This is a genomic window from Pseudoalteromonas sp. NFXS53, assembly GCF_056629255.1.
Genome location: NZ_JBWVBR010000013.1, coordinates 1 through 57,671, shown reverse-complemented (window position 1 = coordinate 57,671; position 57,671 = coordinate 1). Strand labels below are relative to the sequence as shown.

At 41.1% G+C, this 57,671-nt stretch carries 53 protein-coding genes (1 of these 53 running past the window's edge); 32 read left to right on the top strand and 21 right to left on the bottom strand.

Annotated features, from left to right (window positions below):
- On the bottom strand, window positions 1-735 hold the 5' portion of the coding sequence (locus AC1HJP_RS14205) for a LysR family transcriptional regulator (protein WP_480362399.1). It extends 147 nt beyond the left edge of the window; only the first 735 of its 882 coding nucleotides appear in the window; its start codon is at window positions 733-735; its stop codon lies off the left edge, out of view.
- A 114-nt stretch (window positions 736-849) separates the two neighbouring features.
- Between AC1HJP_RS14205 and AC1HJP_RS14200 the strand changes: the two genes are divergently transcribed.
- The 3 genes from AC1HJP_RS14200 to AC1HJP_RS14190 all read left to right on the top strand — a co-directional run bounded on the left by AC1HJP_RS14200 (window position 850) and on the right by AC1HJP_RS14190 (window position 2,750).
- Complete coding sequence (locus AC1HJP_RS14200) at window positions 850-1,458, top strand: glutathione S-transferase family protein (RefSeq protein ID WP_480362398.1); 609 nt, start codon at window positions 850-852, stop codon at window positions 1,456-1,458.
- A gap of 151 nt (window positions 1,459-1,609) precedes the next feature.
- Complete coding sequence (locus AC1HJP_RS14195; protein WP_480362397.1) at window positions 1,610-2,098, top strand: RNA polymerase sigma factor; 489 nt, start codon at window positions 1,610-1,612, stop codon at window positions 2,096-2,098.
- Between the two features lie 4 nt (window positions 2,099-2,102).
- Window positions 2,103-2,750 carry a hypothetical protein gene (locus tag AC1HJP_RS14190; RefSeq protein WP_480362396.1) on the top strand — a complete coding sequence of 216 codons (648 nt, stop codon included), beginning with the start codon at window positions 2,103-2,105 and terminating at the stop codon, window positions 2,748-2,750.
- Between the two features lie 60 nt (window positions 2,751-2,810).
- Here the strand turns inward: AC1HJP_RS14190 and AC1HJP_RS14185 are convergent, their stop codons facing one another.
- From AC1HJP_RS14185 to AC1HJP_RS14175, 3 genes are all read right to left on the bottom strand, one after another.
- On the bottom strand, window positions 2,811-3,932 hold the full coding sequence (locus tag AC1HJP_RS14185; protein ID WP_480362395.1) for a DUF4405 domain-containing protein: 1,122 nt from the start codon (window positions 3,930-3,932) through the stop codon (window positions 2,811-2,813).
- A 94-nt stretch (window positions 3,933-4,026) separates the two neighbouring features.
- Window positions 4,027-5,487, bottom strand: a complete 1,461-nt coding sequence (locus tag AC1HJP_RS14180; protein ID WP_480362394.1) for a winged helix-turn-helix domain-containing protein — start codon at window positions 5,485-5,487, stop codon at window positions 4,027-4,029.
- 55 nt (window positions 5,488-5,542) lie between these two features.
- On the bottom strand, window positions 5,543-5,932 hold the full coding sequence (locus AC1HJP_RS14175; RefSeq protein WP_480362393.1) for an MmcQ/YjbR family DNA-binding protein: 390 nt from the start codon (window positions 5,930-5,932) through the stop codon (window positions 5,543-5,545).
- Window positions 5,933-6,064: 132 nt separating this feature from the next.
- Between AC1HJP_RS14175 and AC1HJP_RS14170 the strand changes: the two genes are divergently transcribed.
- From AC1HJP_RS14170 to AC1HJP_RS14155, 4 genes are all read left to right on the top strand, one after another.
- On the top strand, window positions 6,065-7,186 hold the full coding sequence (locus AC1HJP_RS14170; RefSeq protein WP_480362392.1) for an efflux RND transporter periplasmic adaptor subunit: 1,122 nt from the start codon (window positions 6,065-6,067) through the stop codon (window positions 7,184-7,186).
- Window positions 7,183-10,329 (top strand): efflux RND transporter permease subunit, encoded by a 3,147-nt coding sequence (locus AC1HJP_RS14165; protein ID WP_480362391.1) that lies wholly within the window; start codon window positions 7,183-7,185, stop codon window positions 10,327-10,329. Before AC1HJP_RS14170 ends, AC1HJP_RS14165 begins: the two co-directional genes overlap by 4 nt.
- A gap of 154 nt (window positions 10,330-10,483) precedes the next feature.
- A complete protein-coding gene (locus tag AC1HJP_RS14160) occupies window positions 10,484-11,644 on the top strand; it encodes a DUF418 domain-containing protein (RefSeq protein ID WP_480362390.1) in 1,161 nt (386 codons plus the stop codon).
- Between the two features lie 251 nt (window positions 11,645-11,895).
- Entirely contained in the window at window positions 11,896-13,848 is a 1,953-nt protein-coding gene (locus AC1HJP_RS14155) for a methyl-accepting chemotaxis protein (protein ID WP_480362389.1), read from the top strand.
- Window positions 13,849-13,878: 30 nt separating this feature from the next.
- Here AC1HJP_RS14155 and AC1HJP_RS14150 read toward each other — a convergent pair whose 3' ends face one another.
- Both AC1HJP_RS14150 and AC1HJP_RS14145 read right to left on the bottom strand, forming a co-directional pair.
- Window positions 13,879-14,304 (bottom strand): GNAT family N-acetyltransferase, encoded by a 426-nt coding sequence (locus AC1HJP_RS14150; RefSeq protein ID WP_480362388.1) that lies wholly within the window; start codon window positions 14,302-14,304, stop codon window positions 13,879-13,881.
- Window positions 14,305-14,310: 6 nt separating this feature from the next.
- Window positions 14,311-14,922, bottom strand: a complete 612-nt coding sequence (locus AC1HJP_RS14145; protein WP_480362387.1) for a LysE family translocator — start codon at window positions 14,920-14,922, stop codon at window positions 14,311-14,313.
- A 99-nt stretch (window positions 14,923-15,021) separates the two neighbouring features.
- Here AC1HJP_RS14145 and AC1HJP_RS14140 point away from each other — a divergent pair, with 99 nt between their 5' ends.
- The gene (locus AC1HJP_RS14140; protein ID WP_480362386.1) at window positions 15,022-16,413 is read left to right on the top strand and encodes an aminotransferase-like domain-containing protein; all 1,392 of its coding nucleotides are present in this window, start codon (window positions 15,022-15,024) and stop codon (window positions 16,411-16,413) included.
- A gap of 63 nt (window positions 16,414-16,476) precedes the next feature.
- Here the strand turns inward: AC1HJP_RS14140 and AC1HJP_RS14135 are convergent, their stop codons facing one another.
- On the bottom strand, window positions 16,477-16,833 hold the full coding sequence (locus AC1HJP_RS14135; RefSeq protein WP_058029098.1) for a RidA family protein: 357 nt from the start codon (window positions 16,831-16,833) through the stop codon (window positions 16,477-16,479).
- 98 nt (window positions 16,834-16,931) lie between these two features.
- A complete protein-coding gene (locus AC1HJP_RS14130; RefSeq protein WP_480362385.1) occupies window positions 16,932-18,005 on the bottom strand; it encodes a type 1 glutamine amidotransferase domain-containing protein in 1,074 nt (357 codons plus the stop codon).
- A gap of 146 nt (window positions 18,006-18,151) precedes the next feature.
- Here AC1HJP_RS14130 and AC1HJP_RS14125 point away from each other — a divergent pair, with 146 nt between their 5' ends.
- Window positions 18,152-18,838 (top strand): response regulator transcription factor, encoded by a 687-nt coding sequence (locus tag AC1HJP_RS14125; protein ID WP_480362384.1) that lies wholly within the window; start codon window positions 18,152-18,154, stop codon window positions 18,836-18,838.
- Complete coding sequence (locus AC1HJP_RS14120; protein WP_480362383.1) at window positions 18,838-20,079, top strand: sensor histidine kinase; 1,242 nt, start codon at window positions 18,838-18,840, stop codon at window positions 20,077-20,079. Before AC1HJP_RS14125 ends, AC1HJP_RS14120 begins: the two co-directional genes overlap by 1 nt.
- 55 nt (window positions 20,080-20,134) lie before the next feature.
- Here AC1HJP_RS14120 and AC1HJP_RS14115 read toward each other — a convergent pair whose 3' ends face one another.
- Window positions 20,135-22,138 (bottom strand): hypothetical protein, encoded by a 2,004-nt coding sequence (locus AC1HJP_RS14115; protein ID WP_480362382.1) that lies wholly within the window; start codon window positions 22,136-22,138, stop codon window positions 20,135-20,137.
- A gap of 345 nt (window positions 22,139-22,483) precedes the next feature.
- Between AC1HJP_RS14115 and AC1HJP_RS14110 the strand changes: the two genes are divergently transcribed.
- Both AC1HJP_RS14110 and AC1HJP_RS14105 read left to right on the top strand, forming a co-directional pair.
- Complete coding sequence (locus tag AC1HJP_RS14110; protein WP_480362381.1) at window positions 22,484-23,395, top strand: tetratricopeptide repeat protein; 912 nt, start codon at window positions 22,484-22,486, stop codon at window positions 23,393-23,395.
- A gap of 95 nt (window positions 23,396-23,490) precedes the next feature.
- The gene (locus tag AC1HJP_RS14105) at window positions 23,491-24,522 is read left to right on the top strand and encodes an NAD(P)-binding domain-containing protein (protein ID WP_480362380.1); all 1,032 of its coding nucleotides are present in this window, start codon (window positions 23,491-23,493) and stop codon (window positions 24,520-24,522) included.
- A 100-nt stretch (window positions 24,523-24,622) separates the two neighbouring features.
- Here the strand turns inward: AC1HJP_RS14105 and AC1HJP_RS14100 are convergent, their stop codons facing one another.
- From AC1HJP_RS14100 to olsF, 5 genes are all read right to left on the bottom strand, one after another.
- On the bottom strand, window positions 24,623-26,479 hold the full coding sequence (locus AC1HJP_RS14100; protein ID WP_480362379.1) for a DEAD/DEAH box helicase: 1,857 nt from the start codon (window positions 26,477-26,479) through the stop codon (window positions 24,623-24,625).
- 193 nt (window positions 26,480-26,672) lie between these two features.
- Complete coding sequence (locus AC1HJP_RS14095; RefSeq protein WP_058029105.1) at window positions 26,673-26,939, bottom strand: GrxA family glutaredoxin; 267 nt, start codon at window positions 26,937-26,939, stop codon at window positions 26,673-26,675.
- Between the two features lie 175 nt (window positions 26,940-27,114).
- On the bottom strand, window positions 27,115-29,205 hold the full coding sequence (locus AC1HJP_RS14090; RefSeq protein ID WP_480362378.1) for a TonB-dependent receptor plug domain-containing protein: 2,091 nt from the start codon (window positions 29,203-29,205) through the stop codon (window positions 27,115-27,117).
- A 153-nt stretch (window positions 29,206-29,358) separates the two neighbouring features.
- The gene (locus AC1HJP_RS14085; protein ID WP_480362377.1) at window positions 29,359-29,844 is read right to left on the bottom strand and encodes a TlpA family protein disulfide reductase; all 486 of its coding nucleotides are present in this window, start codon (window positions 29,842-29,844) and stop codon (window positions 29,359-29,361) included.
- A gap of 132 nt (window positions 29,845-29,976) precedes the next feature.
- The gene (olsF, locus tag AC1HJP_RS14080; protein ID WP_480362376.1) at window positions 29,977-31,686 is read right to left on the bottom strand and encodes a bifunctional ornithine lipid synthase OlsF; all 1,710 of its coding nucleotides are present in this window, start codon (window positions 31,684-31,686) and stop codon (window positions 29,977-29,979) included.
- A gap of 180 nt (window positions 31,687-31,866) precedes the next feature.
- On the opposite strand from olsF, the gene AC1HJP_RS14075 reads away from it, so the two are divergent.
- Together AC1HJP_RS14075 and AC1HJP_RS14070 are read left to right on the top strand one after the other, a co-directional pair.
- A complete protein-coding gene (locus AC1HJP_RS14075) occupies window positions 31,867-32,787 on the top strand; it encodes a 2-hydroxyacid dehydrogenase (protein WP_480362375.1) in 921 nt (306 codons plus the stop codon).
- A 140-nt stretch (window positions 32,788-32,927) separates the two neighbouring features.
- Entirely contained in the window at window positions 32,928-33,074 is a 147-nt protein-coding gene (locus AC1HJP_RS14070) for a hypothetical protein (RefSeq protein ID WP_480362374.1), read from the top strand.
- Here AC1HJP_RS14070 and smrA read toward each other — a convergent pair.
- From smrA to AC1HJP_RS14055, 3 genes are all read right to left on the bottom strand, one after another.
- The gene (gene smrA / locus AC1HJP_RS14065; protein ID WP_480362373.1) at window positions 33,064-33,645 is read right to left on the bottom strand and encodes a DNA endonuclease SmrA; all 582 of its coding nucleotides are present in this window, start codon (window positions 33,643-33,645) and stop codon (window positions 33,064-33,066) included. The genes AC1HJP_RS14070 and smrA overlap by 11 nt on opposite strands.
- 99 nt (window positions 33,646-33,744) lie before the next feature.
- A complete protein-coding gene (locus tag AC1HJP_RS14060) occupies window positions 33,745-33,993 on the bottom strand; it encodes a hypothetical protein (RefSeq protein ID WP_480362372.1) in 249 nt (82 codons plus the stop codon).
- Window positions 33,994-34,093: 100 nt separating this feature from the next.
- Complete coding sequence (locus tag AC1HJP_RS14055) at window positions 34,094-34,555, bottom strand: hypothetical protein (RefSeq protein ID WP_480362371.1); 462 nt, start codon at window positions 34,553-34,555, stop codon at window positions 34,094-34,096.
- Window positions 34,556-34,649: 94 nt separating this feature from the next.
- Between AC1HJP_RS14055 and AC1HJP_RS14050 the strand changes: the two genes are divergently transcribed.
- Window positions 34,650-35,033 carry a response regulator gene (locus tag AC1HJP_RS14050; protein ID WP_058029113.1) on the top strand — a complete coding sequence of 128 codons (384 nt, stop codon included), beginning with the start codon at window positions 34,650-34,652 and terminating at the stop codon, window positions 35,031-35,033.
- A gap of 76 nt (window positions 35,034-35,109) precedes the next feature.
- On the opposite strand, the gene rpsT is transcribed toward AC1HJP_RS14050, so the two are convergent.
- A complete protein-coding gene (gene rpsT / locus AC1HJP_RS14045) occupies window positions 35,110-35,370 on the bottom strand; it encodes a 30S ribosomal protein S20 (RefSeq protein ID WP_058029114.1) in 261 nt (86 codons plus the stop codon).
- 354 nt (window positions 35,371-35,724) lie between these two features.
- On the opposite strand from rpsT, the gene murJ reads away from it, so the two are divergent.
- From murJ to AC1HJP_RS13980, 13 genes are all read left to right on the top strand, one after another.
- Window positions 35,725-37,293, top strand: coding sequence for a murein biosynthesis integral membrane protein MurJ (gene murJ / locus AC1HJP_RS14040; protein WP_480362370.1), 1,569 nt, complete (start codon window positions 35,725-35,727; stop codon window positions 37,291-37,293).
- A 118-nt stretch (window positions 37,294-37,411) separates the two neighbouring features.
- Window positions 37,412-38,338 (top strand): bifunctional riboflavin kinase/FAD synthetase, encoded by a 927-nt coding sequence (ribF, locus tag AC1HJP_RS14035; protein WP_480362369.1) that lies wholly within the window; start codon window positions 37,412-37,414, stop codon window positions 38,336-38,338.
- A gap of 21 nt (window positions 38,339-38,359) precedes the next feature.
- Window positions 38,360-41,185: an isoleucine--tRNA ligase gene (gene ileS, locus AC1HJP_RS14030; RefSeq protein ID WP_480362368.1), complete on the top strand. Its 2,826-nt coding sequence runs from the start codon at window positions 38,360-38,362 to the stop codon at window positions 41,183-41,185.
- 9 nt (window positions 41,186-41,194) lie between these two features.
- A complete protein-coding gene (lspA, locus tag AC1HJP_RS14025; protein ID WP_390447020.1) occupies window positions 41,195-41,704 on the top strand; it encodes a signal peptidase II in 510 nt (169 codons plus the stop codon).
- Window positions 41,701-42,141, top strand: a complete 441-nt coding sequence (fkpB, locus tag AC1HJP_RS14020) for an FKBP-type peptidyl-prolyl cis-trans isomerase (RefSeq protein WP_138483742.1) — start codon at window positions 41,701-41,703, stop codon at window positions 42,139-42,141. The genes lspA and fkpB overlap by 4 nt, the downstream gene beginning before the upstream one ends.
- On the top strand, window positions 42,141-43,070 hold the full coding sequence (ispH, locus tag AC1HJP_RS14015; RefSeq protein WP_349287522.1) for a 4-hydroxy-3-methylbut-2-enyl diphosphate reductase: 930 nt from the start codon (window positions 42,141-42,143) through the stop codon (window positions 43,068-43,070). The genes fkpB and ispH overlap by 1 nt, the downstream gene beginning before the upstream one ends.
- 4 nt (window positions 43,071-43,074) lie before the next feature.
- A complete protein-coding gene (locus AC1HJP_RS14010; RefSeq protein WP_480362367.1) occupies window positions 43,075-44,100 on the top strand; it encodes a sensor histidine kinase in 1,026 nt (341 codons plus the stop codon).
- A complete protein-coding gene (locus AC1HJP_RS14005) occupies window positions 44,097-44,762 on the top strand; it encodes a LytR/AlgR family response regulator transcription factor (RefSeq protein ID WP_480362366.1) in 666 nt (221 codons plus the stop codon). Before AC1HJP_RS14010 ends, AC1HJP_RS14005 begins: the two co-directional genes overlap by 4 nt.
- Window positions 44,763-44,861: 99 nt before the next feature.
- A complete protein-coding gene (gene pilV / locus AC1HJP_RS14000) occupies window positions 44,862-45,419 on the top strand; it encodes a type IV pilus modification protein PilV (RefSeq protein WP_480362365.1) in 558 nt (185 codons plus the stop codon).
- 1 nt (window position 45,420) lies between these two features.
- The gene (locus AC1HJP_RS13995; RefSeq protein WP_480362364.1) at window positions 45,421-46,410 is read left to right on the top strand and encodes a PilW family protein; all 990 of its coding nucleotides are present in this window, start codon (window positions 45,421-45,423) and stop codon (window positions 46,408-46,410) included.
- The gene (locus tag AC1HJP_RS13990) at window positions 46,398-46,877 is read left to right on the top strand and encodes a pilus assembly protein PilX (RefSeq protein WP_480362363.1); all 480 of its coding nucleotides are present in this window, start codon (window positions 46,398-46,400) and stop codon (window positions 46,875-46,877) included. Before AC1HJP_RS13995 ends, AC1HJP_RS13990 begins: the two co-directional genes overlap by 13 nt.
- A gap of 1 nt (window position 46,878) precedes the next feature.
- Window positions 46,879-49,971, top strand: coding sequence for a PilC/PilY family type IV pilus protein (locus tag AC1HJP_RS13985; RefSeq protein ID WP_480362362.1), 3,093 nt, complete (start codon window positions 46,879-46,881; stop codon window positions 49,969-49,971).
- Window positions 49,958-50,377: a type IV pilin protein gene (locus AC1HJP_RS13980; protein ID WP_480362361.1), complete on the top strand. Its 420-nt coding sequence runs from the start codon at window positions 49,958-49,960 to the stop codon at window positions 50,375-50,377. Before AC1HJP_RS13985 ends, AC1HJP_RS13980 begins: the two co-directional genes overlap by 14 nt.
- Here the strand turns inward: AC1HJP_RS13980 and AC1HJP_RS13975 are convergent.
- Window positions 50,374-50,913, bottom strand: coding sequence for a GspH/FimT family pseudopilin (locus AC1HJP_RS13975; RefSeq protein WP_480362360.1), 540 nt, complete (start codon window positions 50,911-50,913; stop codon window positions 50,374-50,376). The two genes, AC1HJP_RS13980 and AC1HJP_RS13975, sit on opposite strands and share 4 nt — an antisense overlap.
- Before the next feature lie 70 nt (window positions 50,914-50,983).
- Complete coding sequence (locus tag AC1HJP_RS13970; RefSeq protein ID WP_480362359.1) at window positions 50,984-51,520, bottom strand: GspH/FimT family pseudopilin; 537 nt, start codon at window positions 51,518-51,520, stop codon at window positions 50,984-50,986.
- Between the two features lie 141 nt (window positions 51,521-51,661).
- Here AC1HJP_RS13970 and glnB point away from each other — a divergent pair, with 141 nt between their 5' ends.
- Complete coding sequence (gene glnB / locus AC1HJP_RS13965; protein WP_130256575.1) at window positions 51,662-52,000, top strand: nitrogen regulatory protein P-II; 339 nt, start codon at window positions 51,662-51,664, stop codon at window positions 51,998-52,000.
- A 54-nt stretch (window positions 52,001-52,054) separates the two neighbouring features.
- Here glnB and AC1HJP_RS13960 read toward each other — a convergent pair whose 3' ends face one another.
- Window positions 52,055-52,828, bottom strand: coding sequence for an outer membrane protein assembly factor BamD (locus AC1HJP_RS13960; RefSeq protein WP_480362358.1), 774 nt, complete (start codon window positions 52,826-52,828; stop codon window positions 52,055-52,057).
- 123 nt (window positions 52,829-52,951) lie between these two features.
- Here AC1HJP_RS13960 and rluD point away from each other — a divergent pair, with 123 nt between their 5' ends.
- The 3 genes from rluD to clpB all read left to right on the top strand — a co-directional run bounded on the left by rluD (window position 52,952) and on the right by clpB (window position 57,329).
- Window positions 52,952-53,929, top strand: coding sequence for a 23S rRNA pseudouridine(1911/1915/1917) synthase RluD (rluD, locus tag AC1HJP_RS13955; protein WP_138483764.1), 978 nt, complete (start codon window positions 52,952-52,954; stop codon window positions 53,927-53,929).
- A 3-nt stretch (window positions 53,930-53,932) separates the two neighbouring features.
- Window positions 53,933-54,667, top strand: coding sequence for a peptidoglycan editing factor PgeF (pgeF, locus tag AC1HJP_RS13950; protein WP_480362357.1), 735 nt, complete (start codon window positions 53,933-53,935; stop codon window positions 54,665-54,667).
- Window positions 54,668-54,755: 88 nt separating this feature from the next.
- Entirely contained in the window at window positions 54,756-57,329 is a 2,574-nt protein-coding gene (clpB, locus tag AC1HJP_RS13945; RefSeq protein WP_480362356.1) for an ATP-dependent chaperone ClpB, read from the top strand.
- Window positions 57,330-57,671 lie beyond the last annotated feature (342 nt).

Here is a 57,671-nt window from a genome sequence, read left to right as displayed (position 1 = left end):
GGAGATATTGAGTCTTCTCAAATTCTTGTATTTAGATTGGTCGGCCAAACCACAGGGTAATTTGGCAATACCTAATCCTTGATCTGTTGCACTAATCAATGCTGCTAAGTTATCAAATCGAGCGATGATTTGAGTTTTGTCAAAGTGGCCTTGATACCAATCTTTATCAAATTCTAGCTGCCATAGTAATAGGTTATCGACTTCTTTTGACTGCTTTAAGTAGCTCTCGCTGGCATAGACGCCCCAATTAGATACAAACAGTTTTTTGCCAACTAAGTCCGATTGTGTCGGTTCAGGCGTAAACCTGAGCGCGATATCAGCTTCTCTGGCATTGAGGTCTTTTTGACTTGTGCCCATCATTAAATTGAGCTGAATATGTGGAAAGCTCTGATAAAACTTATCAAGTAGCGGAAGCAAGTAATCATGCGCCAGTTCAGGGGTTAAGGCGATGCTTACCTCTCCTTGTAAGCTTTGGTTTTGCCCTTCGAGTCGTCGCTCAATATGACCTTGCAAGCTTTTCAAACTTTCAATGTCAGGCAGCACTTCTCGGCCAATTTTAGTTAATTGGTAACCTTTAGGAACCCGTTCAAACAGGGTCGCATTGAACCGGGTTTCAAATGCTTGAATTCTTCTGGCAACCGTTGTGTGCGTCACATTGAGCTGTTTAGCCGCGGCCGACAAGCTGCCATGAGTAGCCAGTGCAAGAATATATTGATAATCGTCATCTAGGTTCATCTGTGCATTTTTGCACAAAAGGTATGCAAGAAGTAGTAATTTTTTTCCTCAAGAAAAGTCGTAAATTAATCCTAAATTAACCTAAAGCTAAACGACTTATTAAAAGGAAGAATTATGTATACCCTTTATCATTGCCCTATTACCTGTTCTACAGCCGTGTTAATTACTCTAGAGATTATTGGTGTAGAGCATAATGTTGAGATCATCGACCTGTTTCAGAATGAACAATTTAGTGAACAGTTTTTAGCAGTAAACCCACTTGGTAAAGTGCCAGTGTTAAAAACCGATGAGCACATTTTAACCCAAGGTGAAGCGATCTTAATCCATTTATCGCAAAAGCACCCTGAGGCTGCTTTGATCCCCGGCTTAGCAACGGCTGAGGGCGCTGATGCACTTAAGTGGTTAAACTTTGTTGCATCAACGGTACATGGGCATTTTTCTCGTGTATTCCAGCCAGAGCGGTTTGCCAATGAACATGAGGTGGTAAAAGCTAATGCTGAAGAGGAGTTAGTGAAATTATTCGGATTGATTGAGCAGCAGCTTCAGCAACAGCCATTTTTAGCGGGCTGCTTACCAACATTGGCTGATTATTACCTCGCAGTAATACTAGGGTGGGATAGAATGTTGAGCTTCGATTTAGCTGAGCGTTTTCCTGAGTTAAAAGATTACAAACAACGCTTACAGCAAACGCAGACCAATTCACCGACATTATTATCACTCTAGCCCTGTTATAGCCAAGCCATCTTTTAGATTTAGTGGCTTGGCGATTTATTAGTTCTACAAAACCTTTCCTTCGAAAAAAAATTTCCCATAAGCTGTAATAAATACCAACTGCTAGCAACTAACTAGAAAAATACAAAATGGAACGAGGTGAATGGGAAGCGATTTTTATCAGCAATCAATACTGCCTTTTGCGGGGATCATCATCAAAATTTGTCGGGCATACACCCATAACCAAGAAGATTTTGAAGATTACTACCAAGAGGTGTGCCTGCAAATTTGGCGCAGTAGAGACTATTTTAATGCTGAGTCTAAATGGTCAACATGGATTTATAAGGTGGCTTTAAATGTTTGTTTGACCCATTTAAAACAGCGTAAAAAAGGCGAGCAGCAGTTTGTGTCAGATGCTTTACCTGATGAAGTACATGACGACGCCAAGGCATTTGGCTCTGATGATATTAACCTGCTTTATAACGCCATTAAGCATTTGTCAGAGATAGATAGAGCGGTGATCCTGCTTTATTTAGAAGAGAAATCTTACGCTGAAATTGGCGAAATTATTGGTGCTAACACAAACAGTATTGGCGTACGCATTACGCGTATTAAAGAAAGATTAAACAAGTTTATACAGGCGCAGGAGTGAACACATGAGTAAGTCTATTGAAGCAATGTGGAAACAAGGTTTTGTAAGTGAGGGGGAGCTATCAGCACCAAAAGTGAACGACTTGTATAATAGGAAGTCGCAAAATATCGTAGATAAACTGCAAAATATGTTTGCCGTTAATATTAAAGCCATTGTGATTGGGGCTTTAGTCATGCTGGTGGTGATGAGTTTAATCGGTGCACCTTGGTTAGGTGTGTATATCTGTGTATTGCTAGCACCGCTTGTGCTGATAGCGAGAAAAGAACTCACCAAATCGCATAACTTATCGAAAGGGCAGAGCAGTCTAGAGTATTTAGAAAGTTTTGATACTTGGCTTAAAGACTCAATAAATGCTTACTCGAAATACTACCGATTTTTTTATCCGCTGTTTTACATCGGTATGGTGACACAAGGGCTAGCGAGTAATGCAGGTGATAAAGTGATGGCTTTGCTTTTGAAGCATTATCCGACAGAGTATGTATTTTTAGATATTCCAGGTTATGTTTGGGCGGTTATCACAGTACTGTTTTTGTTGGTCGTGCGATACTCAGAAGCATTGTATCGTTTAGACTTAGACATCATTTACGGTAGACAATTTAAAAAGCTGGAAGAATTAATCACAGATATGCGCGCTTTAAAAGCACAGCAGTAAAGTGCTCGGCACCTTAAATATTATAAACGGATTGCGCAGCCAGTTGGCTGCGCTTTTCAGTTATAGGGAGTGAGAGACTAAGATCCTGTCAACTAACTCTAATGCGGTGGTGAAGTTACTGAGATCAGCTCGAACATCGCCATCTTTACCAGAATGGTGACCGTGGCCGATAAGCTGCATTTGCTGTAGTTTACTCGGTTGGTCAAAATCGACGATGGCTTGATAAATAAGCGAGGGTTGCGCTGTATAGCCGTCGCCTGAATACACAGGGTCGTCAGGGAATCGGTCACTACTGTAGTAAGTGTTGTAATCGAATGAATGGTTTATCTCAAAACGGATACTGTATTGGCCAGTAAGAGTGGTCGGCAGTTGAATTGAGTAAATGAAATTATCTGTCATGGTTGCACCACTAAAGCCGTCTACAACCAGTTTATTATCGGTTGGCAGGTAGAAGCCATTACTGGCTTGCACACCTAGTTGATGTAAAAACACTGGCAGTGATTCTGGGCGCATGCGGGTATCTTTTGATTTTGCATCTTCACCACCGGTTAATGCCTCTCTACCAATTGCATTTTCGCCGATCAGTAAATGTTCATTGAATACTTGTTCAGGGTTTACTTTAGAGACTTTATTGGTGAAATTATTAGTGGCGATTTTCTCTGTGACATAGAGCGGCTGAACAAATTCACCGTCTAAGGTTTCTAACCAAAACGCATACTGTGGCCACATAAAGTAAGGGCCCTTTTTAAGCTCTAAGGTAATCGTTTGTCCGCTTGCCTCTGCTGGTGTAATAACACGTTCGACATATTTTAGCTCTTTATCTTGGTCGGCTTTATCTGCGGCTTTTAGGGTTTGCCCCCAAGTGTAAGCTTGCATTGCAGGTGGTAGGGCGAAAAAGGGTGACGCCAACAAATAACCTACCAATAAAACGGCCAGTGGCATGGCAAAACTGACTTTGCCCATATGTTTCTTTAATGGGTTTAAATAAGCAAAGAGGGGCTTTGAATTTTTAAATAAGTGCCATACGACGACCAAAATCATGGCTGCACCTATTAGAGTATGAATAAGCGCAACTATTGCACTGTGCTGTTGGCTGTAAAGTAATACAGAGGTAACCAACATCACAATGAAGGCTAAAAACAGTAGGGTGCCGATAAATACTCGGGCATTAAAAAATGACATAGTGACTCCTTTTGAATTACCTCTTTGTCGCTTACATGAGGTAATAAAAGCCACTAAAGCTTTCTAAAATTATCTAAGGTTATTGATTTTATTGTTAATAATTTAGAGTGTTTAAGTATTTTAGTTGATTTGTAAGCGCTCGACTCTTAGCTATCTGCTTGGCTTTGTTTAATGCAGTGTTGAACTCATCGAGTTTGTTTTGCTTTTTGGCAAGTAGAGCAAGGCTTGCCCAAACACTGCTTTCACCAACAGGGCAGCGTAAAACTTGGTGATGTTTTTTTGCTTCGAGGTAATACGTTTTAGCTAATTCGTATTCACCTTGGTGCTGAGCAATTCGTGCCAACAAATCTTTCGAGTAGGCCATAAATAGCCAATCATTATTGCTTTGGGCTACTTGCAAAGCTTGCTCAACTCTTGGTTTAGCTAGTTCGTCATCTCCCTCAATAATGGCGTGAATGGCATTAAGATAATGTAAGCGACTTAACTCATTTTTATCATTGAGCTTTTGCGCGAGTGGAATAGCCAACATCAGGTGTTTTTTTACTGCAGAGTAGTCTTTTAGGGCAAATAGCGTACTGACTAAAATTCTTTGTGCAGTCAGGTTTTCAGGATCATTTGCTATGATACTCTCAAGCAGAGGTTTTGCAGCTAGGTGGTTTTCTTCAAGCTTTAGATCGATGGCCACCCCTAACATCTCATGATTAAAGTCGGCATGATAGTTGTTGGCTTGTAGGGAGCTTTCTTCGCCTAATTGCTCTGCCACTTTATCGCTAAATTCATCGATCACGTCTTGAATGTTACGACCAAATAGCACGCCTTTTTGTTGAGTGTTCTTATAATGCAGAGCATAACTCAATTGATAATCATGCGGTGAGCCGGAGAGTTTTGACGAGACAACCAGAACAGCGCCAGAGACGGTAAATATCTGTTTAATATGCTCAGGTTGAGCATTATTCAAAGGCGCCCCTGCTCGCTCTAGCACTTCCAGCACATAATCGGTCTGTAATACACCATGCTCTTGATTATTGGGTAAACGCTGTATGACCTGGTCCATTAACCCTAAACGAATCCAGCTGTGATCGTTCCCTTCAATTTGATTTTGTGTTGGCAAAATAACAATAGAGCCTTGAACCTTGCTCTGTTCATTGGGTGCTTGATTTAATGATGTGAGCGCAAAAAACAAAGTGGAAAGAAAAGCACATAAGGCAACAGTTAAAAATGCAGCTTTTCTATTGAGTGACGATTGCTTAGGGGTCTTTTCTGTCACCGTTGGGAGCCAAACATAGCCTTGTTTTGGAATAGTCTTAATTACATCTTCATTTTGAAAGAGCTGTCGAAGTTCATTGATTGACTGGAAAACGACTTGCTCAGCAACAACTGAGTCGCCCCATACATCATCTAAAATCGTTTGCTTATTTACCGGTTGACCAGCATTACGAATTAATAAAAGTAAAAGCTGACAAGTTTTAGGACGAATTGTCAACGTTTCACCATTACAGGTTTTAACGGTTAAGGCATTGCTGTCAATAATGTAATTTGATGTTTGATACTGCACAATAAGCACTTTTAAGCATATGGAGCCTGTTACCTTAATGGAACAGGCGTTTTAATCAAAGTGACAGTTGCAATAAAATCGAAGTTTGTGCTTTCTTCGGCATTTTCTCGACCACTAACAAAAACGAGTTATCTATCATGCGCTCTATTTCGCCTTGTGGAATAGAGCCGTCGAGTATGATGGTGTTCCAAAGTCTTTTATTCATGTGATAGCCGGGGATAACGGCATCGAAAATGTCCCTTAATATATGAGCTTCATCGGGGTCACACTTAAGATTCATCCACCAATGTGGGTTTTCTTCAGCGCCTTTGCCCATCTTTCCCAGTGATAAAGTCGCGAACATTTTTCCTTTCACTTTATAGACATCGACTCCCTCACCGAAAGGTTGGCTAACGGTAGTCTCGGGCTTGGAGATTAAATATTCATGTGCTTGAAGGTGATCCATCGTCTAGTGTTAACCCTTTAATAGTATTAAATCAAAACTCAGTTCGTTTAGACATTAATTTGACATAACTAGTTGTAGGTTAATAGATAATAATTAGAGTCTTATCGCAAAATTGCTGAGTATTGGATAAGAATGAATTACATTACTGCTAATAATTATCATTTGAGGTTTGCTATGCGTTGTGTGCAGTTGTCGGTGCTTTGGTTTGTAACCATGGTGGCAGTCGGTTTTTATAGTGATTCGGTAAAAGCTGAGTCGATTGAAGTAGATGTGGTTTATCCCGAGCGAGCAGTCGATGCTGGGTTAACATTAACGGGGTCGGTCAGTGCAGTACATAATGCGCAATTGGCGAGTCAACAATCAGGTGTTGTGGCTAACATTCATGTTGAAGCGGGCGATGTGGTCACACGAGATCAACTGCTACTTTCTTTAGATGATACCTTGGCGCAGTTGCAATTTGAGCAAGCCAGCGCCGAGCTCAATATTGCTGAGGTGGCATTACAAGAAGCGCAGCGTTTACATCAAGAGTTAAAAGCTCTGTCAAAGCGCCAATTAGTTGCACAAACGTTACTGGCTGAGCGACAAGCCAATATCAGTAAAGCAGACGCCGAGCTAAAAAATGCTAAGGCCAAGCTTGCACTACAACAAGAGTTATTAACTCGTCATCACATTAAAGCGCCATTTGCGGGCGTGGTTATAGACCGTATGGTGGATGTGGGCGAGTGGATTGGTACGCAAGACAAAGTATTTAACCTCATCTCAAATGATAAATTACGTATTGAGCTTGCCGCGCCTCAGCAATATTTTGCTCAGTTATCGCAAGCAAATACAATCCAAGCAAATATCCACAATCAGTATAATAAAAAGGCAGTGATAAATAGCCAAGTTGAGCGTGTTATTGCCTCAGTAAATAAGACAAATCGTACCTTTAAGGTATTCGTGACAGTACCTGAAAATAGTGGTCTTGTGATGGGCAGCTCGGCACAAGTGACCGTTCAATTACCAACCACTGACAATGCGCAGGTGTGGTTACCTAAGTCTGCTTTAAAGCGCCACCCAGATGGTGGCTATAGTATTTTTGCCGTCAATAACAATACTGCTGAGCGCGTATTTGTTGAAGTGATACAGCAGCAAGCTGAACGAGTGGCAGTAAAAGGGGCATCAGCCTCGCATCAATACATCAAAGCGGGTGTTGAGTTATTGCAAAGCGGTGCAAAAGTGTCGGTGAAAAGCGTTGCAGGTAACGCCCTATGATTGAAGGTGCAGTCAAACGCGGTGTGCTTGTCACCGTAGTTGTATTAATCAGTTGTATTCTGGGGTTGGTTGGCGCGTTAAACATTCCCGTGCAGATGATCCCTGATTTAGAAGTGCGTACTATTACTGTGCAAACAGGCTGGGCGGGCGCAACCCCCCAAGATGTTGAAAAAGAAATCTTAATTGAACAAGAGCGCTATTTAAGAAGCTTACCAAATTTAAAGCGTATGGTGTCTTATGCGCGAATGGGCAGTGCTGAAATTGAGTTGGAATTTCCGTTTGGGGTCGATGCCAATGATGCGCTTATTCGGGTAAATAATGCCTTAAGTCAGGTGCCGAGTTACCCCGAAAACGTTGACCAACCGAGGTTGTTTTCGAGTTCTTTCTCGGGCAATGCATTTATGTATTTTGTGCTTAAACCGCTGCCGGGTAACCCGCTTAATCTGGATGTTGATTTATTAAGAGATTTTGCCGAAGACTTTATTCGACCGCGAATGGAAAGCGTTTCTGGTGTGTCTGAAGTGAGAGTGGGCGGTGGTGCGCAAAGACAAATTCAAATAAAGGTCGATGCTGAGCAACTTGCTCAACGTGGCATCAGCTTAAGTGAACTTCGAAATGCCATTCGTAATCGTAACCGAGATGCCTCTGCAGGTGATATTGAAAGCGGCACTAGCCGATATTTATTGCGCGTAGTTGGGCGCTTTGAGCAGCTTACAGAACTTGAAAACCTGATTATTCGCAGTGAAAACAACGCCAATATTTACCTCAAAGATGTGGCAACGGTGACTTTAGATCACTTTGAGACACGCAGTCTGTCTTATAATGTAGGTGAGCGTACATTGAGCCTGTCGGTACGTCGCGAAAGTGGCTCCAATGTTTTGGCGATTAAAGACGACATGTTGCCAATTGTTGAAGAATTAAATCAGCAGTTGCTTAAACAAAACGGCTTGAGCCTGACGCTTATGAGTGATGACGTGCAGTATGTAAGAAGCTCTCTCGAAAATGTGTGGTTTAACTTGATCCTCGGTGGCTTGCTGGCAACTTTGGTCATGTATTTTTTCTTACGTTCAGGGCGCGCTACCTTAATTGGTGTGTTGGGTATTCCGATTTGTACCATTGCTGCGTTTTTAGCTTTAATGAGTTTTGGTCGCACCATCAATGTGATTTCTTTAGCGGGGGTGGCTTTTGCGATTGGTATGACGGTTGATAACACCATCGTAGTGCTTGAATCGATTTTTCAAGCCAAAAAACAAGGTAAAGGAAAGCGCCAAGCCGCCATTAGCGGTGTAAAAGAAGTTTGGCCAGCTGTACTGGCTTCTACTGCGACAACCGTACTGGTATTTGCGCCCATCTTGTTTGTGCAACAAGAAGCCGGGCAGCTGTATTCAGACATTGCGATTGCCATCTGTGGTGCAATTATTGCCTCAATGCTGGTGGCCATTTTTGTGGTTCCAGTTGCTTTAGCGCGTTTAGATAAGCAAGAAGTTGCTAGCGAAAGCGCTAAGCACAGCAAGGCCTACGGTCAAGTTTGGCTGAAATGCGCAAGATTCTTTACTCAATCAAAACAACGAGCACGTATTGCCTCTGCGTCATTTATTGTAGTGATTTTAGGTGCTGCTTATACCCTGATGCCAGCAGCCGAATATCTACCAGAAGGGGAAGAGCCAAAAGCCTTCTCTATGATGATTGCCCCACCTAATTACAACCTATCTGAAATGGAGCGCATTGGCAGTGAACTAAGAACCTATTTTGCTGATCACGTAAAAGCGGATGGTGCCGCTTTTGCCAATGGTGAAACAGATATGCCACCACTTGCTTACTATTCAATGTCAGTATCAATTGGTCGTATTTGGTTTTTAAGTGCGCCAGTCGATCCTGCTCATATCAATGAGATGATGGATGCCATCACTACCAAGTTTAGAAGTTATGAAGGTATGCGGGCGTTCTCGGCGCGCGGTTCGATTATTTCTAGTAATGATGGTGGTACGCGTGCCGTTGCGGTAGACATTGCTGGTAATGACATTGAAGACTTATATCGCGCAGCAGGAGCTGTTTATGAGCAAGCAAATCAAGTGTTTGATAACCCACAGATCAATTCTAACCCGGGCTCGTTAACCCTTGATCAACCTTTGATAGAAATACAGCCTCGTTGGCATCGTTTGGCGGAGCTTGGGATCAGCAGTCGAGACTTCGGTTATGCCGTAGCAGCAATGAGTGATGGGGCGTTTGTTGATGAGTTTATCTTAAACGACGACAAAGTGGATATTTTCTTATTCAGTGGCGCAGGTGCTAAACAAACGCTAGAGCAGCTTGAAAGTATGCCAATTGTGACGCCACAAGATGAAGTCTTACCGCTGAATGCACTGGCTGACTTGGTTGAAAGCAAAAACAGTAACTCAGTAAGGCGTGTTGACGGTAACCGAACTGTGACGGTTTACATTATTCCGCCTAGAGATGTGGCATTAGAAGTTGCAGAAGAGAGGGTACGCACCGAGCTACTGCCAACACTTTGGCAGCAGGGCAAAATTGCCCAAGGCATTAAAGTGAGTATTAGCGGTGCTGCCGATCAGCTCGAAGCAACCAAAGCATCTTTATCTGGTAACTTTATGATTGCATTGGTGCTGAGCTATTTACTGTTAGTGGCGATATTCACCCATTGGCGTTATCCGTTATTCATTTTAGCGACTGTGCCGCTAGGAATGGCGGGTGGCTTACTGGGTCTTGTGATGGTGAATGGCTTAAACTCTGGGCTTGCGAGTTTAGGTATGCAAACCTTCCATCAACCGTTTGATATGATCACCATGTTAGGATTCTTAATCTTGCTTGGAACTGTGGTGAACAACCCGATTTTGATTGTTGACCAAACCCGTCGTTTTATTATCGATAATGGTTTACCTGTGGTTGAAGCAGTTAGAAAAGCCGTTGAAAAGCGCATTAAGCCCATCTTAATGTCTACGGCGACCACTCTCTTTGGTTTAGCACCTTTGGTGTTGATCCCAGGTGAAGGTACTGAGCTATATCGTGGTGTGGGTATCATAGTATTAAGCGGTATTTTGGTTTCGACCCTGCTTAGTATTAGCTTTTTACCAGCATTTTTAGTCGCTATTCTTGATGATAAGAGTAAATACAAAAAAGAAAGTTAAAAGGCATATATAGAAAATTAGAAAACGCCCGTGTTATTGATATTCGGGCGTTTTTTGTTTCTATATCTTTGACAAATCTTTACAACTTAGCTGTGCCATTTTAGGCGCTAAGCGATATGATGGTACTAGGTATATCTAATTTGTAAGGGAAAACATGCGAATTCAATCTATTGATGTTTTACGTGGCATTGCCATATTAGGCATATTGCTTATGAATATTTACTTTCATGGCATTATGAGTATGGGCTATGTGCCTTTTGACATCACACCTCAAAGCGATATTTGGGTCGATACCTTCAATGCTATTTTTGCTGATGGACGCTTTAGAACGCTGTTCTGTATCTTATTTGGTGCTGGTTTAGCCATTCAAATGAAAAGCTGCGAAAAGAAAGGGCTTAATTATCAAGACTTCTTAAAATCTCGCCTTAATTGGTTGATGATTTTCGGTATCATTCACGGCGTATTTATTTTTGGCGGTGACATTTTACTTCTGTATGCAGTGTGTGCATTGTTTATCATTAAAAAGCTCACATTACCTACCCGTGATCTGTTTCGTAAAGCTAAGAAGTGGTTGATTATCGGGACCGTTATAAATGTACTATTTAGTATATTGGCCTCTTTAGCCGCAGGTTTAGGTTTAGAGCCTGAGATGGTGCGTGGTTCTGAGGCGTTCTTGGAAGAATATAACAGCTGGATGGGTAATTATGGTTATCAAGTGACAATACAAGCCATAGTTGCAGCATTCTTAGTGATTAGCTCTCCATTATGGGTGTTTTGGCAAGTCGCTGGTTTAATGCTTTTGGGTATTTATTTCTATCGCAGCGGCTTTTTCAAACGAGGTTTAACAGCAAGCCAATTTAAAACCATTGCATTGGTTGCAGCCGCTTTAACTGGTTTAGATATTTTTATGCGTTTGAGCTACTTTAGTGTAGGCAGTGAAGTGAGCTCTTTGCTGGCGAGCATCTCAGCTATTTTTATGTCAATTCTTTATATTCATGGTGTGATCTACTTACTTAAAAACAACCACCGTTGGATAGAAGTCTTCAAAGCGCCAGGGCGTATGGCGTTTACGCTTTACATTATGCAATCGGTCGTTTTAGCAATTCTACTTCGTTGGGTTTTCCCTGAGGTTCACTTAACTGCGTCGATGACCGATTATTTAGCAATGGCTGTGGGAATGATCCTTTTCCAGCTTGCTTTTGCTAATTGGTATCTTCGTCAATTCAAGCAAGGCCCGCTTGAAGCCTTGTGGCGAAAAGCGTATTTGGCAAGCTTCGCAAAGAAGCAGGCTAAACGAGCTGAGGCATTAGCATAGTAAGGTAGAGCGTATTAGAGCAGGCTATCAGTTTCGTTAAAAATAAAACTGGCCTGCTCAATTTCTATTCTTTGTATACACTTCCAATCATCTCTATTGCAATTTTTTCAAAAAAGATCTTATTTAAAAATAGATAGATATCATATGTTCCTTTTTTAGCCTGTTTTATTTATTTTAAATGTATATATTATACAATTTTTAACAGGTTATTATCTTTTGTCATTATGCTGTCATTTAATTCTGCTAAATCGATGAGTCGAAAGCTCGTTATTGCTATTTTTATCACTATATTTGCGATCTTTTTGCTCGTTACGATTGCGCTTGCTAATTATTTAGCTGAACAAAGAAGTGCACAGGTGCAGTCTCAAATTAATACGCAAATGCAGGCCAGTGCTGAGCAAATAGAGCAATTCTTTGAAAACAAAATCACTGCACTGCATACTTTATTTCGCGCGCCCAGTAATCTTGCTGCAATCAAAGCAAGGCAAATGCAAGGAGAGCTAGACAGCAATGTAGTGCATTTAAACGCGGCATTGACAGCGCAGTCTTCGGCAGACAAAGAGGTGTTATCGATTTTCTTTGGCTCTGCATTCACTGGCGAATATATGTTTGAAAAAGGCATATACACTAAAGACGGTTATTCGGTATATGGTCGCCCTTGGTGGGAAGATATAAAGCGTACGCAAAACACCGTGATCTCAGAGGTTTTGCTACATCCTGAGTTTAAACAGAATTATGCGGCAATAAACTTTCCAGTAGTGCATCAGGGGGAGTTTTTCGGCGTCGGTGGGGCGGATATTTTACTACCAAGCATTAGTCAATTTGTAGATAAGCTTAACTTTCAAGGTGAGGGCGTTGCGCTATTAGCCGATGCTAAAGGGCGCTTGATCCACTTTTCGGGGGAGCATAACTTTAAACTTAGTCAATCAATTGTGGAATTTGATAACAGCGCACATCATTCCGGCTTCAGAAATCTTTTCAATACCCGCTCCGATACTTTGCAGGCGCTTATTTATAACGATACGGCTTATTATGCAGCGACTTTAAAAGTGCAAAGTGATGAGTTCGACTTGGGCTGGCACTTGGCATTATTGGTACCAAAGCAAGTGGTGAACGAACCTGTTAATCAGGCGGTTTATCAGTTAATTGCTCTGTCAGTTTTATTGATGGTGATATTAAGTGTGCTAGTTGGCGTGATCACCAAAAAACTGTGTCAGCCTTTGACTTTAGTGCAACTTGCTCTAGAGCAAATAGCGGCAGGCAACGGTGACTTAACCAAGCGTATTGAAGTGAAAGGGCAAGATGAAACCGCTCGAGTAGGTTTGGCAGTGAATCAAATCATTGCACATTTACAAGAGATGGTGCAGCAAATTGTGGTATCGACTCAAGAGTTAGATGCGGCTATTAACTATGTTGATGGCTTAACGCAAGAGTCAGACAAAATGAATCGTACTATGTTGCAGAGCATGCAAACTACAGCGAGCGCAGTGAGCGAACTAGCTACATCAGCACAAAGTATTCAGTCACAAGCCAATAATGCCCAGCAGGCGGTTAGTGCCGCCAATGATATGGCAGCCCAAGGGCAGTTGATGATCAAAGATAATCAACAAGAATTAGCTGTTGTTGCTGAACAATTCTCGCAAGCGAATAGTGTGATGAGTCAATTGAGAGACGAGTCGGATAACATCAGTGAAGTGCTTAATGTGATCAAATCTGTGGCAGAGCAAACTAATTTACTGGCATTAAATGCAGCTATTGAGGCCGCTAGGGCGGGCGAAAATGGTCGTGGTTTTGCCGTGGTTGCGGATGAAGTAAGACAACTGGCTGCGCGCAGTGAGTCATCGACCAATCAAATTCAAGCCATTATTGAGCAATTGCAAACTAGCTCAGAAACTGCATCGACTATGATGCAGCATGCAACCGAGCAATTGCAGACTTTTGAGTCACACTCAGATAAATTGAATTCTGCTTTTGCGGATATATCCCAGCAAGTGGGTTTATGTGTGAGCGCCAATGGTGAGATCACTGATCAGGTGAGTGCTCAGGCTCAAACAAGTGCAGAGCTCGATCAGGTGTTACATTCATTAGAGCAAACCGTAGAGCAACAAATTAAGGGCAGTACTGAAATTGCGAGTTGCCAAACTCAGCTCGCAAGTTCGAGTAAAGGTCTATACACCCTTGTTGGCAGCTTTAAAGTGCAGTAAATCCTTATACTTAGCCACTCATTTTATGATCTAAAGTGAGTGGCTGTAGATGTTAGCCACATATTTCTCCATGGCAATGTCTGGGTTGGCTAATTCACTAAAACCGAATTGCTGATACAAACTATGGGCGTCTTTGGTGGCTAACGTAAAACGTCTTAACCCTTGCAGCTCAGGATGAGTCATTACCGCATCAATCAGCTTCTTACCTAATCCTTGGCCGCGATAGGGCTCAAGTACAAACACATCTAATAAATTGGCAAAGGTAGCGTGATCTGTGACTACACGGCAAAAAGCCAGTAGTTGCTTGCTATCAACTAGCGCAAAACACAAAGAATGATCTATCGCCTTTTTTAGTCGCGTTTCGTCTATGCCTTTACTCCAATAGCTACGCTCTGACAAAAAACTAAATACGCTCTTAAATTGTAATGGGGTCAATTGGTGAACTAATTGCATCATCGCCTCCTATGCAATAAAGATTAAGGGTAAACAGCCAAGTAATAAAAGCGCCATGAACAGGTTAAATCGCTTTAGACTCTGAGGTGATTGTAAGTACTTGCTTATGTACTTGCCTGTCGTCACCCAAAATAACGCGCAGCAGATCCCGACAATATTAAAAATGATTAAGCCCATAATGGCAGAGTGCCAATACAAGTCGCCGGGTAAGGTCAGTGCACTACAGACTGAGATGATCATGGTCAGTGATTTGGGATTAACGATTTGAAACAGCGCCGCTTGTTTAATACTCATCGGCTCGACAAGCAGCGAATCTTGCTTTTTAAGCGTGCTGGTGCGAGCAATTTTTACCGCAAGATAAACGATATACAGTGATGCCACTACTTGCAAAGTGGCATGAAGCACAGGTAAGGCTAAGAACAAACTTCCTAAGCCAAATAGCATAATGATATGGATTGCGGTCATGCCGACGCGAATACCAATGACATGATTTAGTGAGCGCTTAACACCAAAGTTAGCGCCTGAATAAGTCAGTAGAATATTATTAGGTCCCGGTGTAAAAGCAGCAGCGAAACAAAATAAAATAAGGGCAGGTATTAAAGTAAGCAACTCGGCACTCATAGTAAAACACTCCTGAAAATTGTGTTGATACAATTAATTGTTTTGTACTTGCCTTATTAATTGTCATAATGCTTAAAAAGCAGCAATGATTTTATTGTTATGAATACAATTTGGCAGCCAGATCTAGATAGGTTTAATACACTTTCGCAAGCTCATCCAAAGTACCGCGCTTTGGCACAGTTAATTGAACAGGCGATCGCTGAAGAAGCACTGTTCTTTGGGCAGAAATTGCCGCCACAGAGACAGCTCGCTGATTTTCTGTCGATCACCCATGGTACGGTGACACGGGCCTATGCTTTGTTAGAGCAAAGGGCGGTTGTGACAGCCCGACTTGGTGCGGGCACTTTTGTCGCGGTCAAAGAGCAAGTCAGTGAGTTTGCCTCTGAAACAGATTTTGCTTCCAGCATGCAGCCTATGATGGGGCAGCAACAAGTGTTGGCTAAAGCTATGCAATCTCTTGCCAATGATCCAGTAGAGTTAGAGGAGCTAATGACTTACAAGCTTAACGGTTTGCCACATCATCAGCGCTTTTTTAAGAACTGGTTACAGCAAAAAGGATTTGAATGTGAGCAACATGAGGTGATTTTTTGCCAAGGGGCGCAGCAGGGGATTTACGCAAGTTTAGCTGCTGTGTGTCAGCCCAATGATTTTGTGGTGCATGAAAGCCTTTGTTATCCCGGTTTTTATCATGCTTGTGATGCGCTTAATTTAAATACCTTGGGTATTGCTGTGCAGCAGGATGGCTTAGATTTAGAAGCACTCGAGCAAGCATGTAAAACTCATTCGGTGAAAGCCATTTACATTACCCCAAACTGCCAAAACCCGACGAATGTACGCTATAGCGATGAGAAGTTACAGCAACTGTTAGCACTGAGTCGCCGTTATAACTTCTTTATTCTTGAAGATGATGTGAATTACTGCTTGCCGGGTAATTGGCGCTTACCGCTTTGGCAGCAAGCTCCTGATAGAGTGTTTTATATTGCGAGCTTTTCTAAGTATTTTGCAGGTGGCTTGCGAGCCGGCTATGTGCTCGCGCCTGTACTGTGGCAGCAAACCTTATTAAAACAAATTCACAGCCAGTGTTGGGCGGTGTCTATGATGAACTTCGAGCTTTTGATGCGCTCGCTAAAAAGCAAAGAGTTTGCTTATAACCAAGATAAACTGGCTGATGAAATTCGCTATCGTATCGCTGCGCTCAAAGCCATTTTCGAGAAACATCATATGACGGCGGTATTTGCTGGGCTCAATGTATTTATTCCATTGGCAAGTGAATTGAATATGCATGCTTTGGCGGGGCAATTAAAAGCCAACAAAGTCGAAGTGCGTACATTAGACGTGTTTGAAAACCCTAAACAGCCGCCAGATAGTACTTTAAATGGTTTACGCTTTACTATTGGTGGGCCAAGTAGTCGTGCAGAATTTGATTTAGGTGTAAAACGCGTTGATGACGTTTTTGAGCAACTGAAGCGTCCATCAAATATTGTGATTTAAGTGAATTTAGAAAAATTAAATGAGCAAAAACAAAGATTTTTGCTCATTTGAACGATTAACAGGTTAAGCGTTTTTAACCGCAGCAACCACTGATACCTCAACAAGTAATTCAGGGCGCGCCATCGCAGCTTCAACACATGCGCGAGCAGGAGCGTGGCCTTCAGGTACCCATGCATCCCACACTTCATTCATCTCGGCGAAATATTGCATATCTTTGATGTATACCGTAGCACTTAACATATGTTCGCGATCAGAGCCTGCTTCTAGAAGTAGGGCATCAACCTTGTCTAGCATGGTTTGCGTTTGCTCTTTAATACCTTGTGTGGCATCAGCACATACTTGGCCGCATAGATAAACTGTGTTGTTGTGAACCACAATACGGCTCATACGTTGTTTTGTGTGCTTGCGCTCAATTGTCATGACGATTCTCTTTTGTCGATAATTTTGATGCTGCAAGTGTACAAACTATTACGGTAAAAAGCAGTCTATACGGCCAAAAAACTTTAGTTAATCTGAGTTCAGGTTAAGTTTTTCAACTGCTGTACGAATACCAATAGGCTTACCCCTTCAATCACATCAAACTGCATAAATGCCATGAGCGAATGTATAAACACTAGGTTACGCATGTACGGCTGTTGTTTTTTTAGTAAAGACTTTGCAACGGCAAGTGCTTGCTCAGAACCATGCTGATGATATGTGTTCATAATGGTGACGGCGTGCTCCTCTGCAGTGATCTCGCGCGTTTTTGGCGTGTAGCCTAACTGCTTAATTGTGGCTTCTGCCATAGTCCAGACAGACCAAGGGTTTTGCCCCGTAATTAAGTTGCCATCGACTTTTACATTATCAAGGTACATCGCGCCTTCACTGAATTTTGCACCTTGCTCGGTTAGTGTATCTTGTAGCAATTGACCAAAAACTTCTGGCGCATTTGGAATAAGCAGTAATTCTTCATCGTTGGTAAAGGCAGTGATGGTTTTATTGGCAACAATATAATCGCCTTGACTGTTCTTAGCGCCTATCAGGGCTGCAGGTCCATGACAAACTGCGGCAATGGCCTTGTTATTATTGTAAAAATGCTCAACAAGACGAGTGATATCAGGGTTATCAACAAAGTCGAACATGGTGCCTTTACCACCGACAAAATACACTGCTTGATAGTCATCTGGATTTACTTCACTTAGTTTAAAGGTGTGTTCAAGCTTTTTACTTGCCGCTGCATCGTTTAAAAACGCATAGTCGTATTGATTCATATCGTCGCCATCAAGCACTTGTGGTGGCTTGCCGCCTTGCGGGCTGGCGATATCGACACTAAAACCATTGGCCTCAAATACATAATATGCTCGTGACAACTCAGTTAATTCATAGCCAACGGTTTTGCCTGTATTACCAAGTTCACTGTGGCTGGTAACCACCGCTAATATTTTGCCTCTGTGCTCAGGCACATTCTCTGTAATGTAAGGCAGATCTGCCCTTTGAGTATTTTTGAAGTCATGCTTAAAAGCGTCTCTGTCTATTAGGTTGTACGCCCAGTATCCGGCAGCTACAAGAACTAAAACAACAGCCAATAAACTTAAAAGTATTTTCTTAACCATATCAATTGCTCCTTTAATGAGATGCAATGAGCTTAGAGACTTAGGTGTGAAAACGATGTGAAAGTGAATTTCACATTACCTTCACGGTGTGTCATGGCATACTCGAGGTATCGCATTAGGTTGAAAAGAATAAGAATGGAATAGATATGGCATCTGCATTATCAATTTTAGTGGTCGAGGATGAAACTGATATTGCTGCCAACATAGGGGATTACTTGATGGCACAAGGTCATGAAGTTGATTTTGCTTATAGTGGCACGCAAGGGCTTGAACTGGCGCTTAATAGCTATTTTGATGTCATCGTATTAGATGTCATGTTACCCGGTCTTGATGGCTTACAGGTTTGCCTGCAGTTAAGGGCACAAAGTACCCGTCATATTCCTATTATTATGCTGACAGCACGCGACACATTAGATGATAAGCTCAGTGGTTTTAAGCAAGGTGCCGATGATTATCTGACAAAACCCTTCGCACTGGCAGAGCTATTGGTTCGCATTGAAGCTCTATCAATGCGCCATCGGGTTGCGACAGATCATGTACTCGAAATTGGCGAGCTGAAAATCAACCGACAGACTCAAGCTGTTGAACGTGCTCAAAATGTCATCTCCTTATCGAACTTACATTATCAAATCTTATTGGCTATTGCTGAGTCTCATCCAAAACCTTTAAGTCGCAGTGACCTGGTGACTAAGGTATGGGGGGCAGAGCCGCCAGAGTCAGATGCGCTTCGCTCGCATATTTATCAAATTCGTAAGCAACTCGATAAACCGTTTACCTATGATATGTTGGCGACTTTGCACGGTGTTGGCTTTGCTTTTAAGGTAGAAAGTTAATGTTTCGCACCATAAAAAGCCGCTTTGTTGCCTATTTTGGGCTATTTACCCTGATCAACTCAGGCCTGTTTGTCGGTATGAGCTTTATTTTTATGTTCACGGTTGAAGATGTATTTATCCACCGCGAAGTTATGGAAGAGCGGAATCGATTAGAGCAAAGTTACGAGGAAACAGGGCAGTATAGTTCACCCAGCAAAAATTATTTTAGGGTTTATAACAACCGACAAGCATTGCCCGAAAAAATCCAACGCTCACTTGAGCAGTATCCCAAAGAGAAAGAGATATTTGGCGATAATGGCCTGCACTATCATATTGAACGATTAAAATTTGATGATGCGCTGTTGGTGTCAGAAGTGAGTAAGCTATTGGTTGTGAGAGGCTTTACGCAGCCTGCGCTTATTGTGTTAGGTATCATGGCGGCAATCATGCTGTTGTTGAGTGCCTTATTGGCATATTTCTTCTCTAAACGCGCTTTAAAACCCTTAACCGAGCTCAGTGAGTTACTTAATTCATGCGATCCTGAGCACCTTCCAAAAGGCTTTGCTGCGCCGTTTGCAAATAACGAACTCGGTGCGTTTGCTAATAGTTTAGAAAAGGCACTCAATGAAGTGTCTGAGTTTGTAGAGCGAGAGCTCCAGTTTACCCGAGATGCCAGTCATGAGCTGAGAACCCCGATCACCAGTATTTTAGGTGCATGCGAGCTGCTACAGGCAGACAAGCAACTCACAACTCAACAGCGGGGCGTATTTATGCGTGTTCACAATGCAGCTGAGAATATGCAAAAGACAGTAGAGAGTCTATTACTCGTTGCACGGGGGGAAACACAACTCACTAAACAGTCGGTACTTGTTGAGCCGCTCATTGAGCAAAGTATTTTAAATTACGCTGAGCAAATCAGCGCAAAGCAACTCGAAATTGAGTGTGAGATAGAGCCGGGTTCAACATTAAATGCAGACTCACAAAGCTTGCAGATAATCATTGAAAATTTGGTGCAAAATGCGGTGCGCTATACAGAGCAAGGCAGGATAAAAATTCACGCCCGAAACGGTGTGTTTGAAATAAAAGACAGTGGCTGTGGCTTTGATTTTCAACACGCTAAGCAGCAAGGTGTAAAAGCAAAAAACAGCAGCGGCTTTGGCATTGGCTTGTCTTTGGTAGAGCGCTTATGTGGGGTGAATGGCTTGAACTTAGCTGTTGACTCTTCTGCTAAGGGCAGTTGTATTATTTTAAAAAGTAGATAGTACCATTAAAAAAGCCGCGATTTACGCGGCTTAAATATCAGAATCAAAAAGCTAATTAGTCGATGTAAAGCTTCTTCTCAACTGTTTTGTATTCTCTTTCACCGTTTTCATCAGTAAAGTACTCAATTTCAACAGTAATGCTGTTTTCATTGGTAGCACTATGGTCTTCAAATCTGATGTAGTTGCCATTGGTGTCCCTCGTGTTGAAACAAGATACGATATAAAGTCCATTATTTTGAGCTGCACCAGTGCGAACAGACCAAGACTTGTTAATTGTACCTTCATTATCAGCTAACTGATGAAGAGTATAGTTATCATACCCCCAATTTTTAGAAGCGCTTAAAGTCGTGCTAACGCCATTAACTACAGCGCTTATTGGTGTAATGCTTTCGAAGAAAACGTTATACTTTTTGTTGAGCAGCAGACAAGGCGAACCTTCATTTGAAGTATAATTACCCGCCACTTCTCCAGCTGAATTAGTAGTTATAATTAACTTACCAGCTTTGCGATAGTTCATATTGTCAGCCACAAATGCATCTTCAGAGAAAGTTTCTGAGCTTTCAATAGTCTCATTATGTGAGTAATTTATTGACTCTAATTCACCTGATTTCTTATTAACAACCTTTTCTAAATTGAATCGGTAGTTATAGCCTTCTTCTAATTTTGCGTTTGGCTTTAAAGTTAATGCTGTGTCATTGAAGCTAAGAGAGTTGCTTGACTCGACTTCAACATTCTTATATTCAAAGTAAGTCGTGCCTGGATCGATTGAATCATCCTTAGATGCATTACCAGGAGTAGCAACTAATACGTTTTCTTGTTGTATTGTGACTACTGCTTCTTCATTGATAGCAATAGGGGCATTAAAGAAATAAGTGAATGCTTGCTCTTGGTTTAATGTCTCAGTGCGAGTAACGAGGTCTAATGAAATGTCTTTTTCTGAATTTTCTTGCAGAACAACAACAACACTCAGTACATTATCTTCCAAAGCAATATGATTGCTGCCATAGTTACTTACTGCACCGGAAACATCATATGACTCTTTTTGAGCGTTATAATTACCGATGTAGAGAATTTTACTAAAGTAAAGTGTATCTTCGATTGAAAATGCTGGGATATTGATTCTCAGAGAGTCATAAAAGTTCGCATCAATAGAGTGTGTCTTTAATGCCTCATCGTAAACAAAGTTTGCTTGACCAAAACTATTATTCGTCGCAAATACATGCTCAGGCTTAACGGTTTCACCATCTTTGTTGATGAAGTTTAGTACTAGCTTGAATTCTTCAGCCTGTACTTTGTCTAAATAAAATAACTTACTTTTGCTTAAATCGTTTGTACGATAAACGTCTAATTTATCAACGTCATCAGTGCCATTATTATCTAGATCACGATCTTGCTCTAGAGGTAGGCTAAAGCCTTTAGGCACTACCAACTCATACATACCTGTTTCAGAATTGAGAGTTGCTTTAGATAAATTGTCACCAGCAATTTGTTTAAGTGTACTAAAACCATAGCTGCTTGCGTCAAGGTCCGCTTCTAAGTGAAGTTCTTTGAACGGTAAGTTTGTTTTTTCATCTAAAACAGTGAACTCAATAGTTTCAGGCTGGCCAACAGTTAAAGGGAGTAAGTTCTGAATAAACTTGTCATCTTTAGCTGGTGTTTTAAAGAAGAAATGACGCTTAACAATCGCATTTGATGCACTGCTTACCTTTGCTATAAAGTCAGTGTTTGCTGGAAGTTCAGATACTTCAAACGAACCGTCTGCAGCAAGAGAAACTGCATCATGCCATTGGCCGTTGTAGTAAAAAGTAACAGATAAATCGCTAGGAAGTGTATCACCTTCAGTTGCAAGCTCTACTGAGCCTACTAGTGTGATGGCCGTCTTCCATGCTTCAGCTTGTTGTTTTGTGTAGTCTAGCTGATTTTGTAAGATTTGATTTTGCTGCTCTAGTTGCTGTACTAGCGCATCGTTATTGTTGTTATTGTTATCTTCTACTTCTAGACAACCAGACAGTGTGAAACATGCTGCGATACCTAACGCAACTTTAGAATAATTAAACATTGTTATTTTCCTTTTATTAACAATAGCCTCTGTAATTAGAGGGCGGCTATTTAAGCACTTTTTTGAAATAAAAGCAGGTGCATGTTTACAATCTTTTACTTTTCTTATTGGCAATAAATGAAATAGTTCGCTAGCAAATTAACCTTGACTCATTTGACGAGTATGACTTTGGTTGGTTATAAAGAATTAGCTTTTTGTTTTTGGTTAGTTCTTTAGGGTTTCTTTATTGTAATGACGTGTAAATGAATTAAATATTTAATAGTTTTTTCTTATCAGTTTTATACTTTGCTTAGTCTAGACTAATGCTGTTGTGTTAGCTGATATGCTAAGTTTATGATTGTTTTGTTGCTCCTTTTTCTCTTATTTTCTTCTTTTACTGCAAATGCTTCAGAGCACTTTAGTGATCACGAGTCTTATTGCCTTCAAAAAGATGAGCAAGCTTGTTTAGCCTTGCTAAAAAAGCAAAGTGACGCTGTGCCCCTTTATTCTAAAGCCTGGTTTAAGCTTACTTCTTATAAGCTCGATTATTATTACGACAAACGTGAGTTTAAGAAGTTAGAACAAACAATTGTTCCGCTTTTAGTAATTGAAAATAAGCCTGATGTTTTCGAGCTGCAACTTAATTATTACTACTCAAAAACATTGGCTTATTTTGGTAAGAGAAAACAGGCGAAACACTATGCGCAATTGGCTATTTCTAAACTAGAAAAAATTTACCATATTTTTGAAGATCCGATGCGGATGGTCGAAATTGCTAATTTAGAATATGTGTTTGGCGATAGACAAAAAGCCTACCAGTTACTTTTATTGGCTGAAAACAAATTTGGCAAACGTGGCGATCCTATATTCCATCTTGAATTGCATACAAATAAAGGTCATATCTTTTTTACTTGGCAAAACTATGAGCGTGCCGCTAAATTTTACAAACTTGCACTCGATTGGATTAAAGACACAGAGCATGACGCTAAAAAAGTGATTGCTTACTCTAACTTGGCCAGAACCTACCAATTAATGGATAAACATGAGTTGGCGCTTGAACATTATAGACATACCGAAGAACTATTATTAGAACAAAAAAATCCTCGGCTTCTAGCTGTGATACTCATTCGCACAGCTGAAGTATATGAGCAGCTTAATGAGCCTGAGAAAGTGGCGCAGTTTATTGAAAGAATAAACTATGCTGACCTTTCTAGCGGTTATCAAGAAACGTTTAAAAGACTTTCAGGTTTCACCTCCTCAAAATTAAAAAACCTATAACTTAACCTTTTACAGGCCAATTAAGTTTAGCTAGTTTGTTCAATTCTTAATGTCATAAACCTCTTACGATAAACACTTCTTATCTTGGAGTGGTTATGAATTTAAAAACGAATGTGTTAATTATCGGTGCAGGTCATATGGGCTTAGCACTAGGAAGCCACTTATCAGCCTTAAATATTGATTATTTAATTCTTGATAAACATAAGCATGTTGGTGACCAATGGAGGAAACGTTATCAGGGCTTAACTCTATTCACCCCGAATCAGTTAAATCGGCTCCCAGGTTTTTATATCCCTCATTCTCAAGGAGATTATCTCACTAAAGACGAGTTTGCTGATTATTTATCAGATTTTGCTTTGCATCATAAGCTCGAAATTAAAACAAATCGCAAGGTAGTAAAAATTACGCATGATGGCGTTAATAATTTTTCTATTTTCACTGAGCATGGGGTGATTAAGGCGAAGCAAATTGTTTTAGCCACCGGCGCCTTTAATGTGCCTGTAAAACTCTTTAATGGAGATACTGAGTTTTTACAGCTAGGTTTAGAGCAATTACAGAGTATGAACTTCAAAAACCAGAAAATCTTAGTTGTGGGTGATGGTGCTTCAGGCCGACAAATTGCGAAAAAGCTGAGTGATAAAAACAAGGTTTACTTGGCGCAAGGTAAAAAGCGCAATCTGTTTCCAGAGCATATTCTGGGAATTAAAACTTTTTCATTGCTGAAATGGTCAGGTCTTTTAAAGCTTCCTAAAAACTGCAAAATCGCTCAGATTTTAAAAAGTAGAGATCCTTTCCCAGATACGGGTATTAATAACAAAGCACTTCTAGCTTTGGAAGTTGATTTAAAATCCAGAGTCGTTTCAGTTGGTTATAATAGTGTTACTTTTGATAATGGAGAAAAGCTCAAGCCAGATATCATGATTAACGCGATTGGCTATAAAGATGACTTTAGCTTTATTGATATTCCTCAGTTATATAAAGACAATAATGAGTTTGACATAAGCGCAGCTGAAACCTTGGGTATTTTTAAAATAGGGCAGCCTTGGCAACATAATCGAGCCAGTGGTTTGATCTGTGGTACTGAGTTTGAAGTAGAAAATGTACTAAAAAAGCTAAATTGCGCCTAGCGCGATTTAGTTTTCCCTTTCTCGACTAGTTACCTTGAAGTTTTCCTTGCCTCAAAATAAAAAACCCGCAACATGTGCGGGTTTTTTTATAGTTTTGATATTAAGCTGTGAAGCTTACTGGGCGACGTTCTTTGCGTTCACCACGCTCGCCGTCACGACGAGGCTTACGGTCACCGCCACGGTTATCACGGAAGCTACGCTTACCTTCACCACGGTTACCACGATCGTTACGCTCACCACGGAAGCCACGCTCTTGACCGCCACCTGCTTGATCAGCTGGGTGCGTGCTCTTAGTCATGTTCATAGGACGCTTACAGATAAATACGTTCTTGAAATGACCTAATACGTCAGCTGGCATATCTTTCGGTAGTTGAACAGTACTGTGTTCGTTGAATAAACGAATGTCACCGATGAACTTGCTTGAGATATCAGCTTCATTAGCAATTGCGCCAACGATGTTTTTAACTTGTACACCGTGATCACGACCAACATCGATACGGTACGTATCCATTGGTGTTTGGCTGCTGTTGCGGTTGCCACGGTCACCGCGTTCACCACGCTCACGACCACGACGCTCGCCACCACGTTCATTACGCTGACCATCACGACCTTTACGGTCATCACGTTCACGACGTTCGCGCTTAATTTCTTCAACTTTTAATGGTGAAGATTCTTGTGCAAGTGCTAGTAACGCACCCGCTAAATTTTCAGGGCTTAGCTCAAGCTTTTGAGCAAGGTCTACAGCAACTTCATTAAAGAAAGTAATGTCTTTGTGCTCTAATGCATTCGCTAGCTTAGCTTGTAATGCTGCGATACGTTTTTGCTCAACTGTTTTAGCATCTGGTAATTCAACTTCAGCAATCTCAGACTTAGTGTGGCGCATGATGTTACGTAGTAAGTAACGCTCATTGCCTTTCACGAATAGGATTGCTTTACCAGTACGACCAGCACGACCAGTACGACCAATACGGTGAACGTATGCTTCGCTGTCTTGCGGAATATCGTAGTTGATAACTAGGCTTAAGCGTTCTACGTCAAGACCACGTGCCGCAACGTCAGTTGCGATTACGATGTCTACTAGACCATTCTTTAAGCGATCAACAGTACGCTCACGCGCTTGTTGGTTCATGTCACCATTTAATGGTGCCGCAGAGAAACCTTCATGCTCTAGAAGCTCAGCAAGCTGAACAGTGTCGTTACGTGTACGAACGAATACAATTGCACCATCGTAATCTTCAGCTTCTAAGAAGCGAACGATTGCTTTGTTCTTATGAACAGTTGAACGCCAGTAAACTTGTTCAACCGTTGATACTGTAGAGTTACGTGCAGAAATATGCACTTGCTCTGGGTTGTCTAAGTACTTGTTACAGATAGACTGAATTTGCTTAGGCATAGTTGCTGAGAACAAACAAGTTTGCTTGTTTTCAGGCGTTTTTTCCATGATGTTTTCAACATCTTCAATGAAGCCCATGCGAAGCATTTCGTCAGCTTCATCTAGCACAAGTGCTTTCAGTTGCGATAAATCAATCGTTTTACGATTGATGTGGTCGATAAGACGACCCGGTGTCGCAACAATAATTTGTGCACCGCGGCGTAAAGCACTAAGCTGAATGCCGTAGCTTTGACCACCGTAAAGCGCTAGTACTTCAACGCCTTTAGTGTATTTAGCATATTGTTCAAATGCTTCTGCTACCTGAATAGCAAGTTCGCGTGTTGGTGTTAACACCAAAATTTGTGGCTGCTTCGTAGCCGGGTCAATATTGTTTAATAGTGGTAATGCAAATGCTGCTGTTTTACCTGTACCCGTCTGCGCTAGTCCCAGTACGTCCTTTCTTTCTAGCAATAACGGTATACATTGAGCTTGGATCTCAGATGGTGTCTTATATCCTTGCTCTTCGACTGCTTTTAAAATTGCAGGTGAAAGATCTAAAGATTCAAACGTGACTGGTTCTGACATTAATGCGCCTCAACGAATTTAAAGAGGCGCGCATTGTATAGGAAAAGCCCAGCAATTGCTTGTATAAATTAGAACTAATTTATATGTGACTGATGTTGTACGAAATTTAATCAGCATGTTTTGTGCAAATTTACAGCAAAGTAACAAATTCAAGGTTTTTAAAGCTTTTTACTTTTCTGCAAATACGTATTGTTTAATTACTATACAAACCTAAATTTTCTTTTGCATAGGCTTCAAAATCGGTAAATCCACCGATATGCGTTTGATCTAGGAAAATCTGTGGCACAGTCGGGCAAGGTTTGCCTGCTGACTTTTCTAAATCTGCTTTACTCACACCTTCTTTGATGATGTCTACGTAGCGATAGTTAAAATCGTCACGTTCTGTCTTTAAACGCTCAGCAAGTTCTTTTGCACGAACACAGAATGGGCACCCTTCACGACCAAAAATAACTGTAAACATATTGAATTCCTCGTTGATGATTTTGTTTAACTGCAACTAAGTTTAGAGGAATTTATAAGAAGTAAAAGTTGATTAATTGAATTGAAATCATCAATAAAAATGATGATTCCTAAATAGAGGGCTTACCAAGATATGGCAAGCCCTAGATGGGTCGAAAACTAATTTAAAAGTGATATTAGAAAGTCACGCTAAACCCAATAGATGGGCGCATTTCAAAGTCATCGGTTTCTTCTTCTATATATAAGTCATTTACTGACTTCACTTTTTTGTAATCAAGGTCGATGCTGCTGACATTATCTTGGCCGTATGCGTTCATTAGTTCCAGAATAAGCTTACCATCTAGGCCAAATACGCGTGTTTTACGTTCAAAACGAATGTCGAGCCTGTGATACAGATCGTGACGCTCTGAGAATGGTTCGCCATAGACAGGTAAAAAGCGATTATCGAAGTCTGGGTTTTCCCTCACGCCAACAATCGGTGTATAAGCTTGACCGCTGCGTGCTGTAAAATTAAAGCCGCCTTGCCAGAGTTCATTGATTTCGTAGTTAAATACCGCATTGAATACAAAAGGGGTATCTGCATAGTAGTCACGCGTGACATTATTTCTTAAATCCGTACGCTCACTTTTGGCATAACTAAATGCCAACCATCCATACCAGTTATCGGTTTTGTTTTTATTGATCAGAAAGTCAACACCATAGGCTCGACCCTCAACATCATTGGCGTACAAGTTATGTGCATCGGGGGCTGAGTCTTCAATCCCCAAAGGTAAGTCATTCATGGTTTTGTAATAGGCTTCAACAGACCATGACCATTCATTTTCAAGTTCTTGTGCGAACCCTAGCGTTGTATGATTTGCCGATTGTGATTTTAAATTCGGATTGCCGACTTCAGGCAAAATATAATCAATGTCTTGCTGACGATTATATTGTCCAAACTTGGCTGTGATGGTACTTGAATCAGATAAGTAATAGTTTAAAGCAAGGCGCGATTGCTCGAAGTTTTCATCGGTTAGCTTGTTATGTTGGAATTGCACGCCGGCTTCCGTTTGTAGCTTGTCGTTGATTTGCCAAACATGGGTAATGCCAACAAACCCGCTATCTGCGCCAGCAGTTTGTTTACCTGAAATACGCTCCCCTTTTTTTAAGTCGCAATCAGGATCAAGCTCAGTACATAGGTATTGGAAGGAATCATATTTATAAGTGGTTTCGTTGTCGTAAAAGCCAACGTCGGTCACGAGTCTGTGTTGGTTATTTAAACGGTAATTCAACTGCGCTTTTAGGGTGGTTTGCTTTTCTGACTCTTCTTCAAAGTAGCCATTCGTTAAAGTTGCACGTTTGCCATATTCAAGTCGACCAGAATGGTCTAGCACACCTAGTCCTACTCTAAAATGATAATTTTTGTTGTAGTGATCCCATAAGATATTTTGGCTGGTGAACTCACGGATAAATCGTGCATCGCCCTGAAATTCAGGTGTCTTTTGTGCAAGTTCAGCACGTTCATTAAAGCCTGCTGCGGCTGAGTCTTGCGCGCCAGTAAAGTTAAACGTTAGGGTATTATTGGCATTGATATCCCAAAGCCATTTCCCTTGATAATCGTGATCGTCCGGTGCATCGTTTATGATCACCCCCGTTAATTCGCCATCATCGTCTTCAAGCTCTTCTCCTTCAGAGAAGAATAGCGGCAAAGTGCTTTTACGGGCTGAAAAGTAAAATGCGGTATTCTCTGTGGCTTGTCCTTCAACAAATACACCAGCATTAAACATCGAAAAATCGAGTGTTGTCGTAATTGGCTGATATTTAGGGTTGCGTAATGTGACGTCAAACACTGCGCCTGTGGCGTTGCTATAACCAGCGCCATAACCGGCTGAGTAAAGCTGGAAGTCTTGAATAATATGACGATTGAAAATAGAGCTGCCAAAGTCATGGAATATGTAGCCTGCAGGCATAAAGTCTACTTCGAAGATATTATCACTAGGTGATGAACCGCGTACTGCTGGCTCACTCATTGAACCGCCAGCAGCAACTACGCCTGGGAGTGCATAAACGGCTCTTAGCGGATCGCCAAGGGCGCCGGGCATTTCAATCAGCTTTTCAGTGTCTTCGGTTATTTCACTGGTGATACTGCTGCGTTTATACAGTACTTCAATGTGTTCCATTTCTTTGTTCTGTGGCTTTTGCTCATCAGCATGAACAGACAGTGAAATGGCTAAAAATAGCGGTGAGAACTTAAATAGAGTAGTTGAAAATGCGCCGAGCTTGTTCATTTGGGTTCCTTGTTGCAAGCTGAGTTGGTATGAATTGGCGACTAGTTTAAGGAGATAAGTTGTAAGTGTGTTGCGGGTTTAGGTAATAAAGTGTAGTGGTACTTCTACACTTTATTACAAAAGTTGCTTATAAAGGTATTAAGTTAAGACAACTTATAAGCGAGCTCTTAAGCCCAATTCTGTCGAATACCCAACGGAACGCTCGGTTATTTTCAGGTTTTCATCAATCACATAATAAGTCGGGTAGGCTTTGACCTTAAAGTTGGCGGCGATTTGATGATTACCCATAAGTACTGGCATGCTGAGGTCTAAATCTTGTGTGAAAGCTTCAACCGCTTCTTTTGAGTCATAATCTAGGGCAATGGCAACGGCATTGAGTTTTTGTTGCTCATGAAGCTTATCTAAATTTGGCATGCTGAACTTACAAATGCTGCACCAAGGCGCAAAGAAGTACACAACGGTTTGCTGCCCAGCGAGTTCACTTAAACTGATCTGTTTGTGCTCATTTTCGAGTGTGGGTAATGAGAAGTAAGGCGCAGGTTGCTCACCATTATCTGCTAACATCCCGAGTTCTTGGTATGCAGTGACTGCAATAAATATTACGGCAAAAACGGCTAATTGAAGTACTTTTTTGATCATCTTTGAAACGTATTGGGTCCTTTATGTTTTATTAGACCCGACGTTAACACCGAAAATTACAGATAGAAACTAAAAACATGTTTCTATCTGTTTCAATGGCTAATATCCCGCATAATTCATTTTTACAGAATACTATTCACCTAAATAACGTTTGGCTTTTTGAGGTTTTATTTTCTCTAAATCAACCAACACGAGTCCGTCAATACAATTACTAAAGTCGGGATCGACGCTAAAACACAGGAAGTTCACGCCGCCGTCTTCGCACAACTCTGTATATTGCTTAAATAACGTCGGTACTTGAGCGTCCATATTGGCAAGGATATGCTTAAGCTCGCTGAAATCCTCTTTGATATTATTGCCTAAAAATAGCTTCTTATAATTCTCTATCTGGGCGCTATTTAATCGATATTTGTGTTTGGCAATAGCATGCTCGGGCAAATGGCCAAAATAGTGCTGATAGTGATACACCAACATGGCTTTGGCTTCTTCGGGCAAGGCATTCGATAGACTTACCGCGCCAAATAAATAACGGTGTTCAGGGTAACGTTTTACAAATGCGCCTATGCCATACCAAAGGTAATCTAGGCTTTTTCGCCCCCAGTATTTAGGTTGAACAAAGCTGCGGCCAAGCTCTAATCCGTGCTCAAAGTATGGCTGCATTTTATCGCTGTAATCTACTAAGGTGTCGGTGTATAAACCTTCTCGACCTTGTTGTTCAAGTACCTTTTTAGCACTGGCAAGCCGATAGGCACCGACTAGCTCAAGTTGATTTGGGTCCCATAGAATCAGGTGGGTGTAATGCATGTCATATTTATCTATGTCACGACGTTTTCCGGTGCCTTCACCGACTGCTCTAAAAGCATGTTCACGTAATCGGCCTAACTCTCTAAAAATGACTGAGCTACCCTTGTAATGATAAAGATAAATTTGCATACCATCTTGCGTTTCGCCAATGCGCTGACAGGCTTCAAGGGCACTCTTCAAGGCTTTTTTACACTCAGGTGGCGCAACAGGTGTTTGTGTGGTGAGTGGCAGCGACTTTTTAGTACCTATGCGATATAGCTGTTTACGAATGAGCGCCACCATCTCTTTGTCTTTGACATTATTGTGCAGATAAGACTCAGGCGGTATGCATGCACCGATTTCGAACTCTAAAAATTTTTGACGCTGCTTAAACATTTCTTTTACCAATAGCAGGCTGGCTAGAGGCTTGTAGATCATTGATGTGCCATAAAACAAAGGGCTATTTTTGGCTTTAATGTGAATTGGCAAAATAGGGCAGTTAGCTCGTTTTGCCATTCTTAAAAAGCCAGTATTCCACTTACAATCTTTGACGCCTGTGGGGCTTAATCGAGAAACTTCGCCAGCAGGAAAAATCAATAAAGCGCCACCTTGTTTTAGATGCTTATGAATATTGCTGAGCTCTTGTTTGCGACTTGTACCAGATAAATTGTCAACAGGGAGTAATAAAGAGTGCATGGGGGTAAGCGACATCAGCATTCGATTTGCAACTACTTTTAAATCGCCTCGTACCTTGCTGATAAGTTTTACTAGGGCGAGTGCATCTAAAGAGCCGATAGGGTGGTTTGCAACAATTACAACAGAGCCTTCGCTGGGTATATGCTCAAGTTGCTTGGTGGTATAACGGGCATCAAACTCAAGTTCGTCTAGCACTTGCTCAACAAACTCTAATCCTTGTAAGTGCGGGTAGGTATCTGCAAATGCCACAAATTCTTGCTCATGAAGTAAATAACCTAAGCCTTTTTTTACTAGTCCTTTTACTTTTGGGGACTTTTCTAGCTGGGGTAAGTTTGCTTCGATAACCTTATCGACACTGATCATAGTAAATCTCAACTCTAAGTGTTTTTTGTAGATTAAAAACACTGTGTGACAAGGCTGTTGCAAATTTACGGTGCTTTTATGACAGGCGACATTGTTTTATGGTTTTAATGAAACCCTCGCTTGAGTCTTAATTGCTTGGCCAATATGATGACTAACAAGTTGCTTTATTAGGAATACCAAATGTCAGTTTTAGTCTGTGTCACAGGTCGTAATAACGACAAACTCATTGCTGAACTCAGCGCACAATTACCCAATGTTAAAATATATGAGTGGCCGCATTGCGAAAATTTAGCAGAAATAGAATTTGTATTGGCTTGGAAAGCACCTGAAACGCTTTGGGCACAACTACCTAATTTGCAAGTAGTACAGAGTTATGGGGCGGGGGTTGATGCGATTGATTTAAGTCTTATTCCTGAACATGTTCAAGTCACTCGTATTGTAGATACACAACTGGCAGAAGATATGGCTGAATATGTCTTAGCCCATACTTTGTCGCATAAGCTTCGTATTAAAGAGTACCTAATAAAACAGCAGCAAGGGCAATGGAAGCCAAAACGAGCGCATGCGACTCAGCATGTGGGCGTTTTAGGTATGGGAGAGCTAGGGTTAAGTGTTGCAAACAAGCTGATTAGCAATAACTTTAAAGTCAGTGGTTGGTCTCGCTCAGGAAAGCAGTTAGCGCATATTACTCATTTCCACGGTGAAGCTCAGCTATCTGATTTTCTTACAGAGCTTGATGTATTGGTGTGTTTATTACCCTTAACTGTACAGACAGAAGAAATTTTGAATTTAGATTTGTTTAAGCAGTTACCAGATCACTGCCTGTTAATTAATGTTGCTCGAGGCAAACATTTAAATGAATCTGATTTATTTAAAGCGCTTGATCAAGATGAACTTGCAGCAGCAGTATTGGATGTATTTACCGAAGAGCCCTTACCTAAATCGCATGCATTTTGGTCTCACCCTAAAATAATCATCACACCACATTGTGCGGCTTTGACTCAGCTCAAAACGGTTTGTGAACAAATTGCGGATAATGTCAAAGCACAACAAGCAAACACACAATTAAGTAATTTAGTGTGCAAACAAAAAGGATATTAAAAGGTAGGAAATAAGTATTGGAAAGTGCTGAGCTGATTTATTCTCTCATGCCTTTCACTTACTGTATAAAAAAACACCTTGTATGGTTTTTATACTTTAAGTAGTTTAGATAAAAAAATAATAATAAACAGGGTAATACAATGCGTGACAGCCAAGGTGGAGTAAAATTTTCTTTCGTTTTTATCTCAGTTATTCTTTTGGCAATTTCTGCATGGTTTACTCAGGCTAAAGCGACAGAGCTGCCGGAGTACGGTAGCTGTGTCGCTCATGAAGAGATCAACGCTTAGCGTGTTGTTCTCGATTTTCTAGCTTTTTCTCATCACTTTTAGTTAATAGTACATAGGTAGAGCCAGAACCACCGTGACATTTTAACGCACTGTGAAACGCTAAAACGATCGGCATTTCTTGTAACCACTTATTAGTATAGCTTTTTAAAATGGCTGGGTGCGGTTTGCTGTTTAAACCAATGCCATGTCTTATCAGCAAGACACGAATACTTCTTTGCTGACAATCGGTAACAAAATCAAAGAGTGTTTTTCTGGCTTCACGAAATGTTTTGCCATGTAAGTCTAATGTGGCGTCGATTTGATATTTGCCTAAACGTAGATTTTTAAACACACCATGTTGCACACCACTTTTCTTAAAGCTCAGTAAATCGTGTGGGTCGAGTAAGTCTACATACTCGGTGGAGAGGTAATTTGCATCAAACTCTAATTCTTGTTCGGCGGCTTTGCGCTTTTCAAGTTGACTCAGAGTTGGGGCGTTTTTCTTCTTTTTAAGCTCTATTTGATTGTTCTTGGCAAGTGGAGTGACATCACCCATTGAAGCCATAAACAATTCTTCATCTGTCATCGCCATACGTCACCTCAGCTGTAGCATTGAAGATATGGCGATGATTTTAGCCTAGCCTTAAGGAATTGGCTACCAAGACAATTTAAAGGCTAGGTTAATAATGTGTTATTCGGTATGACTTAATTTAAGTTGTCCGAATGTATACACTTTAAATAGATAAAATGTATTAATCATAATTAGACTTAAATTAGACACCACACTGGTACTCATCAGATCAAAACTAAACGATAAAAATAACAAGCTACAAGCGGCCAATGCGGCAACGCGTAAAGTAGTTAAGTGGTTGATAAAAAAGGCTCCAGCACCTAAAAGTAGAAGCACAATGTTTAACAACAAGTCGAGCTCGTTTGGCATGGTCTGTTTGGGTTCCTGTGGTTGGTTAAAGGAGCGCCATTATGGTGTTAGTTTGACCATGCTTCAAACGAGTATTTTTGTAATTTTCAGATTAGTTTTTTTAATTCGAAATGAGCGCCTTTAGGGCACTAAAGAAACCTTCTTTTTTGATTATTTGATACTTCTGGCAGGTATCTGGGTCGAGCTTATTGATACATAAATAGAGAGTATTCTTATCTAGAGCGGGCCTTGGGTGCAACGATGAATCAAAGATGACCGGATCAAGACCAGGTAGTGCAGACCAATAGACACTGGTAGCAACGACCCCTAGTTTTTCATAAGTAATTAACTGTGGTTTAGGGAATACAATAATTAATAAGGCAATAATGGCAAATGTTACCCAGCGTTTAATGCCTTTTTGCTTTGGGGGATTATTGAGTTGAGTTTGGGCTAATTGTGCCTGTGCCATTGCGGCTCTTTGTTGTTGCGGAGAAAGACGTTTTTTCTTTTGACTACTTTGTCGCTTCTTTTGTTGTGGGTTAACTTGTCCTAATAAAGATTGTTTTTTTGATTGATTAGACATTTTGTTTTGTAGCCTTTTATTTGCATGTCTCTATAATGATTCTATGATTTAATCATAGCCTAAATTTATTCGGCAGCATACGGAAAGGATGATTATGGATCAACAGATCTCAATACTGATAGTGGACGACGTGGGTACAGTTCGCAGTTTCTTACATCAAACATTGATGCACTTGGGCATAGACCATGTGAGAGAGGCCTCTACTGCGACACAATGTATTACTGCATGCGAAGAGCAACATTTCGATATTGTGTTTTTAGATATCGAATTACCTGATGGTGACGGCAAAGAGCTGATCGCTGAGATTAATAAAATTAACGAAAATATTAATGTTGTGATGGTATCTGCTCATTCAACAGTAGATAACGTCAAAGATGCGATTGAAAGAGGAGCAAAAGGATTTGTGGTTAAACCTTTTTCACCGAAGAAGATTGCAGCAATGTTGAAAAAGTTTTATCCGGAATTGGAGCTTTATTAAGTAGGGCTTCTTTTCTTCCTTTCTTTAAGGCAAAAAAAAACCGACTTAAAAGTCGGTTTTTTCATTCAAAAACAAATTATAGTGCTTTAATTTTAGCAGCTAAACGGCTCTTATGACGAGCAGCTTTGTTTTTGTGGATAAGACCTTTAGTTGCGTAACGGTCTAAAACTGGAGTTACAGCAGCGAAAGCTACAGTTGCAGCTTCTTTGTCGCCAGCTTCAATAGCAGCTACAGTTTTCTTGAATAGAGTACGCATCATAGAACGACGACTTGCGTTGTGCTTGCGACGCTTTTCGCTAGTAATAGCGCGTTTTTTTGCAGACTTGATGTTAGCCAAGGTTTGCTCCTAACAATCTTAAAATAAGCTTAATTTAAAGGCCGAGGAATATGCCTTTTTTATTCTCAAAAGTCAATAAAAAATGACCACCCAGCCTTTTCCATTTGGGTCATATTGGCCTGAATGTACTAAAACCATGGTTTTAAGTTGCATAGCGCTAGTTGCAACAGGCTCAGAATCAACAAAACCATAACACCTCATAGTTTTGTGATTGTTGCGAGCGATTGTATCAAATCTATAACTCGACACCTAGTATTAAACGAAAGATATTTACAAATAGTCGTTGGTTGGCGTTCAAGGACAGTATAAGTCTGTGGCATAATCTGCCAGTTATATGTTCTTGGGAGTAAATTTGTGGCAAAAGGGTTATTTAAATCAGGCATGATAGTCAGTGCTATGACGATGATTTCACGCGTGATGGGACTAGTAAGGGATGCTGTTGTTGCAAATTTACTAGGGGCGGGACTTGCTGCAGATGTGTTTTTATTTGCGAACCGTATCCCAAACTTTCTAAGACGATTATTTGCAGAAGGTGCATTTGCTCAAGCATTTGTGCCTGTGCTATCCGAGATAAAAGAAAAGCATGGTGACGACAAAGTCAGATTGTTTGTTGCCCAAGCAGCGGGTACTTTGGGAACCATTTTACTGATAGTGACCATTCTCGGTGTGATTGGCTCACCCGTCATTGCAGCGTTATTTGGTACAGGCTGGTTTATTGACTGGTGGCAAGGAGGGGAAAATGCAGAGAAATTTGAATTGGCGAGTGGTTTATTAAAATTTACTTTTCCATATTTGTTCTTTGTTAGCTTGGTTGCTCTGAGCGGAGCTGTGCTAAATGTTTATAACCGCTTTGCCGCAGCGGCTTTTACGCCTGTTTTATTAAACATTTCTATTATTAGCTGCGCGATTTTATTACATGATGCCTTTGATGTGAGTGCCTATGCGCTGGCTATTGGGGTATTCGCTGGAGGCGTAGCACAGCTTTTATTTCAAATTCCTTTCCTTTTGCGTATTGGTATGGTGAATAAGCCGGTGTTTGCTTGGCGTTCACCTGAAGTGACGAAAGTACGTAAATTAATGTTACCCGCGATGTTCGGTGTGTCGATTTCGCAAATTAATTTACTGTTAGATACCATCATAGCTTCGCTATTGGTGACGGGCTCTATTGCTTGGCTGTATTACTCAGACAGACTGATTGAATTCCCATTAGGCTTATTTGGTATTGGTATTGCCACTGTTATTTTGCCAGCATTGTCAAAACTACATGCCACGGAAAAATCAGAAGATTTTCAGAGCACATTAGACTGGGGTGTACGTTTTGTGTTGTTTTTAGGCTTTCCGGCTATGGCAGGGTTGATGGTAATTAGCCCACTTATTATCTCTGTTTTATTTGATCATGGTGCTTTCTCCGAAGGTGGAGTCGATCACGTTAAAGCTGTGAGCATGGGCGTTGCCGCCTATTCGGTTGGCTTAGTCAGTTTTATGTTGATTAAAGTATTAGCACCAGGTTTTTATGCTCGACAAGATACTAAAACGCCGGTCAAGATCGGTATTATCACGCTCGTTTTGAACATGGTGTTTAACATCATGCTTGCCCCATTCATTGGCTATTTGGGGTTAGCTTTAGCAACTTCTTTATCTGCAAGTTGTAATGCGTTTTTACTTTATAGAAAGCTAAACCAGCAAGGTGTGTATCAGTTCTCTTCTTTTAGCCTATGGTTTGCATTGAAATGTATCGTGAGCGCAATACTGATGGCAGTGCTGGTTTATTTTATTGCCCAGCAATACTCATGGCAGAGCTGGAGCCTGATTGAGCAAATCACATTACTCTGCGCTTTACTGGCAGTGGCTATGATAAGTTACTTCGGTGCACTTTTTGCGTTTGGGGTACGATTGAAGACCATAAAAGAAGCCTCGGCTTAATACTTAACCTAAGGCATAGTAAGAGCCTTAGGTTAAGGCTATCTGATTATTCGCATTTTCAAGCAACTTGGGTATAATCTGGCACTTTGAATAAATTGGTGGTGAAGGCTTTTATTTCATGCAATTAATTAGAGGCATCCATAATATTAGAGCAGAACACGCTGGGTGTGTGCTGACAATAGGTAATTTTGATGGTGTGCATCTAGGTCATGTTGCTGTTTTAAAAGGCTTAATGCAAGATGCCGAACAGTACGGATTACCCAGTACCGTGATGCTGTTTGAGCCGCAACCGCAAGAGTTTTTTGCCAAAGACAAAGCGCCGGCACGCTTAACACGACTAAGAGATAAACTTGCTCTACTAGACAAACTCGGCATCGACAGAGTGATCTGCGTAAAGTTTGACAAAGAGTTTGCATCCATAGATGCCGAACAGTTTGTTCGAAACGTGTTAATTAAAAAGCTAGGCGTGAAAGCACTCACAGTGGGTGATGACTTTAAGTTTGGCAAAAACCGCCAAGGCGATTTTGATATGCTGAGCGCAATTGGCGCTGAATTAAATATGCATGTCAAAAGCACTGCTAGCTTACGCCGTGATGATTGCCGTGTTAGTAGCACTTTAATAAGAGCTGCACTTGCGCAAGGTGATTTAGACTCCGCGCATCAGATGCTAGGTCATACCTATGCAATTTCAGGTCGTGTAATTCATGGCTGGAAAAAAGGCCGAGAGCTTGGCTTTAGAACCGCTAATATTGCACTAAAACGCCAAGTGATCCCTGTACAAGGGGTGTTTGCTGTTAAAGTCTATTTAGACAACCGCGTATTAAACGGGGTGGCAAACATTGGCACGAAGCCTACGTTAAATGGCACGAAAGCACTATTGGAAGTGCATGTATTTGATTTTGATGAAAATGTTTACGGACGTTTTCTAAAAGTGGAGCTGGTTAAAAAGCTCCGAGATGAAAAAAAATTCGAGACATTGGCCCAGTTGACTGAGCAAATAGCAAGTGATGTGGCTGACGCACAACAATGTTTTACTATTAAGTAGCCGATACGGAAACTAGGATAAATGAGCGACTACAAACATACTTTGAACCTACCGGAAACTGAGTTTCCAATGCGCGGTAATCTTGCGCAACGCGAACCAAAAATGCTGAAAGCTTGGTACGAAGCTGACCTTTACGGCCAAATTCGTAACGCGAAAAAAGGTAAGAAGCCATTTATTTTGCATGATGGTCCTCCATACGCAAATGGCGATATTCACTTAGGTCACTCAGTTAATAAGATTTTAAAAGACATTATTATTAAGTCTAAAACGCTTTCTGATTTTGATGCGCCTTATGTACCGGGTTGGGATTGTCACGGCCTTCCTATCGAGCTACAAGTAGAGAAAAAAGTAGGCAAGCCAGGTGTTAAAGTCTCAGCGGCAGAATTCAGAGAGAAATGCCGTGCATACGCTAAAAAGCAAGTAGAAGGTCAAAAGGCTGACTTCAAACGCTTAGGTGTATTTGGTGACTGGGATAAGCCTTATTTAACAATGAACTTCGATTTTGAAGCGAATGCAATTCGTGTTCTTGGTCGCATCATCAAAAACGGTCACTTACACAAAGGCGCTAAGCCTGTTCACTGGTGTACAGACTGTGGCTCGGCACTAGCAGAAGCTGAAGTTGAGTATCAAGACAAGCAATCACCAGCGATTGACGTACGTTTTGACTTTGTTGACCAACAAGCTGTTGTAGCAGCATTTGGTTTAGCTGAAGGTCATGAAGGTAATGGCTCTGTAGGAACAGTTATCTGGACTACAACGCCTTGGACACTACCAGCAAACCGTGCGGTTGCAGTTCACGAAAACCTAGAATATGCACTGGTTCAAGTTGAAGACGAAGGTAAAGTACAGCGCTTAATCCTTGGCTCTGAGCTAGTTAAAGATTGTATGGACCGTTTCGGTTTCAATCACTTCCATGTACTAGGTTATGCAAAAGGTGCAGCGCTAGATAACTTACGTGTTGCGCACCCATTCTATGACTTTGACGTACCAGTCATTTTAGGCGAGCACGTAACAACTGACTCTGGTACGGGTATTGTTCACACCGCACCTGGTCACGGTCAAGAAGACTTCGTGGCAGGCCAGGCATATGGTCTAGAAGTAGCAAACCCAGTTGGCGCAAACGGTGTTTATCTGCCTGATACTGAATTATTTGCAGGTCAGCATGTATTTAAAGCCAATGCGAGCGTGATTGAAGTGCTAACCGAAAAAGGCGCTTTAATGCATCATCATGCATTACAACACAGTTACCCACATTGCTGGCGTCATAAAACACCAATTATCTTCCGTGCGACACCGCAATGGTTCGTAAGTATGGATCAAGCAGACCTACGTAAAGATTCACTCAGTGAAATCGAAAAAACGCAGTGGTTACCTGAGTGGGGCGAGAGCCGTATCGCGAACATGGTTGAAGGACGTCCTGACTGGTGTATTTCACGCCAGCGTACATGGGGTGTGCCAATTTCTTTATTCGTTGATAAAGACACTGGTGCATTACACCCAAATACTGAGAGCCTAATTGAAGACGTTGCAAAGCTAGTTGAAGAAAAAGGCATTCAAGCTTGGTATGACTTAGACGCAGCTGATTTAATCGGTGCTGATGCCGAGCAGTATGTAAAAGTACAAGATACGCTAGATGTGTGGTTCGATTCAGGTGTAACACACGCTTGTGTGGTTGATGCGCGTGAAGAGTTAACCGGTCCTGCAGATTTATACCTAGAAGGTTCTGACCAACACCGTGGTTGGTTTATGTCTTCTATGATGACTTCGGTGGCGATTAACGGTCATGCTCCATATAAGCAAGTACTAACTCATGGTTTCACTGTAGATGAAAACGGCCGCAAGATGTCAAAGTCTTTAGGTAACGTTATTTCTCCACAGAATGTTATGAATAAGCTAGGAGCTGACATTTTACGTCTATGGGTTGCATCAACAGATTACACGGCAGAAATGACAGTATCGGATGAAATCTTTAAGCGCTCAGCTGATCGTTACCGTCGTATTCGTAACACCAGCCGTTACCTACTTGCAAACTTAAGCGGTTTCAACCCAGCAACTGACTTAGTTGCTGTTGAAGATATGGTGGAGCTGGATCGCTGGATTGTTGCACGTGCCGCTGAGTTACAAAAAGAAATCATCAGTGCTTACGACAACTATCAGATGTTAGTTGTGACGCAAAAGCTAATGAACTTCTGTACCGGTGAGCTAGGTTCATTCTACCTAGACGTAATCAAAGACCGTCAATACACAGCTAAAGCTGACAGTCATGCTCGTCGCTCTTGTCAATCTGCGCTTTACCACATTGCAGAAGCAATGACGCGTTGGATGGCGCCAATCATGAGCTTTACAGCGCAAGAAATCTGGGATGTATTACCAGGTGAGCGCGGTGACTTTGTATTTACTGATGTGTGGTACGACGGCTTAGCAAATGTGACTGAAGGTCAGCTTAATAATACTTACTGGCAGCAAGTACTTGAAGTACGTGATGCAGTTAACAAGGTATTAGAAGCTGCGCGTAAAGATGAAGTTATTGGCGCTACGCTGCAAGCTGAAGTGACGCTTTACACTGGTGGTGACTTAGCTGAAACATTGAATAAGATCGGTGACGAGTTACGCTTCGTACTATTGACGTCAAAAGCAAATGTTGAAGTAGTCAGTGCGAAACCTGAAGGCGCAGAGTCTTCAGACATTGATGGCTTATTCATTAAAGTCGCTTCAACGGATGCGAAGAAATGTGACCGCTGCTGGCACTACTGTGAAGATGTTGGTACACACGAAGGCCATGAAGAGATCTGTGGTCGTTGTGTGAGCAACGTTGACGGTGACGGCGAACAGCGTCAGTTTGCGTAGGAGCAACGAGTGACCGAAGTTAAACAAAAATCGGGTTTAATTTGGTTAGTACTGAGTCTACTGCTTTTTGCAGTAGACTACATAACCAAAGCTGTAGTCGTGGCAAATATGAAGCTCTATGAATCTATAGAGATTTTGCCAATTTTTAACTTCACTTACATGCACAACTATGGCGCTGCATTTAGCTTTTTAAGTGATGCAGGCGGTTGGCAACGCTGGTTCTTCAGTAGTATTGCGGTGTTGATAAGTTTATTACTGACTTATTGGCTGAAAAAGCTGCCTGCGAAAAACTGGGTATTATGTGGCGCTTACTCAATGGTCATTGGTGGTGCGATTGGCAACCTAGTTGACCGTTTAGTGCATGGTTATGTTGTAGATTTTCTACATTTTTATTATCAAGATTGGCACTATCCAGCATTCAATGTGGCTGATATCGCAATTGTTTGCGGTGCGGGTCTACTTCTTTTAGATGCCTTCACAGGTGAAGGTGCAGATGGTTCTCAGGAGAAAAAAGCATGAGCGAACACGTCATTGGCGAAAAATCAGAAGTTCTTTTTCATTTTTCGATCAAGCTAGAAGACGGATCGGCAGCTGATTCAACAAAAGTACATAACAAACCTGCAAAGTTATTCATGGGTGATGGTAGCCTGACTGAAAACTTTGAAAAATGCCTGTTAGGCTTAAAAGCAGGTGAGAGTAAATCTTTTGATTTAGAACCTGAAGATGCATTTGGTCAGCCAAACCCAGACAACATCTATTATGTTGAACGCAGTAAGTTTGGTCCTGATGCGCCAGCTGAAGTGGGCAGTATTATTGCTTTCACTCAGCCAGATGGCACTGAGCTACCAGGTCTTGTTCGTGAAGTGGCAGGTGACTCTGTGACAATTGATTTCAACCATCCTCTAGCTGGACAAAAAGTAACATTTGAAGTCGATATTTTAGAGGTAACTGGCTAATGGACATTTTGTTAGCAAACCCTCGTGGCTTTTGTGCGGGTGTTGATCGCGCTATCTCAATTGTAGAGCGTGCATTAGATATTTTTAATCCGCCTATTTATGTGCGTCATGAAGTTGTACATAACAAGTATGTGGTTAATGGCTTAAAAGATCGCGGTGCTGTTTTTGTTGAAGAGCTGCATCAAGTACCTGATGACAGCATTGTTATTTTTAGTGCGCATGGTGTATCGCAAGCTGTGCGAGCAGAAGCAAAGCGTCGTGAATTAAAAGTATTTGATGCTACTTGCCCATTGGTTACTAAAGTGCATATGGAAGTAACACGCGCAAGCCGCCGTGGTACTGAATGTGTATTGATTGGTCACCAAGGTCACCCTGAAGTGGAAGGCACTATGGGTCAATACGACAACCCTGAAGGGGGGATCTACTTAGTAGAAACGCCTGAGGATGTTGCAGCCCTTGAAGTGAAAGATCCAAGCAACTTATTCTACTGCAGCCAAACAACTTTATCAGTTGACGACACTGCTGATGTGATTGATGCGTTACGTGCTAAATTCCCAGAGATTGACGGCCCACGCAAAGACGACATTTGTTATGCAACACAAAACCGTCAAGATGCCGTGCGTGACCTTGCAGATAAAGCAGATGTGCTACTGGTAGTGGGCGCTAAAAACAGCTCAAACTCGAATCGTTTACGCGAGCTTGCTGAGAAAATGGGCACTACTGCTTACTTAATTGACGATGCAAGTTGTGTTGATGCAAGCTGGTTTGAGAATATCAACTCAGTTGGAGTTACAGCGGGTGCATCTGCCCCTGAAGTACTTGTTCAACAAGTTATAACGCGCTTGAAAGAGTTAGGTGGTAAAACTGTGGTCGAAAACCCAGGTATCGAAGAAAGCATTGTATTTGCGGTGCCAGCCGAGTTGAGATAACTTTATGGCAGCAAGGTTTAAATCGCCCGATTTAACATCTGCATTGCTGCCAATCATGGTTACTGAGCGTGGCGTACTTGCCATGCTCGTTACCGCACAATTACTAGCAACCTTGTTAGCTTTTGCCCCGATGAGTATTGGCTCTGCGTGGGAGCGCCTCGGCTTAATTAGCTTATTCATTCACCTTGCCAGTACGACGAGCTTGGCTGTTGTGTATGGCTTAAAAACGCAGCTATCAAAACTCAATTCCTCTTTAGAAATACTTACAATTATAGTTATTTTCCAAATTAATACTTTAATTCTAAGTTTATTGTCACAGCGCTATATTGCAGGCCAAATTGATTGGACCATTGCGGCTCAGCACTGTGTGCTGGGGTTAGGTATGCAGCTATTTTTCATTTATTTGATGAGCATTTATGCTGAGCGAGTAGACACGATTAAAACGCTCTCAAAGGTAGAGCTAGACGCATTGTATGCTCGTATAAGGCCCCACTTTTTAAATAATAGTCTTAATACGATTGCCGAGTTAGCCCATGTTGATCCCCAAGCTGCGGAGCAGGCGACGTTAAATCTTGCCCGTTTATCACAAGCCGCCATGCGTACTCAGCAGTTAACAACCCTAGAAGATGAGATAAATCTATCAAAGCAATATTTGGCGATAGAAGCATGGCGTTTTGGCGATAAGTTCGGGGTCATCTGGCAGATTGATTCTTGCAACTTGGCAAGTCAAGTACCGGTTTTATCGATTCAGCCTTTGCTCGAAAATGCAGTGAATTATGGCATCGAGCCAAGTGGCACTAAAAGTAATATTGAAGTGTATATTTCGGATGTTGCTGAGCAAATCGTTATCAAAATAACTAATCCAATAAATCATCATGACCGTAAAGTTCAATCAGGGCAGGGGATAGCCTTGTCTAATATTAAAGCTCGGATTGAGCTTCATTTTGGTAACAGCGCAAGTTTGCAAACGGCAATTGAGCAAGATAAGTTCGTAGTAGAGTTACGCGTTCCTATTGGAGCAAGAGCATGAAATATATCATTGCTGATGACGAACCTTTGGCAAGAGCAAGAGTTATACGCTTGCTATCAGCCTGGCCACACTATGAGTGTGTTGCACAAGTAAGTTCTGGTGATGAGGTTGAGCCGGCTATAAATGAGCATTCAGTACAATTACTGTTTCTTGATATCAATATGCCAGGGCTTGATGGTATTAAAACGGCTGAATTGCTCAATCAGAAATATCGAGATTTAAAAATTATCTTTATCACCGCCCACAGTGAATTTGCTTTGCAAGCTTTTAATGTGTTTGCTGCAGGCTTTTTGGTTAAGCCCGTAAGTCAATCGGATCTGTTTTCACTTCTAGCGCACCTATTTAAGCCTCGTATTCAGTATCAAGTGGGAAGTCAAACTCGTTGGGTAGATGTTGATGATGTGATAGTGGCTAAAGCGGAAGACAAGCTAACGCAGATCTACTTTCAAGGTGGTGATGCGACAATTGATTTAAGCCTTAAAAAGCTACTCACTCTTTACCCTGAACATTTTGTACAAATTCACCGAAACACATTAGTGAAAGCAAAGTCCATAAAGCAACTCGAACATACACATTCAGGTATTTTGGTTAGTTTAGTCGACCATTCTGAAAAGTTAGCAGTAAGCCGCCGTGCTTATTCTGCAATAAAAAATCATTTATAGACCGCTTGTCAGAAATAAAAGCCGCTTATCCTTTCAAAAATTGCTTCTAGTAAACAACTCTTGAACAATGCAAAAATCATAAACCGTTTTTGACTGTGTATGCCATTTATCAATCGAACACAATCAGGGTTCACCCTTCTTGAAGTGCTAATCGCATTTATGGTGTTGAGCTTTGGGTTATTAGGCGCTGTAGCTTTACAGGCGCAAGCTAAAAAAGCCAGTTTTGACTCTATGCAACGTGCGGCTGCAATTTCGCTGGGTGAAGATATTATGCAGCGTATCAGGTCAAATGATACTGCAGATATCGTGTCCTTGTACAAACAAACATTTAGTAGCGACACAGATTTAAGTCCTCGAGATGATTGTTATAAAGATGTATGTAGCGCACAGAATATTGCCAGAACAGATCTTGAAAACTGGAAGGCAGCGATTAGAGCAAGAGAAAATACAGGGTCTTTGGACGAAGCAACGGTCTGTATCAACATTACACCCGTAGCGAATACTGCTGGTATGGGGTTTGATGTGAGCGTCATTGTTTCATGGCGCGGCAGACAAGACTTTAAGGCGTCCGATGCGACTAAAGACATACAGTGCGGTAACGTTGATGACAGGCGTCGTTTAGTAAAACTAGATAGTTACTTATTGATCAGAGGATAAAATGAAGCAGAAGGGTTTCACTATTTTAGAGTTTCTGATTTCTATGTTCATAGGCTTCTTAATTTTAGGTGGGGTCATTGCGACTTATGTCAGTATGAAGGCAACCACTCGAGATACGATGGCAATTGGTGAATTGCAAGAAACAGGTCGTCTAACTTTATCTATTTTAAGAAGAGATATAGAGCAGATTGGATTCTGGGGCACATTTTATGAGGCTGAATTCTCAGTAGATAACACGGTAAGTGAATCAAACCCTGACCCTGATTGTTTTGGCGGGTTAAATAACGGCAGTTTTCCAGATACCACCCCGACAAACTTTCGACCTGTATTTGCTGAAGTGTCTGATGGCAACGAAATGTTGGGCTGTATTGACGACTCGAAGGAAGACACGAATGTTATTCAGTTAAAGTTTCTTGAAGGGCGTCAGATGACACCTGAAACAATCACAAATACTAATCGATATTACTTTATCGCAGAGCAAGAAAAAGCACAATTTATAACCGGGGGTGCGGCTAAAAACCCATTACCGACAGTAAACGCGACGTTATGGCCATATAGTCACCACGTTTACTATATCAATGAGCAAACCTTAAAAATTAATAATAGAGACATAGTTGTGCCTGTTCTAATGCGTAAAAGGTTAACTGAAAATGGTGGCTTAGTGACAGAGCCTATCATGGAAGGCATTGAAGATATGCGCATGGTGTTTGGTATAGACAGTGACTCAGATAATAAAGTGGATACTTACCGCAGTACTCAGGATATGACCTCAGAACTCTGGGAGAACACCAACGGTATTTTAACGGTTCAGGTGTTTTTACTCGTTAGGTCCTTAGAGGCTGATGCTGATTTAGAGCTCAAAAGTCAGACATATACTCTAGGACTAGATGATGACAAGCGAGTTCATACTTTTACCGATAAATACAGGCGAACAGTTTTTACAACGACAATTCGATTGAATAATGTGGGGTCTACAGCATGGCGAATGTAAAGAAGCAGAAAGGTGTTGTTCTAATCACAGCTATGATCATGATAGTCGCGGTCACAGCAGTCGCTGTAAGTTTAATGAGTAGCAGTAGTATCGATTTAAAAATTACCAATGCAGCACAAGAACGTGCAGAGGCTGAAACCGAACTTATTGGTGAGATCCATAAACTCATAGTTGCAGAAGGGACCAGTACCAACAATCGATTTACACTAAAGCGTCAACAAATGCCTGAAGATGGTATGGATATGAGTTCATCCTCAACCCCTTCACATATGACGAATACACTTAAAAATTTGAATAATGGCGAAATGGAATTACATTGCCCAAGGCAGTTCGCTTATACAGATGGCTTAACCTGCAACTTAACGGAAATGGAGTCAACCATCACTTACGGTTCTAAGAATAAGCATACAATTACTGTGGTCATAGGGATTGGTCAAGAAATCATTAGTCACAATGAGGGCAGCTAAGATGAAATATAGTGTATTTTTTGGTCTTGTATCTTTAATGCTCGCACCAACTGCAAAATCTGAAGATATTGAACTTTTTGTTAAACATAAAATCAATATTGAAGAAAAGCCTCGGGTAATGATTGTATTTGATACCTCAGGCAGTATGGCATTTTCAAGTACTACTGGTGATGATTGTGGCTATGATTCCTACTATAGAAGGTGGAGACTTTGCCCGGATAATCGTTTAGGTGTTGCAAAAGATACCATAACAGACCTGATTGAAGATAAAGCGAATGAGAATGTAGATTTTGGCTTGATGCGATTTAACAGCGACAATGAAGGAGGGTATGTACTTTCTGGGATAGGTTCTAGTAAATCGGATATAAAAAATAAAATTAATACCCTAGAGGCCAATGGGGGGACTCCTTTGAGCGAAACTCTTTGGGAGGCGTATTTGTACTTAATCGGTGAAGACAGAGATTATGCTGATTACTACTCTATTGGAAGAGACCGTAATATTGAATCAGGAAGTAAATACATCTCTCCTTTTACCCCAAAAGCTGGTGAGCAAAGGTGTAATAGCGCTGTGAATGTAATTTTAATGACCGATGGTGACCCCTCTGTTGATACGAGTTCGAATTCAGATATCTCTAAACTCTATAAAAATACATTCAAACAAGATACGCCTGTTATAGAGAAAAGTTATATGCCGGCTTTGGCAGCAGCTATGCATGGCAGAGGCGGTAAAGATCCTGTCGAAGTCGATCTTTACCCGAATACATCTGATTTAAAAGACACAGCTTATGTATACACCATTGGTTTTGGTAAGGGAATGAGTGATGCTGGTGAGAAAATTTTAAGAGAAACCGCCGAACTAGGCGGTGGTAAATACTATCAAGCGGATACTGCAGAAAAATTAAAAGAAGACTTTAATAAAATTTTGGTTGCCATAAACCAACGAAACTCAAGCTTTGTGTCTCCTTCGGTATCAATGAATAGCTCAGATCAAACACAAAGTGGTAACTCTCTTTACTACACCATGTTTTTGCCTGAGAAACACTCCCGTTGGCAAGGCAACTTAAAAAAACTACAGGTTAAAGATGGTGAAATCATTGACATGTCGAATAAGCCTGCACTTGATGCGCAAGATGGCATCATCAGTAAAGATGCGACAACTTTTTGGTCTAAGCCTGGTTCGAATGACGGGAATAATATTGAGCAAGGCGGTGTGAATTACCAATTATCTAAGCAAACCTCTCGAAAACTATTTTCTGATTTCGGGGAGGGGGCACTGATAGATTTCAAATGGAATAAAGCGAAAAATAAAGTTGGGGCAAAAAACTTAAGAAAGCTATTTCGTGCAAAGAATAACAAGGAAGCAAAGCAAATAATGAATTGGGCTTCAGGTAAAGATGTATTAAATGAAAACAGTGACTCAAATATAAGAAAAGACATCTTTGGTGATCCGCTTCATTCAAAACCAGTCACCATGGATTATGGTAACAATGATATTAGAGTCTTTGTTGGCACTAATTCAGGTGTTTTGCATGCCTTCAAAGATAATGGCAATACAGTAAATGAAAGTTGGGCGTTTTTACCAGGTCAGTTGCTTGACATTCATAAGCCTCTAATGAATAAGCAGGATGGGACCAAGCTTTATGGTGTTGATGGTCCAATAACGGTATTCCATAAAGATATTAACCGAGATAAGATTGTTAATGGTTCGGATGAAGTGTGGCTGTTTTTTGGGCTTAGAAGAGGGGGCACAGCTTACTATGCGTTAGATATAACGAGTCCCGATAAACCTAAAATGTTATGGAATAAACCAATAACAAAAGAAAAAACAGGGTTTGAAGAATTAGCTCAGTCATGGTCGAAGCCCTTCGTTACTTATATTCGTTCGCAAGAAGAAAAGCCTGTGGTGATTTTTGGTGCAGGTTACGATACCAATAAAGACAATATTTCTAAAACAAAAGATAGCAGGGGTCGAGGCTTATTCATTGTAGACGCTGAGAGTGGCAATCTAGTTTGGTCGTTGACACCGGGTGGACCGAGTATCAATACTGAGAAAGCAAGTAAATTTAAAGGTCTTCATAGTATTGCGGCAGATGTTTCACTCATGGACTCGGACTACGATGGCTTTACAGATAGGATCTATGCTGCAGATACCGGTGGCAACATTTGGCGGGTTGATATGCCTAGAGATAAACCAAATGACACTGAGAACCCTTGGACCCACTTTAAACTCGCAGAGTTAGCAGGTTCAAAAGACAGAGATGATAGACGCTTCTTTTATCAACCATTAGTTGCTCGTACTTTCTTTAGTAAAGTCACCAAGACGATAACCAACAATGGCTCGTATACAACACGAAGAGAAGTCCCCTATGAAGCGATTATTATAGGCAGTGGTAATAGAGCAAGTCCACTAGAGAAAACAGTGAATAACCAGCTCTATGTGATACGTGATGAAAACACGGTAACACGCTCATACCAAGGTGATGAGATACCAGATACGATTTACCATAGCCAGCTTATGCAAGTAAAAGATGAACCTTTCTACCAAGCAACGTCTAAACAAGCTTTTTACGAAAAAGAAGCGGAACTAGGTGCGCTTAAAGGATGGAAATATCAACTTAGGTCTGGAGAAAAATCGTTAGCAAAAGCAACTGTAGTAGGCGGTATTGCTTACTTTACTTCGTTTACACCACACTTAGATACCTCGATAGACCAATGTTCCGTGGGCAGTGGTGGTGGTTCTTTATACGCTTTACATTTGCATTATGGTGCGCGCGTGTTCCAGAAGGTCAGGTATGACACCGAGAGAGAAGTCCCCAGTACACCTGTGATCCTTTACCATAAAGAATCAGAAACAGAAGGGGGTTATAAACGCAGCACAGGCCGTTTAAATATTGAATTAAAGAGTACTGACTCTACAGGAGGGAAAGGTCCTGACGGTAGTAAACCGAGTGAGCCATTTTTAAGTGCTAAAGTAGCGGGGCCCTTACCAACACTCAACAGCGCGGGGCAACCAACATTTTTGAGCAATGAAGTACATGGTATTACGACAAAGCAAATGTATATTTACAAACGAGAAGATCATGATGAAAAGTAATCGTATAAAGGGCTTTACCTTACTTGAAATGCTAATTGTTGTTGCAATAGCGGGCATCCTAGCCTCTGTTGCCTATCCTCAGTACACAGAGTACGTTAAGAGAGCTGCGCGCTCAGATGCAATGGTATTACTTTTAGATGCTGCCAATAAACAAGAGCAGTACTATGCTGATAATAGAAGCTATGCAGATGATTTGAGCTTAATAAATGTCCCTTCAACGAGTGAAAATGGTTATTTTACCATTACAGTAGAGGTGCCAGACACTGGCACATCATTTACAATCACGGCAACAGCAGCTTCTGGTGCAGTGGCTGGTGATACTGCTTGCTCTACGTTTACCATTACAGATACAGGAATTAAAGGTTCTACAGGCACAAGTGATACGGATGATTGCTGGGAGCGCTAAATGCGCTCCTTACACTTTCTAGTATCCCTCATTCTTGCTCTACCTGCGTTGTTAATACTCATTTCAAGTCCAGTGGGTTTGCCTTTGAGGTCAAATGTACAATAGACAAACGTACCATTTGCTAACCCTTTTAGACTACCATCGGGCTTAAATGTAATGGCATGACGTGGATATGATAATTCATCTTGGATATTAATACGGTCAATGACGTAGAGTACTTCTTCATCGGCATCGAGTACATGGTTTCTATTGGTATCGACAAAACTGGTTAATGATTCATGCCAAAGGTCTTTATGGCACTTATTATGAACTAAGCCACAAAAACTAATGTATTTATCATGGGTTATGGCATAGCCTCGCGACAGAAATATTTGCCGTTTTATCTGTTTAAGGGCCACTTCAGGTCTATTCTTGTGTAAAACGCTATTGAAGGAAGGCACCGCCAAAAAAGTAAGAATAACGATTAAAGATAGGGTGACGAGTAACTCAATTAGAGTTAAACCTCGAGCGTGATTAAGTGAGTTTCTAGCTGCCATCCTTGCAACCTTAATAAGATTAAATTGTGGATATAAATATAGAATAAAGTATTAGTTTGTCAATGTTGTTTTATGAACAGCCGGTGCTGCTATCACCGTTGTATAGTGCAGTCCCACCGACGGTGAGTGTCAGCGCTTTGGCATGTTCAGTTTGATTTAAAGGACAATAGGTAAATTGACCAGCGTTTGTATTCACAACACGACCACTGCTATCAAACCTTAAACGCGTATCTGGTGCTTTTAGGTTGTCATTTGCTATCAGCTTATCCATAACGCGAAGTAAGTCATCACTTGCGACTTCATATGTGCCATTATTATTTTTATCAATAAATGAAATGATCTGGTTATTCTTCCAGTTATTGATGCATGTGAGATTTTCGTTTGCAGCGAGTTTTTTCGCATCGACAGGACACAAGATCACGATTTCATCGCTGGTTGTTGCTTTTGCTCGAGCAAATGTGATGTGTCTTTTCAACTCAAGCATAAAAGACTCTGCACGTGTTTTTTCATTCAGATCTGTATTACCGGCAAAAGACAAGGTCACTAAGATGGCTAATATCGCAATAGTGATGAGCAGTTCTAATAACGTGAAGCCACGATGTTTCATATTGACGCCTAGAAAAGAGCAATTATTCAATTGTAGCATATTGCATTATGAAGCTTTTTCTCAATAGTTTGCAACGAGTTTGTTTGCTATGAATAGTGGGATTGTCTAAAATCGACTCACTCGCTAAGGAAATAAAACACCATGAAAAAAATAGAAGCAATAATTAAACCTTTTAAACTCGATGATGTTCGTGAAGCTTTGTCTGAAATAGGCATTACAGGTATGACAGTCTGTGAAGTGAAGGGCTTTGGTCGTCAAAAAGGCCATACAGAGCTATACCGTGGTGCGGAATATATGGTCGACTTTTTGCCTAAAGTGAAACTAGATATTGTTTTAGCTGACGAAGATGTTGATAGAGCGATCGAAGTAATTCTTAAAACAGCGCAGACAGGTAAAATAGGTGACGGTAAAATCTTCGTGACTGAAGTCGAACGTGTGGTGCGTATCCGAACAGGTGAAGAAGACGAAGAAGCTATTTAATGAGATTAAACAAAAACGGCGCTCAACGAGCGCCGTTTTTGTTTTTAATACAAATTAATTCACTAGTCGCTGTTGCTCGTTTAATAAACGAGTCTGCTGTGCATGCTTGCTTAACTCATCAAGTCCAAGCTTGGCATAGCTTTTCTCCATTATCTCAAGCGCTGTGATTAAATAGCTACTTTGTGAAAAGTGTTCCACAACATACTTACCACGGTTAGCTGCGGCTAAATAGGCTTCACGCTCAAAATAATATTCTGCTACTTTAATTTCGTAACGAGCCATTTTATTTAATAGCCATACTAAGCGTTTTTTTGCTTCAGGTACATATGGGCTCTCAGGGTAGCTATCTACTAAAGTTGAAAGATCTTGGAAAGCAACACGGGTACGACTTGCATCTCGGTCAGCCCTATCTATGCCGAAGTATTCTTGAAAGGCATTTTTATCAGCCTGAATATTAACTAAGCCACGCATAAAATACATGTAGTCTAAGTTTTTGTGATTTGGATTTAGTCGAATAAAGCGGTCTATTGTCGCAAGCGCTTGATCAGTGTTACCTGTCTTATAAAAAGCAAAAACGAGATCCATCTGCACTTGCTGTGCATGAGGGCCAAATGGATAACGAGAATTTAACGCACCTAGTAACTCAATAGAACGAGCATATAAACCAGAGTCTAAGGTTGATTTAGCATCTTCATAGAGTGCTTGTGCTGACTTATTCGGCACACGTTCGATATCTTCTTGCTCTGGTGCAGAAGAGCATGCCGCAAGACCTAGAAAAGAAGTGCTGACTAGGATGGCAAAGGCGCGTTTCCCTAATTTAGTTATCATTTTATTTTACTACCTTTGGTGTCTTCGGCTAGGCCAAGATGGCAAAACCGAGTAAACTATGCATTTATGCGATTCTAACCCAGTCGAGCTAAGCTTGCACTGGTAATTTAGGTAAACTAACAGATGTCTGAGCAAATTTCTCTTCAAGCCGAAGTGCCAACTGAATTAGGCGGTAAACGTCTAGACCAAATTTTGGCGCAAATGTTCCCTGATTTTTCACGTTCAAGAATAAAAACTTGGATTTTAGATGAAAAAGTCACCGTCGATGGTGAGGTATTATCGACACCAAGAGAAAAGCTGTTAGGTGGGGAGTTAATTTCCATCGAGACGCAAATCGAAGCACCACGTGAATACGAAGCACAAGACATCGACCTAAACATCGTTTATGAAGATGATGATATTCTTGTTATTAATAAGCCTATGGGGCTGGTAGTACACCCAGGTGCTGGTAATCCAGATGGCACAGTATTAAATGCCTTATTACATCACCACCCGGATATCATTAACGTGCCACGAGCGGGTATTGTACATCGTCTAGATAAAGACACGACGGGTTTAATGGTTGTTGCAAAAACCATCCAAGCCCAAACACATCTTGTTAAAGCCCTACAAAAACGCGATAACTTTACCCGTGAATATGAAGCGATTTGTAATGGTACAATGACAGCCGGTGGCATGGTTGAAAAGCCAATAGGTCGTCATGCTACAAAACGCACGCATATGGCTATTCATGAAATGGGCAAACCTGCGGTAACGCATTACCGCGTTGCAGAAAAGTTCAGAGCGCACACACGTTTACGCTTAAGGCTAGAAACAGGTCGTACTCACCAAATTCGTGTACACATGGCTTATTTAACGCATCCGCTAGTAGGTGATCAATTATATGGCGGCCGCCCTCGCCCTCCTCGCAATGCAACACCAGAATTGTTCGCACAGCTAAGAGACTTTAAACGTCAGGCGCTGCATGCTATTAAATTGAGTATTGCGCACCCAATTACGGGAGAGCAAATGACTTGGGAAGCCCCTGTGCCTGAAGATATGCAGATTCTAACCCAGGCGTTACGTGATGACACGAAAGCCAATCCTGATTTAGTTTATTAGAATATGCAGTTAGTTGATTGGCCATTACACCAAGTTGTCGGCAGCATCCAAACTACACGTTTAGGTGGTTGCTCTAGACCACCTTATTCGAGTTTTAACCTTGGATTTCATGTTGGCGATGACGAAGATGCGGTGTTGGCTAATCATCGAGTATTAAATGAGTTTTTACCAAGCCCACCATTTTGGTTAGAACAAGTCCATAGTGCCAATGTTGTAGAGGTAACAAACTCAGTTACAGAGCAGAAGGTATTTGATAGGCCAAAAGCCGATGCGCTTTATACAAAAGTAAAAGCTCAACCTTTGGCAATTATGACAGCTGATTGTTTGCCAATTTTGTTAGCGAGTAATAATGGTAAAGAAGTGGCTGCTGTTCATGGTGGCTGGCGGCCTCTCGCTGGTAATATTATTGAGAAAACTATTGAGAAGTTTACCGCACCAAATCAACAAATATCGGCTTGGTTAGGCCCTGCAATTGGACCTACTGCATTTGAAGTGGGTTCTGATGTTGTGAATGCGTTTACACGCATGAATTCATCACATACTGATGACTTTATAGAGCTACAAAATAAAAAGTTTTTAGCTGATATTTTTTCTATTGCCAAACGGCAGTTGTCTTCGCTTGGCATAACACAAATATACAGTCATTATGAATGCACCTTTTCTATGCCAACAAAGTATTTTTCCTACCGCAGAGATGCACTCACAGGTCGATTAGCGACCTTGATTTGGCGCAAATAAATCAAATTAAAACTTTAAAATAGCCTTGAACAATACCTGTTGAATACCCATAAAGTAACTAGATTATTTTTATAAAGGTTTAGACGTCATGCGTTTAGATAGATTCACAAGTAAATTCCAAGCTGCACTTTCCGATGCGCAATCACTGGCATTAGGCCGAGACCATCAATTTATTATGCCTGTGCATTTGATGTATGCACTACTTCAGCAAAATGGTTCAAGTGTTAGAGCTTTACTAGCGCAAGCAGGGATCAGTGCTGACGAACTAAATAATAAACTGACTAAATCAATCGATAAAATATTTAAGGTTTCAGGTATCGGTGGAGACGTTCAACTTCACAATGAACTTATTTCTCTTATTAATTTGTGTGATAAATATGCTCAAAAGCGCAAAGACGAATATATATCGAGTGAGTTATTTGTATTTGCTGCGTGCGAAGATAAAGGTGAATTAGGTCAAATTTTAAGAGAGTTGCAATTAACTCAGAAAAAAGTAGAACAAGCTATAAAAGCAATTCGAGGTGGTCAAAAAGTCGATAACCCGAATGCTGAAGACACACGTCAATCTCTTGAAAAGTTCACCATTGATCTAACTGAGCGTGCAGAGCAGGGCAAACTAGATCCTGTAATTGGCCGTGATGAAGAAATCCGACGCACAATACAAGTACTACAGAGACGTACTAAGAATAATCCAGTTCTAATCGGTGAGCCAGGCGTTGGTAAAACAGCCATTGCTGAAGGTTTAGCACAACGTATCATTAATGGAGAAGTACCTGAGGGTCTTAAAAACAAGCGCGTGCTTTCTCTTGATTTGGGTGCTCTGGTAGCTGGTGCAAAATACCGTGGTGAATTTGAAGAACGCCTAAAGTCAGTTCTAAATGAACTGGCAAAAGAAGAAGGACAAGTGATCTTATTCATTGATGAAATCCACACTATGGTAGGTGCGGGTAAAACTGACGGTGCAATGGATGCAGGCAATATGTTGAAACCTGCACTTGCCCGAGGTGAGCTACATTGTGTGGGAGCCACTACTCTAGATGAATATCGTCAATATATTGAAAAGGATGCTGCGCTAGAAAGACGTTTTCAAAAAGTATTTGTGAGTGAGCCAAGTGTCTCTGACACAATTGCTATTTTACGTGGTTTAAAAGAGCGTTATGAGCTTCATCACTCTGTTGACATCACAGATCCTGCAATTGTTGCTGCAGCGAACCTTTCCCATCGTTATATTTCAGATAGACAACTTCCTGATAAGGCCATTGACTTAATTGATGAAGCAGGCAGCTCTATTCGTTTGCAAATAGATTCTAAACCTGAGCAACTAGATAGGTTAGAGCGTAAGATCATTCAACTAAAGTTAGAAGACAATGCGCTAGCGAAAGAAAAAGACGAAGCAAGTCAAAAGCGTCGTACTGAAATGCAGAGTCTAATTTCAGAATTAGAGAGTGAATACAAAGAACTTGATGAAGTGTGGAATGCCGAAAAAGCATCTTTACAGGGCACGCAAGTAATAAAAGGTGAGCTAGAGCAAGCGAGATTAGATCTTGAAGTTGCACGTCGAGCAAGCGACTTGCAAAGAATGTCAGAGCTTCAATATGGTCGAATTCCTGAACTAGAAAGAAAACTTGATCTTGCATCTCAAGCTGAAATGCAAGAAATGAGCTTGTTAAAAAATCAGGTCGGTGAAGACGAAATTGCAGAAATATTATCACGCTGGACAGGTATCCCAGTAGCTAAAATGCTACAAGGTGAGCGCGAAAAGCTACTTCAAATGGAAGATGAGCTACACAATAAAGTGATAGGTCAAGACGAAGCGGTAAATGCGGTATCAAATGCGATACGTCGTTCAAGAGCTGGTCTTGCAGATCCAAATCGTCCGATTGGCTCATTCCTATTCTTAGGCCCGACAGGTGTCGGTAAGACTGAGTTAACAAAAGCACTTGCTAATTTTATGTTTGACACTGAAGAAGCCATGGTTCGTATTGATATGTCCGAATTTATGGAAAAGCACTCAGTCGCAAGATTAGTTGGTGCACCTCCAGGCTATGTCGGATATGAAGAAGGAGGTTATTTAACAGAAGCAGTAAGACGTCGTCCTTATTCTGTTGTGTTATTGGATGAAGTTGAAAAAGCACACCCTGATGTGTTCAATATATTGCTACAAGTTTTAGATGATGGCCGTTTAACTGATGGTCAAGGCCGTACTGTTGATTTTAAAAACACAGTGATCATTATGACGTCAAACTTAGGATCTGACATCATCCAAGAGCAAGCTAGTCAAAATGACTATACATCATTAAAAGAAAAGGTGATGGGTGTCCTTGCTACTCAGTTTAGACCTGAGTTTATAAACCGCATCGATGAAACCGTCGTGTTCCATCCTTTAATAGATGAACATATTAAAGAGATCGCGAATATACAACTAGATAAATTGACGGCCAGACTTTTCGAGAAAGGTTATCAGTTCGAATTATTACCTGAAGCGTTAGATAAGATTGCTGCGCATGGTTTTGATCCTGTGTTTGGTGCAAGACCTCTTAAACGCGCAATACAGCAATATGTTGAAAACCCATTAGCGCAAAAACTATTGTCAGGCGAATTTATCCCAGGTGATAAAATTAGAGTAACGGTAGATAACGACGTTATTACATTTATAAAGTAATAAGCAGACTAATCATTGGGCATTCATTTTATATGTGTGCCCAAATTTATTTCTTTTTCTTCCTTGCATTATCTTTCTTCTCGACAATACTTAAGTTCCCCCGAATAATTAAGGGGTGGTTATATGACTTAAATATTGTAGTTTTACTTCGTTTTGATTTCTTTTTGTACAGAAAACATCTGAAAACAGACGTTTCGTTTAAAATACACGCGAACAGTCAGTTTTTTGCATTTTTCTTTAAAAAAGGGGTTGCGTAATTTTCTGCTCTCCCTATAATGCGACCCCACTGACACGGGGCGAGACGCTGAAAAGCAAATCAAAACGATGTCGAGTCAAATAAAA

Excerpts from the sequence above, each read along its gene's own strand:
- AC1HJP_RS14105 (WP_480362380.1), top strand. The coding sequence starts at position 23,491 with ATGAATTTAAAAACGAATGTGTTAATTATCGGTGCAGGTCATATGGGC.
- AC1HJP_RS14130 (WP_480362385.1), bottom strand. The coding sequence starts at position 18,005 with ATGGTTAAGAAAATACTTTTAAGTTTATTGGCTGTTGTTTTAGTTCTT.
- AC1HJP_RS14005 (WP_480362366.1), top strand. The coding sequence starts at position 44,097 with ATGAAATATATCATTGCTGATGACGAACCTTTGGCAAGAGCAAGAGTT.
- ileS (WP_480362368.1), top strand. The coding sequence starts at position 38,360 with ATGAGCGACTACAAACATACTTTGAACCTACCGGAAACTGAGTTTCCA.
- AC1HJP_RS14185 (WP_480362395.1), bottom strand. The coding sequence starts at position 3,932 with ATGTCATTTTTTAATGCCCGAGTATTTATCGGCACCCTACTGTTTTTA.
- AC1HJP_RS13985 (WP_480362362.1), top strand. The coding sequence starts at position 46,879 with ATGAAATATAGTGTATTTTTTGGTCTTGTATCTTTAATGCTCGCACCA.
- AC1HJP_RS14160 (WP_480362390.1), top strand. The coding sequence starts at position 10,484 with ATGCGAATTCAATCTATTGATGTTTTACGTGGCATTGCCATATTAGGC.
- pilV (WP_480362365.1), top strand. The coding sequence starts at position 44,862 with ATGCCATTTATCAATCGAACACAATCAGGGTTCACCCTTCTTGAAGTG.
- AC1HJP_RS13970 (WP_480362359.1), bottom strand. The coding sequence starts at position 51,520 with ATGAAACATCGTGGCTTCACGTTATTAGAACTGCTCATCACTATTGCG.
- AC1HJP_RS14135 (WP_058029098.1), bottom strand. The coding sequence starts at position 16,833 with ATGACAATTGAGCGCAAGCACACAAAACAACGTATGAGCCGTATTGTG.
- AC1HJP_RS14170 (WP_480362392.1), top strand. The coding sequence starts at position 6,065 with ATGAATTACATTACTGCTAATAATTATCATTTGAGGTTTGCTATGCGT.
- AC1HJP_RS14150 (WP_480362388.1), bottom strand. The coding sequence starts at position 14,304 with ATGATGCAATTAGTTCACCAATTGACCCCATTACAATTTAAGAGCGTA.
- AC1HJP_RS14075 (WP_480362375.1), top strand. The coding sequence starts at position 31,867 with ATGTCAGTTTTAGTCTGTGTCACAGGTCGTAATAACGACAAACTCATT.
- AC1HJP_RS14200 (WP_480362398.1), top strand. The coding sequence starts at position 850 with ATGTATACCCTTTATCATTGCCCTATTACCTGTTCTACAGCCGTGTTA.
- glnB (WP_130256575.1), top strand. The coding sequence starts at position 51,662 with ATGAAAAAAATAGAAGCAATAATTAAACCTTTTAAACTCGATGATGTT.
- AC1HJP_RS13995 (WP_480362364.1), top strand. The coding sequence starts at position 45,421 with ATGAAGCAGAAGGGTTTCACTATTTTAGAGTTTCTGATTTCTATGTTC.
- AC1HJP_RS14095 (WP_058029105.1), bottom strand. The coding sequence starts at position 26,939 with ATGTTTACAGTTATTTTTGGTCGTGAAGGGTGCCCATTCTGTGTTCGT.
- AC1HJP_RS13975 (WP_480362360.1), bottom strand. The coding sequence starts at position 50,913 with ATGGCAGCTAGAAACTCACTTAATCACGCTCGAGGTTTAACTCTAATT.
- clpB (WP_480362356.1), top strand. The coding sequence starts at position 54,756 with ATGCGTTTAGATAGATTCACAAGTAAATTCCAAGCTGCACTTTCCGAT.
- AC1HJP_RS14115 (WP_480362382.1), bottom strand. The coding sequence starts at position 22,138 with ATGTTTAATTATTCTAAAGTTGCGTTAGGTATCGCAGCATGTTTCACA.
- AC1HJP_RS14190 (WP_480362396.1), top strand. The coding sequence starts at position 2,103 with ATGAGTAAGTCTATTGAAGCAATGTGGAAACAAGGTTTTGTAAGTGAG.
- AC1HJP_RS13980 (WP_480362361.1), top strand. The coding sequence starts at position 49,958 with ATGATGAAAAGTAATCGTATAAAGGGCTTTACCTTACTTGAAATGCTA.
- ispH (WP_349287522.1), top strand. The coding sequence starts at position 42,141 with ATGGACATTTTGTTAGCAAACCCTCGTGGCTTTTGTGCGGGTGTTGAT.
- smrA (WP_480362373.1), bottom strand. The coding sequence starts at position 33,645 with ATGGCGATGACAGATGAAGAATTGTTTATGGCTTCAATGGGTGATGTC.
- ribF (WP_480362369.1), top strand. The coding sequence starts at position 37,412 with ATGCAATTAATTAGAGGCATCCATAATATTAGAGCAGAACACGCTGGG.
- AC1HJP_RS14155 (WP_480362389.1), top strand. The coding sequence starts at position 11,896 with ATGAGTCGAAAGCTCGTTATTGCTATTTTTATCACTATATTTGCGATC.
- AC1HJP_RS14140 (WP_480362386.1), top strand. The coding sequence starts at position 15,022 with ATGAATACAATTTGGCAGCCAGATCTAGATAGGTTTAATACACTTTCG.
- AC1HJP_RS14100 (WP_480362379.1), bottom strand. The coding sequence starts at position 26,479 with ATGTCAGAACCAGTCACGTTTGAATCTTTAGATCTTTCACCTGCAATT.
- AC1HJP_RS14145 (WP_480362387.1), bottom strand. The coding sequence starts at position 14,922 with ATGAGTGCCGAGTTGCTTACTTTAATACCTGCCCTTATTTTATTTTGT.
- AC1HJP_RS14090 (WP_480362378.1), bottom strand. The coding sequence starts at position 29,205 with ATGAACAAGCTCGGCGCATTTTCAACTACTCTATTTAAGTTCTCACCG.
- AC1HJP_RS14055 (WP_480362371.1), bottom strand. The coding sequence starts at position 34,555 with ATGTCTAATCAATCAAAAAAACAATCTTTATTAGGACAAGTTAACCCA.
- AC1HJP_RS14010 (WP_480362367.1), top strand. The coding sequence starts at position 43,075 with ATGGCAGCAAGGTTTAAATCGCCCGATTTAACATCTGCATTGCTGCCA.
- AC1HJP_RS14195 (WP_480362397.1), top strand. The coding sequence starts at position 1,610 with ATGGGAAGCGATTTTTATCAGCAATCAATACTGCCTTTTGCGGGGATC.
- fkpB (WP_138483742.1), top strand. The coding sequence starts at position 41,701 with ATGAGCGAACACGTCATTGGCGAAAAATCAGAAGTTCTTTTTCATTTT.
- AC1HJP_RS14060 (WP_480362372.1), bottom strand. The coding sequence starts at position 33,993 with ATGCCAAACGAGCTCGACTTGTTGTTAAACATTGTGCTTCTACTTTTA.
- rluD (WP_138483764.1), top strand. The coding sequence starts at position 52,952 with ATGTCTGAGCAAATTTCTCTTCAAGCCGAAGTGCCAACTGAATTAGGC.
- AC1HJP_RS14070 (WP_480362374.1), top strand. The coding sequence starts at position 32,928 with ATGCGTGACAGCCAAGGTGGAGTAAAATTTTCTTTCGTTTTTATCTCA.
- AC1HJP_RS14165 (WP_480362391.1), top strand. The coding sequence starts at position 7,183 with ATGATTGAAGGTGCAGTCAAACGCGGTGTGCTTGTCACCGTAGTTGTA.
- AC1HJP_RS13990 (WP_480362363.1), top strand. The coding sequence starts at position 46,398 with ATGGCGAATGTAAAGAAGCAGAAAGGTGTTGTTCTAATCACAGCTATG.
- AC1HJP_RS14125 (WP_480362384.1), top strand. The coding sequence starts at position 18,152 with ATGGCATCTGCATTATCAATTTTAGTGGTCGAGGATGAAACTGATATT.
- AC1HJP_RS13960 (WP_480362358.1), bottom strand. The coding sequence starts at position 52,828 with ATGATAACTAAATTAGGGAAACGCGCCTTTGCCATCCTAGTCAGCACT.
- AC1HJP_RS14175 (WP_480362393.1), bottom strand. The coding sequence starts at position 5,932 with ATGGATCACCTTCAAGCACATGAATATTTAATCTCCAAGCCCGAGACT.
- pgeF (WP_480362357.1), top strand. The coding sequence starts at position 53,933 with ATGCAGTTAGTTGATTGGCCATTACACCAAGTTGTCGGCAGCATCCAA.
- AC1HJP_RS14085 (WP_480362377.1), bottom strand. The coding sequence starts at position 29,844 with ATGATCAAAAAAGTACTTCAATTAGCCGTTTTTGCCGTAATATTTATT.
- AC1HJP_RS14120 (WP_480362383.1), top strand. The coding sequence starts at position 18,838 with ATGTTTCGCACCATAAAAAGCCGCTTTGTTGCCTATTTTGGGCTATTT.
- AC1HJP_RS14050 (WP_058029113.1), top strand. The coding sequence starts at position 34,650 with ATGGATCAACAGATCTCAATACTGATAGTGGACGACGTGGGTACAGTT.
- olsF (WP_480362376.1), bottom strand. The coding sequence starts at position 31,686 with ATGATCAGTGTCGATAAGGTTATCGAAGCAAACTTACCCCAGCTAGAA.